At 63.7% G+C, this 57424-nt stretch carries 53 protein-coding genes and 2 tRNA genes (2 of these 55 only partly in view); 33 read left to right on the plus strand and 22 right to left on the minus strand.

The window, feature by feature from the left end:
* The 3 genes from radC to rpmG form a co-directional block, all read left to right on the plus strand.
* Nucleotides 1-287: the end of a RadC family protein gene (radC, locus tag EJB06_RS18240; protein ID WP_126075443.1), read on the plus strand. 388 nt of this gene lie to the left of the window's left edge; 287 of the gene's 675 nt are visible here — the last part of the coding sequence; the start codon falls outside the window, past its left edge; its stop codon occupies nt 285-287.
* Between the two features lie 136 nt (nt 288-423).
* Complete coding sequence (gene rpmB / locus EJB06_RS18245) at nt 424-660, plus strand: 50S ribosomal protein L28 (protein ID WP_054264245.1); 237 nt, start codon at nt 424-426, stop codon at nt 658-660.
* A 10-nt stretch (nt 661-670) separates the two neighbouring features.
* Entirely contained in the window at nt 671-841 is a 171-nt protein-coding gene (rpmG, locus tag EJB06_RS18250; protein ID WP_197422130.1) for a 50S ribosomal protein L33, read from the plus strand.
* Nucleotides 842-900: 59 nt separating this feature from the next.
* Here the strand turns inward: rpmG and EJB06_RS18255 are convergent, their stop codons facing one another.
* The 6 genes from EJB06_RS18255 to EJB06_RS18280 all read right to left on the minus strand — a co-directional run bounded on the left by EJB06_RS18255 (nt 901) and on the right by EJB06_RS18280 (nt 6636).
* Nucleotides 901-1401 (minus strand): low molecular weight protein-tyrosine-phosphatase, encoded by a 501-nt coding sequence (locus tag EJB06_RS18255; protein WP_126075444.1) that lies wholly within the window; start codon nt 1399-1401, stop codon nt 901-903.
* Nucleotides 1402-1518: 117 nt separating this feature from the next.
* Nucleotides 1519-2730, minus strand: a complete 1212-nt coding sequence (locus EJB06_RS18260) for a DesA family fatty acid desaturase (RefSeq protein ID WP_126075445.1) — start codon at nt 2728-2730, stop codon at nt 1519-1521.
* Nucleotides 2731-2841: 111 nt separating this feature from the next.
* Entirely contained in the window at nt 2842-4158 is a 1317-nt protein-coding gene (locus EJB06_RS18265; RefSeq protein WP_126075446.1) for a mechanosensitive ion channel family protein, read from the minus strand.
* Between the two features lie 13 nt (nt 4159-4171).
* A complete protein-coding gene (locus EJB06_RS18270; protein ID WP_126075447.1) occupies nt 4172-5494 on the minus strand; it encodes an RsmB/NOP family class I SAM-dependent RNA methyltransferase in 1323 nt (440 codons plus the stop codon).
* 12 nt (nt 5495-5506) lie between these two features.
* Entirely contained in the window at nt 5507-6124 is a 618-nt protein-coding gene (purN, locus tag EJB06_RS18275) for a phosphoribosylglycinamide formyltransferase (RefSeq protein ID WP_126075448.1), read from the minus strand.
* Nucleotides 6125-6237: 113 nt separating this feature from the next.
* Nucleotides 6238-6636 carry a barstar family protein gene (locus tag EJB06_RS18280; protein ID WP_126075449.1) on the minus strand — a complete coding sequence of 133 codons (399 nt, stop codon included), beginning with the start codon at nt 6634-6636 and terminating at the stop codon, nt 6238-6240.
* Nucleotides 6637-7059: 423 nt separating this feature from the next.
* Here EJB06_RS18280 and EJB06_RS18285 point away from each other — a divergent pair, with 423 nt between their 5' ends.
* The 10 genes from EJB06_RS18285 to EJB06_RS18325 all read left to right on the plus strand — a co-directional run bounded on the left by EJB06_RS18285 (nt 7060) and on the right by EJB06_RS18325 (nt 15494).
* Nucleotides 7060-7593, plus strand: a complete 534-nt coding sequence (locus EJB06_RS18285) for a glycine zipper 2TM domain-containing protein (RefSeq protein ID WP_126075450.1) — start codon at nt 7060-7062, stop codon at nt 7591-7593.
* A gap of 153 nt (nt 7594-7746) precedes the next feature.
* On the plus strand, nt 7747-8529 hold the full coding sequence (locus EJB06_RS18290) for a spermine/spermidine synthase domain-containing protein (protein ID WP_126075451.1): 783 nt from the start codon (nt 7747-7749) through the stop codon (nt 8527-8529).
* Between the two features lie 59 nt (nt 8530-8588).
* Nucleotides 8589-10427, plus strand: coding sequence for a type IV pilus assembly ATPase TfpB (tfpB, locus tag EJB06_RS18295; protein ID WP_126075584.1), 1839 nt, complete (start codon nt 8589-8591; stop codon nt 10425-10427).
* 76 nt (nt 10428-10503) lie between these two features.
* Nucleotides 10504-10579, plus strand: a tRNA-Lys gene (locus EJB06_RS18300).
* A 74-nt stretch (nt 10580-10653) separates the two neighbouring features.
* Nucleotides 10654-10729: transfer RNA gene (locus tag EJB06_RS18305), tRNA-Lys, on the plus strand.
* 69 nt (nt 10730-10798) lie between these two features.
* On the plus strand, nt 10799-11008 hold the full coding sequence (locus EJB06_RS18310) for a hypothetical protein (protein ID WP_126075452.1): 210 nt from the start codon (nt 10799-10801) through the stop codon (nt 11006-11008).
* 101 nt (nt 11009-11109) lie between these two features.
* On the plus strand, nt 11110-13944 hold the full coding sequence (locus EJB06_RS18315; RefSeq protein WP_307720457.1) for a T6SS effector BTH_I2691 family protein: 2835 nt from the start codon (nt 11110-11112) through the stop codon (nt 13942-13944).
* On the plus strand, nt 13945-14742 hold the full coding sequence (locus EJB06_RS18320) for a hypothetical protein (RefSeq protein ID WP_126075454.1): 798 nt from the start codon (nt 13945-13947) through the stop codon (nt 14740-14742).
* 114 nt (nt 14743-14856) lie between these two features.
* Nucleotides 14857-14982 (plus strand): hypothetical protein, encoded by a 126-nt coding sequence (locus tag EJB06_RS32905; protein WP_267876907.1) that lies wholly within the window; start codon nt 14857-14859, stop codon nt 14980-14982.
* A gap of 290 nt (nt 14983-15272) precedes the next feature.
* The gene (locus EJB06_RS18325) at nt 15273-15494 is read left to right on the plus strand and encodes a hypothetical protein (protein ID WP_126075455.1); all 222 of its coding nucleotides are present in this window, start codon (nt 15273-15275) and stop codon (nt 15492-15494) included.
* 173 nt (nt 15495-15667) lie between these two features.
* Here the strand turns inward: EJB06_RS18325 and EJB06_RS18330 are convergent, their stop codons facing one another.
* Both EJB06_RS18330 and EJB06_RS18335 read right to left on the minus strand, forming a co-directional pair.
* Nucleotides 15668-17362 carry an alanine/glycine:cation symporter family protein gene (locus tag EJB06_RS18330; RefSeq protein WP_229427156.1) on the minus strand — a complete coding sequence of 565 codons (1695 nt, stop codon included), beginning with the start codon at nt 17360-17362 and terminating at the stop codon, nt 15668-15670.
* Nucleotides 17363-17400: 38 nt separating this feature from the next.
* On the minus strand, nt 17401-18264 hold the full coding sequence (locus EJB06_RS18335) for an MBL fold metallo-hydrolase (RefSeq protein WP_126075456.1): 864 nt from the start codon (nt 18262-18264) through the stop codon (nt 17401-17403).
* A 103-nt stretch (nt 18265-18367) separates the two neighbouring features.
* Here EJB06_RS18335 and EJB06_RS18340 point away from each other — a divergent pair, with 103 nt between their 5' ends.
* Nucleotides 18368-19255, plus strand: a complete 888-nt coding sequence (locus EJB06_RS18340; protein ID WP_126075457.1) for a LysR family transcriptional regulator — start codon at nt 18368-18370, stop codon at nt 19253-19255.
* A gap of 127 nt (nt 19256-19382) precedes the next feature.
* On the opposite strand, the gene EJB06_RS18345 is transcribed toward EJB06_RS18340, so the two are convergent.
* Nucleotides 19383-19697 (minus strand): hypothetical protein, encoded by a 315-nt coding sequence (locus tag EJB06_RS18345; protein ID WP_126075458.1) that lies wholly within the window; start codon nt 19695-19697, stop codon nt 19383-19385.
* Nucleotides 19698-19900: 203 nt separating this feature from the next.
* Here EJB06_RS18345 and EJB06_RS18350 point away from each other — a divergent pair, with 203 nt between their 5' ends.
* The gene (locus tag EJB06_RS18350; RefSeq protein WP_126075459.1) at nt 19901-22207 is read left to right on the plus strand and encodes a DUF1631 family protein; all 2307 of its coding nucleotides are present in this window, start codon (nt 19901-19903) and stop codon (nt 22205-22207) included.
* A gap of 6 nt (nt 22208-22213) precedes the next feature.
* On the opposite strand, the gene ypfJ is transcribed toward EJB06_RS18350, so the two are convergent.
* Nucleotides 22214-23086, minus strand: coding sequence for a KPN_02809 family neutral zinc metallopeptidase (gene ypfJ / locus EJB06_RS18355; protein ID WP_126075460.1), 873 nt, complete (start codon nt 23084-23086; stop codon nt 22214-22216).
* A gap of 119 nt (nt 23087-23205) precedes the next feature.
* Here ypfJ and EJB06_RS18360 point away from each other — a divergent pair, with 119 nt between their 5' ends.
* On the plus strand, nt 23206-23637 hold the full coding sequence (locus tag EJB06_RS18360; RefSeq protein WP_126075461.1) for a hypothetical protein: 432 nt from the start codon (nt 23206-23208) through the stop codon (nt 23635-23637).
* Nucleotides 23638-23679: 42 nt separating this feature from the next.
* Nucleotides 23680-24438, plus strand: a complete 759-nt coding sequence (locus tag EJB06_RS18365) for a YdcF family protein (protein WP_126075462.1) — start codon at nt 23680-23682, stop codon at nt 24436-24438.
* 60 nt (nt 24439-24498) lie between these two features.
* Here EJB06_RS18365 and EJB06_RS18370 read toward each other — a convergent pair whose 3' ends face one another.
* The 8 genes from EJB06_RS18370 to EJB06_RS18405 all read right to left on the minus strand — a co-directional run bounded on the left by EJB06_RS18370 (nt 24499) and on the right by EJB06_RS18405 (nt 32807).
* The gene (locus tag EJB06_RS18370; protein WP_126075463.1) at nt 24499-25278 is read right to left on the minus strand and encodes a slipin family protein; all 780 of its coding nucleotides are present in this window, start codon (nt 25276-25278) and stop codon (nt 24499-24501) included.
* A gap of 2 nt (nt 25279-25280) precedes the next feature.
* Nucleotides 25281-26756 (minus strand): NfeD family protein, encoded by a 1476-nt coding sequence (locus EJB06_RS18375; RefSeq protein WP_126075464.1) that lies wholly within the window; start codon nt 26754-26756, stop codon nt 25281-25283.
* A gap of 88 nt (nt 26757-26844) precedes the next feature.
* Nucleotides 26845-27684, minus strand: coding sequence for an HDOD domain-containing protein (locus EJB06_RS18380; RefSeq protein ID WP_229427146.1), 840 nt, complete (start codon nt 27682-27684; stop codon nt 26845-26847).
* Nucleotides 27685-27860: 176 nt separating this feature from the next.
* The gene (locus tag EJB06_RS32575; protein WP_229427147.1) at nt 27861-28865 is read right to left on the minus strand and encodes a BON domain-containing protein; all 1005 of its coding nucleotides are present in this window, start codon (nt 28863-28865) and stop codon (nt 27861-27863) included.
* 98 nt (nt 28866-28963) lie between these two features.
* Nucleotides 28964-29641 (minus strand): hypothetical protein, encoded by a 678-nt coding sequence (locus tag EJB06_RS31935; RefSeq protein WP_164557960.1) that lies wholly within the window; start codon nt 29639-29641, stop codon nt 28964-28966.
* Nucleotides 29634-30335 carry a hypothetical protein gene (locus EJB06_RS18395; RefSeq protein ID WP_126075466.1) on the minus strand — a complete coding sequence of 234 codons (702 nt, stop codon included), beginning with the start codon at nt 30333-30335 and terminating at the stop codon, nt 29634-29636. The genes EJB06_RS31935 and EJB06_RS18395 overlap by 8 nt, the downstream gene beginning before the upstream one ends.
* 132 nt (nt 30336-30467) lie before the next feature.
* Nucleotides 30468-32192 (minus strand): methyl-accepting chemotaxis protein, encoded by a 1725-nt coding sequence (locus EJB06_RS18400; RefSeq protein ID WP_126075467.1) that lies wholly within the window; start codon nt 32190-32192, stop codon nt 30468-30470.
* Nucleotides 32193-32300: 108 nt separating this feature from the next.
* Nucleotides 32301-32807 carry a hypothetical protein gene (locus EJB06_RS18405; protein ID WP_229427148.1) on the minus strand — a complete coding sequence of 169 codons (507 nt, stop codon included), beginning with the start codon at nt 32805-32807 and terminating at the stop codon, nt 32301-32303.
* 160 nt (nt 32808-32967) lie between these two features.
* On the opposite strand from EJB06_RS18405, the gene EJB06_RS18410 reads away from it, so the two are divergent.
* The 10 genes from EJB06_RS18410 to proA all read left to right on the plus strand — a co-directional run bounded on the left by EJB06_RS18410 (nt 32968) and on the right by proA (nt 49193).
* Nucleotides 32968-33210, plus strand: coding sequence for a DUF1427 family protein (locus EJB06_RS18410; RefSeq protein WP_126075468.1), 243 nt, complete (start codon nt 32968-32970; stop codon nt 33208-33210).
* Nucleotides 33207-35051 (plus strand): amidohydrolase, encoded by a 1845-nt coding sequence (locus EJB06_RS18415; RefSeq protein ID WP_126075469.1) that lies wholly within the window; start codon nt 33207-33209, stop codon nt 35049-35051. The genes EJB06_RS18410 and EJB06_RS18415 overlap by 4 nt, the downstream gene beginning before the upstream one ends.
* Nucleotides 35052-35085: 34 nt before the next feature.
* Entirely contained in the window at nt 35086-35769 is a 684-nt protein-coding gene (locus EJB06_RS18420; protein ID WP_126075470.1) for a hydrolase, read from the plus strand.
* Nucleotides 35770-35834: 65 nt separating this feature from the next.
* Nucleotides 35835-36797 (plus strand): alpha/beta fold hydrolase, encoded by a 963-nt coding sequence (locus tag EJB06_RS18425; RefSeq protein ID WP_126075471.1) that lies wholly within the window; start codon nt 35835-35837, stop codon nt 36795-36797.
* Nucleotides 36794-37480, plus strand: a complete 687-nt coding sequence (locus tag EJB06_RS18430) for a YoaK family protein (protein WP_126075472.1) — start codon at nt 36794-36796, stop codon at nt 37478-37480. Before EJB06_RS18425 ends, EJB06_RS18430 begins: the two co-directional genes overlap by 4 nt.
* Nucleotides 37477-38034: a TMEM175 family protein gene (locus EJB06_RS18435; protein ID WP_126075473.1), complete on the plus strand. Its 558-nt coding sequence runs from the start codon at nt 37477-37479 to the stop codon at nt 38032-38034. The genes EJB06_RS18430 and EJB06_RS18435 overlap by 4 nt, the downstream gene beginning before the upstream one ends.
* 51 nt (nt 38035-38085) lie before the next feature.
* Nucleotides 38086-41154 carry a sensor histidine kinase gene (locus EJB06_RS18440; RefSeq protein WP_126075474.1) on the plus strand — a complete coding sequence of 1023 codons (3069 nt, stop codon included), beginning with the start codon at nt 38086-38088 and terminating at the stop codon, nt 41152-41154.
* Nucleotides 41144-41776: a response regulator gene (locus tag EJB06_RS18445; protein WP_126075475.1), complete on the plus strand. Its 633-nt coding sequence runs from the start codon at nt 41144-41146 to the stop codon at nt 41774-41776. Before EJB06_RS18440 ends, EJB06_RS18445 begins: the two co-directional genes overlap by 11 nt.
* A 144-nt stretch (nt 41777-41920) precedes the next feature.
* On the plus strand, nt 41921-42349 hold the full coding sequence (locus EJB06_RS18450) for a helix-turn-helix domain-containing protein (protein ID WP_164557961.1): 429 nt from the start codon (nt 41921-41923) through the stop codon (nt 42347-42349).
* 220 nt (nt 42350-42569) lie between these two features.
* Complete coding sequence (gene proA, locus EJB06_RS18455) at nt 42570-49193, plus strand: anti-phage protein ProA (RefSeq protein WP_307720458.1); 6624 nt, start codon at nt 42570-42572, stop codon at nt 49191-49193.
* Between the two features lie 33 nt (nt 49194-49226).
* Here the strand turns inward: proA and EJB06_RS18460 are convergent, their stop codons facing one another.
* The gene (locus EJB06_RS18460) at nt 49227-50015 is read right to left on the minus strand and encodes an AraC family transcriptional regulator (protein WP_126075477.1); all 789 of its coding nucleotides are present in this window, start codon (nt 50013-50015) and stop codon (nt 49227-49229) included.
* A gap of 314 nt (nt 50016-50329) precedes the next feature.
* Here EJB06_RS18460 and EJB06_RS18465 point away from each other — a divergent pair, with 314 nt between their 5' ends.
* Nucleotides 50330-50962 (plus strand): MSMEG_1061 family FMN-dependent PPOX-type flavoprotein, encoded by a 633-nt coding sequence (locus EJB06_RS18465; protein WP_229427157.1) that lies wholly within the window; start codon nt 50330-50332, stop codon nt 50960-50962.
* A gap of 101 nt (nt 50963-51063) precedes the next feature.
* A complete protein-coding gene (locus EJB06_RS18470) occupies nt 51064-51846 on the plus strand; it encodes a CPBP family intramembrane glutamic endopeptidase (RefSeq protein WP_164557962.1) in 783 nt (260 codons plus the stop codon).
* 342 nt (nt 51847-52188) lie between these two features.
* On the opposite strand, the gene EJB06_RS18475 is transcribed toward EJB06_RS18470, so the two are convergent.
* The gene (locus EJB06_RS18475) at nt 52189-52386 is read right to left on the minus strand and encodes a hypothetical protein (RefSeq protein ID WP_126075480.1); all 198 of its coding nucleotides are present in this window, start codon (nt 52384-52386) and stop codon (nt 52189-52191) included.
* On the opposite strand from EJB06_RS18475, the gene EJB06_RS18480 reads away from it, so the two are divergent.
* The 3 genes from EJB06_RS18480 to EJB06_RS18490 all read left to right on the plus strand — a co-directional run bounded on the left by EJB06_RS18480 (nt 52373) and on the right by EJB06_RS18490 (nt 55181).
* On the plus strand, nt 52373-53548 hold the full coding sequence (locus EJB06_RS18480) for a carbohydrate-binding protein (protein WP_198420859.1): 1176 nt from the start codon (nt 52373-52375) through the stop codon (nt 53546-53548). The genes EJB06_RS18475 and EJB06_RS18480 overlap by 14 nt on opposite strands.
* Nucleotides 53549-53739: 191 nt before the next feature.
* A complete protein-coding gene (locus EJB06_RS18485; RefSeq protein ID WP_126075481.1) occupies nt 53740-54573 on the plus strand; it encodes a hypothetical protein in 834 nt (277 codons plus the stop codon).
* Nucleotides 54573-55181 carry an RES family NAD+ phosphorylase gene (locus EJB06_RS18490; protein ID WP_126075482.1) on the plus strand — a complete coding sequence of 203 codons (609 nt, stop codon included), beginning with the start codon at nt 54573-54575 and terminating at the stop codon, nt 55179-55181. The genes EJB06_RS18485 and EJB06_RS18490 overlap by 1 nt, the downstream gene beginning before the upstream one ends.
* 21 nt (nt 55182-55202) lie before the next feature.
* Here EJB06_RS18490 and EJB06_RS18495 read toward each other — a convergent pair whose 3' ends face one another.
* Nucleotides 55203-55802, minus strand: coding sequence for a short chain dehydrogenase (locus tag EJB06_RS18495; RefSeq protein ID WP_126075483.1), 600 nt, complete (start codon nt 55800-55802; stop codon nt 55203-55205).
* A 105-nt stretch (nt 55803-55907) separates the two neighbouring features.
* Here EJB06_RS18495 and EJB06_RS18500 point away from each other — a divergent pair, with 105 nt between their 5' ends.
* Complete coding sequence (locus EJB06_RS18500; protein WP_126075484.1) at nt 55908-56792, plus strand: LysR family transcriptional regulator; 885 nt, start codon at nt 55908-55910, stop codon at nt 56790-56792.
* 29 nt (nt 56793-56821) lie between these two features.
* On the opposite strand, the gene EJB06_RS18505 is transcribed toward EJB06_RS18500, so the two are convergent.
* On the minus strand, nt 56822-57424 hold the 3' portion of the coding sequence (locus tag EJB06_RS18505) for an efflux transporter outer membrane subunit (protein WP_229427149.1). 837 nt of this gene lie beyond the right edge of the window; only the last 603 of its 1440 coding nucleotides appear in the window; its start codon lies off the right edge, out of view; the stop codon is at nt 56822-56824.

Below are 57424 nucleotides of genomic sequence, written 5' to 3' on the forward strand. Positions count from 1 at the left end.
TGGACGTCAAGCATCGCCTGATCGCCTGTGAAGAAATGTTTCGCGGCACCCTGACCCACACCAGCGTGCATCCGCGCGAGGTGGTGAAAGCGGCGCTGGCGCGCAACGCGGCCAGCATTTTATTGGCGCACAACCACCCGTCGGGCTCGCCCCACCCCAGCGAAGCGGACCTGCTGCTGACCCGCGCGCTGGTGCAGGCGCTGGCGCTGATCGATGTGCGCGTGCTCGACCATTTCGTGGTCGCGGGCCCCCATGTCCATTCCTTCGCCGAGCACGGCCAGATGTAAGCTTGTCGGACCCCGCCAAATTGTTAAATTTTTTCGATCATAAGACACAATTGTTTTTCACAAGTCGTTGATTTAGCTTCGCTTTTCACGCTATACTCTTGTTTTTCCAATTTTGGATATATTCAAGGAGTGCGCTATGGCACGTGTTTGCCAAGTAACTGGCAAGGGCCCGATGGTTGGTAACAACGTCTCCCACGCTAACAACAAAACGAAGCGTCGTTTTTTGCCTAACCTGCAAAACCGTCGTATTTTTGTGGAATCGGAAAACCGCTGGGTCTCCCTGCGCCTGTCCAACGCCGGTCTGCGCGTAATCGACAAAGTCGGCATCGATGCCGTGCTGGTCGACATGCGTGCCCGTGGCGAAAAAGTTTAATTAGGGAGCTATCATGGCAAAAACTGGCCGCGACAAAATCAAGCTGGAATCGACCGCAGGTACGGGTCACTTCTACACCACCGATAAAAACAAACGCACGATGCCTGCAAAAATGGAGATCATGAAGTTCGATCCTAAAGCACGCAAGCACGTGATGTACAAAGAAACCAAGATCAAGTAATCCGCGATCCCGATTTCAGTACCAGAAGAGCCGCCACGCAAGTGCGCGGCTCTTTTGCTTTATGCGCCCTTGGCGCGCGCGGCGAGGCGCTCGCGCAGGCTGGCCACCAGGCCGTCGGCGGCGTCTTCGATATAGTCGAGCACCAGTTCGAAACCATCGACGTCGCCCCCGTACGGGTCCGGCACCACGTCCGAGTCCGAGCGGCTCGCGAACTGCATCAGCAGGCCGATCTTGTGGCGGTATTGCGGCGGACAGGCCGCCGTGAGCATGGCGATATTCTGGTGGTCCATGCCCAGGATATGGTCGAACCGTTCGAAGTCTTCCAAGGTGATCCGGCGCGCGCGCTGCGCCCTCAGGTCGATGCCCCTGCGCGCCGCGTGCTCGCTCGAACGCGGATCGGGCGCGTGGCCGATGCGGTAATTCGAGGTGGCGGCCGAAGCGATCAGCAGGAACGGGTCCAGGCCCGCCGCAATGGCGCGGCTGCGGAACACGCCTTCGGCGGTCGGGGAACGGCAGTAGTTGGCCATGCAGACGAACAGGATGGCGATTTTCTTGGTCATGGGATTCGCTGTTGACGATCGGAGGCCCGCATTGCGCGCTCGGGCGTCAACTGAAAAACCGCCATTCCCAGGCGGGAATGACGGTCTTCGGGTCGGTGGCAGAGGAAAACGCCGGCGTTACGCGTAGCTGCGCAGGCGCAGCGAGAATTCCTGCAGCGATTTGATGCCCGATGCTTCGGCGCGCGTGCACCAGTCCTGCAACTGCTGCAGCAGCTGGTCGCGGGTAAAGTGCGAACGCTCCCAGATCGCGCCCAGTTCCACGCGCATCTGGTGCATGGTTTCCAGCGCCTTGCTGTGCTGGAACAGCTCGATCAATTGCTGCTTCTGCGGATCTTCCAGCTTGCCCGGCTCGCGCTGCAAGAGCTTGCGCGAGGATTTCAGGAAGCGCGATTCCAGCTCGGCCTTGTGCTTCAGGTGCTCGAATTCCTCGCGCCAGGCCTGCTTCACCGATTTGGCGTATTTCGCCATCACGTCGTAGCGGTTGGCGATCACCGATTGCAGGGTGTCCAGGTCGGCCACGGTCTTGCCATGCTCGAAAGCCGGCTTGGGCGCCACTTTCTTCACCTTGGCCAGGCCCAGCGTTTCCAGCACGCGGATATAGAACCAGCCAATATCGAATTCGTACCATTTCGACGACAGCTTGGCCGAAGTGGCAAAGGTGTGGTGATTGTTATGCAGTTCTTCGCCGCCGATCAGGATGCCGAACGGGATGATATTGGTGGCCGCGTCGGAGCAATCGTAATTGCGATAACCCCAATAGTGGCCGATGCCGTTGATGATGCCGGCGGCGGTAATCGGAATCCATGCCATCTGGATCGCCCAGATGGTCACGCCGATCACGCCGAACAGGGCGAAGTTAATCACCAGCAGCGCGGCGACGCCCTGCCAGCTGTAACGGGTGTACAGATTGCGCTCGATCCAGTCGGTCGGCGTGCCGTGGCCGTACTTTTCCATCGTTTCCATGTTCTTCGACTCGGCGCGATACAGCTCGGCGCCTTCGAACAGGACCTTGCGGATGCCGCGCGTGACCGGGCTGTGCGGATCTTCGGCCGTATCGCATTTGGCGTGGTGCTTGCGGTGGATCGCGGCCCACTCCTTGGTGACCTGGCCGGTGGTCAGCCACAGCCAGAAACGGAAAAAGTGGCTTGGAATCGCATGCAGGTCCAGCGCGCGGTGGGCCTGGTGACGGTGTAAATAGATGGTGACGCTGGCAATCGTAATATGCGTGACGATCAGCGTGTAAATCACGACTTCCCAGCCGGACAGGCCAATCAGGCCAGTCGCCGCAAAATCGAGCACAGCATTCAAGGTGGTGCTTAACAAATTCATTCCCGCTCCAGATTGGTGGTCGTTGCTATCTCGACCATGCCACATGGAAACGATCGAGTGAGCCATTTTACGACGATACCGTACCGCATGGTACGATTCCCACCAATCATTTCAACTTGGGCGAGAAATTCCTGCCAGCACGGCCACCATCTGGGCGTCGAGCAGGCGAGTGTCGCGCGAAGGATACGCCAGCTTGATCTGGCCCGCCTGGACCAGCGCGTAAATCTTTCTGTTTACCTCAGAGATCACGCCGCCGCGGCCGTTTTCGGGATCGCGGATCCAGAAGCCCACTTCCAGGTCGTAGCCGTCGAGGCCGAACTTATTGAGCGACACGCCCGGCGCCGGATCTTCCAGCACCCGCTCGACCCCGTGCGGTTGCTGTTCCAGCAAGGGCATGATGACGTTGAGGTCGCTGTCGTAGGCGACGCTGATGGTGGTCGAGACCCGGATCGAGCGGTTCGACAGCGACTGGTTCTGCACCGGCCCGGAAATCAGCATTTCATTCGGCAATACCGTCTCCACCCCATCGAGTCCTTGCAGGATGGTGTAGCGGGTATTGATATGGGTGACCTTGCCGGTGAATTTATCGACCGAGATCATGTCGCCGATGGCCAGGCTGCGTTCGAGCAGGATCACGAAGCCGGACACATAGTTGCTGGCGATCTTCTGCATGCCGAGGCCGAGGCCGACGCCGAGCGCGCCGCCGAACACCGACAGCACGGTCAGGTCGATCCCCACCAGGGTCAGGCTGCCCAGCACCGCAATGATGATCAGCACCGCGCGGCTCATGCGGCCGATCACGGCGCGCGAGGAGGTGTGGATGCCCTGCACGCCCATCAGGCGTTCTTCCAGGGAAGCGCCGGCCCACAGCGCCAGCATCAGCAGGATCACGACCGACACGATGGCTTGCAGGATGGCCGCCAGCGACACCCTGTTTTTGCCGAGCGGCAGCTTGGTGGTCTCGAGGAAATCGAACACATCCGGCCAGAGCCCGGCGATATACATTGCCACGGCCAGCCAGACCAGCATGGCGAAGATTTTTTCGAAGGTAAGAATGGCGGCGCCGACCGGACCGTGGCGCGCGAACACGCGCCGCATCAGGTAGAACGCCAGGCGGATCACCGCCAGCGAGGCGAACAGCGGCAGCGCCAGGCGCAGCAGATGAATATTGTAGCGTTCCGCCGTGAACAACACTTTGGCGATGGCAAGGAATCCCACCACCGCCAGCGGACTGAGCACATAGGAGAAACTTTCCACCCCCATTTGCACCATGCCGCTTCCGGTGCGCCCGCGCAGCCAGGCACGCCGGATGGCGTAACCGAGCCCCCAGCCCAGCACGATACAGACAGCGATGGCCCCGGCCTGGTACAGGAAGCTGGGTTGATCGAAATCATCGATCAGGTCGGACAGCACGTTCGATAAAGGCATGGGCTAGCGGGTATTATTCGTCGGTCTCGGCGCCGGCGTCGCTGTCGTCGGCCGGCTTGTCTTTCGGTGGCTTGGGCGCCATCGGCTTGCGTTCCAGCACGGCGGCGAAAAAGCCGTCGGTCTGGTGCTTGTGCGGCAACAGCTTGAGATAGTCGCCCATCTCCAGCTCGATCTTTTGCTCAGCCAGCACTTTGCTCATCGGCACCAGGTCGAATTCCGGATGGGCGGCCAGGAATTGCTCGACGATGAAGTCGTTCTCTTCGTCCAGCAGACTGCAGGTGGCATACACCAGGCGGCCGCCGCCCTTGAGCAGGCGCGCCGCGCCGTCCAGGATCGAGGCTTGCTTTTCCTGCATTTCGGCGACGGCCTCGACCTTCTGGCGCCATTTCACGTCCGGATTGCGGCGCAGGGTACCCAGGCCCGAGCACGGGGCGTCGACCAGCACGCGGTCGATCTTGCCGGCCAGGCGCTTGATCTTGGCATCGCGCTCGTGCGCGATCTGCACCGGATGCACGTTCGACAAGCCGCTGCGCGCCAGGCGCGGCTTGAGCTTGGCGAGGCGCTTTTCGGAAATGTCGAAGGCATACAAGCGGCCGGTGTTGCGCATCAGCGCGCCCAGCGCCAGGGTCTTGCCGCCGGCGCCGGCGCAGAAGTCGACTACCATGTCGCCGCGCTTGGCGCCGACGATCTGGCTCAGCACCTGGCTGCCCTCGTCCTGCACCTCGATCGCACCGCTCTTGAACAGCGGCAGGTTTTGCAGCGATGGCTTTTTCAGCACGCGCAGGCCGAGCGGGGCGTACGGCATCGGCAGCGCCTCGATCGGCGCTTCGGCCAGGCCGGCGACAACCTCGTCGCGCGTGGCCTTGATCGAATTGACGCGCAGGTCGAGCGGGGCCGGCTGGTTCAGGGCATTGGCCAGGGCCAGGGTCTCGGCTTCGCCGTACTGGGCCACGAATTTGTCGAACAGCCACTTCGGCAGGTTCGACCGCATTTGCGGCGGCATCAGGTTGCGGTCGATTTCCTTGATGCGGTTCAGGAATTCGGTTTCTTCTTCGGTCAGGCCGCCCAGCGAATCGACGCCCACCGCTTCGGCCAGGCCGAGGATGGTCAGGCGGCGCATGGTCGGGCTGGCGCCCGCTTCGGCGAAGTCGGTGAAAAAGGTTTTATTGCGCAGGATGGCGTAAATGCCTTCCGCCACGGCGCCGCGCTCGCGCGCGCCCAGGCGGGGGTGGTCTTTGAAGTAGCGCGACAGGGTGGTGTCGGCGGGCGCCGAAAAACGCAAGATCTCGCGCAATACTTCTTCGGTATTGGCGAGAATCGCTGGTGGCAATCTCATGGTATTCCTTGGTTAATTATTGGTTTTATCGGCGATGCGGACGGCGCCGTGATCGATGCTGAGCCGGTCCTCGACGAACAGGCGGATCGCGCGCGGGTACAGCGTGTGTTCCTGCACCAGCACGCGCGCGGCCAGTGTGTCCTCGGTATCGCCCGGCAGCACGTCGACTTCCGCCTTGAGCACGGCCGGGCCGTGATCGAGTTCGGCGGTGACGAAGTGCACCGTGGCGCCGTGCCTGGCCACGCCGGCGTCGAGCGCCTGCTGGTGGGTGTGCAGGCCGGGAAACAGCGGCAGCAGCGAGGGATGAATATTGAGCATGCGCGCCTCGTAATGGGCGACGAAGCCTGGCGTGAGAATGCGCATGAAGCCGGCCAGCACCACCAGGTCGGGTGCAAAGCGGTCGATGGTTTCCTGCAAGGCAGCATCGAAAGCCTCGCGCGTGGCGAATTCCTTGTTGGCGACCACGGCGGTCGGAATGCCGTGTTTCTGGGCAAATTCAAGGCCCTTGGCATCGGCCTTGTTGCTGATGACGGCCGCGATACGCGCCGGCCACTGCTCTTCCCGAGCAGCATGGACGACGGCTTCCATGTTGCTGCCGCGCCCGGAAATGAGGATCACAATGTTTTTCATAGCGCGCATTGTACCCTGAGCGGCTGGCCGGACCAATAAACCGGGATGCAATTGTTGCAGCGCAGCACGGATGCGCCGTGCCAGGGCCGGCGGCGGCGCGCGCCGCCGGCGCCTTATTCGAAGGAGTAGAACACGCGGAACGGCACTTTTTTCTCGGCCCAGTAGTCGGCGCCGTCGCGGAACACGTCGAGCAGGGTTTCGCGCGCTTCCTTGTCGAATTTCTGCGTGTTGGGCAATTGTTCGAGAACCACGATGAAGCCCGGCTGGGCGCCGGCCTTGCTGATGGTGTCGGTCAGGCATTCGCGCAGGGCGTCGAAATTCTTGCCGCAAGGCTTGGGAAAGTAAAAATTCTCGGCGATGCGTCCGCACACCTGCTGTTTGGTCAGCGTATCGGCGCAATGCGCGTACAGGAAATGCTGCCCGAGCCGGACTGCTTCTTCTTGCAGTTCCACTACACGGAAGGCTCGGATGGACTGCACAAGATTGGGCGGCACTGTAATCAACAAACTCATTTTTCCCTCAAGTCGTCCTGGTGTGGTCGGGTGCGTTTCAGTACTATTGTTGCCGATGCGTGGCGTTTACCGGGAAAAACGCCGATCTCCTGCTACCGTTGCCACCCGCCAATATACCCCCTAATCGTATAAGGGTAACGTTTTGTGGTTACTGAATCAACCCGAATGTGATTTGAACCACAATATTTGTAATAAATGAGGGCGAATTCTGTATAAAGCCTCTAATTTGGCAGGCCCGGGCAGTCCGCCTGAGGAATCGCCGGGCCCATTCTGCAAGCGGATACCATGACTCTTCTCCGCTGTTACAAATTGTTGCCATGCGGACTCCAAAACCGGCGCGGAGAGGATTACCATGGTTTCGTGGTTCTCAGGCCTGGAACTCAGAACCCTCTTGCTTGTCTTACCCTACAAATGAGGTATCCCATGAAAATGCACACCAAACTGATCGTGACGGCGCTGGGCTTGTGCTCGCTGCCCTTCGCCCAGGCGAGCGAGTTCGCCGACTATGGTCGCGTGATCCGTGTCCAGCCACGGGTCGAGCAGATCCGCCAGCCGCGCGAGGAATGCAAGACCGAGTACGTGCAGGTGCCGGTGCAGCAGGCGCCGCAGCAGCGCAGCGCGGGCGGCGCCATCATCGGCGGCATCGCCGGCGCCTTGCTGGGCAACCAGGTCGGCGGCGGCAGCGGCCGCGCGGCGGCCACGGCGGCCGGCGCGATCGCCGGCGCGGTGGTGGGCGACCGGGTCGACAATAACGGCCGCGCGGTGCAGGACCAGCCGCAGTACATGCAGGAACAGGCTGTGCGCCAGTGCCGCATGGTCGATGCCTACGAGTCGCGCACCACCGGCTACGACGTCACCTACGACTACCGCGGCCAGACCTACACCAGCCTGATGGACCGCGACCCCGGCCAGCGCATCCGCCTGCGCGTGTCGGTCGAGCCGGAACGGGGCCAGTAAGCGCCCGCGCAGCCGCGCATTGCCGCCCCCCGGTCCTGCCCGCCCTTGGCGCACAGGACCGGGGTGCACGGAACGCCTTTCCCGCCTCCCCCGCATTTAGCTTGCACTCCAGTAAGCCATCCACCGATAATGGGCGATCGAATCAGGCGTCCTATGCTCATCAAACGAAAATCCATCGAACAGGCCGAATCTTCGCGCCGTCCAGCCCGTAAGCCCAAATTTGCGCCGGTCACCCTCTCCGAACAGGATGGCGTGCGCTACCTGCATTTCGGCACCGAATGGGTGCAGGGCGCCATGCGCATCCGCAAGCCCGACTGGCCCGAACTCGAATATGCCCAGCAAATGATGGCCTGGATGCTGTTCATCGAGGCGCCGCGCGCCATCGCCCAGCTCGGCCTGGGCACGGCCACCCTGACCAAATACTGCTACCGCAACTTTCCCGAAGCGTCGGTCACGGCGGTCGAACTCAATCCCTCGGTGATCGCCATCTGCGCCTCGATGTTCAAGATGCCGCCCGAGGACGCGCGCCTGCGCGTGCTGGAAATGGATGCGCTCGACTTCGTCAACGATGCCGCCAACGCCGAGGCCTTCGACGTGCTGCAATGCGACCTGTACGACGCCACCGCGCGCGGCCCGGTGCTCGACACGCCCGAGTTCTACCAGGCCTGCAACGCCTGCCTGCGCGATGGCGGCATGATGACGGTCAACCTGTTCGGCGACCATCCCAGCTTCGCGCGCAATATCAAGGCCATGAAATTTGCCTTCGACCAGGTGATCTGCCTGCCGGAAGTCCATGACGGCAATGTCGTCGCGCTGTGCTTCAGGCAGCGCCCCGCGATCGACCCGGAGGCCCTCGCCGCGCGCGCCGCACAGATCGTGGCGGCGACCAAGCTGCCGGCCAAATCCTGGGTCAAGGGTTTATTGTCGGCCAAGTAAACGACGTGCAGCGCCAAGACAACATGCAGCGCCAAGACAACATGCAGCGCCAAGACAACATGCAGCGCCAAGAGGGAGACACCGGATTGAACGCAGAACATCAAGAAGCCAGCGCCGCGCCCAAGCGCAGCACCCCCAAGTCGCTCGACCTGCAAGCGATTTTTTCGTGGCTGCTGGCCGACGGCATCGTGGAAAAGGCCAACGTCAAGGCCAATTTCGCCCAGGCCCAGGGCATCCTCAAGACGGCGGTCGGGTCCATGCACCCGCTTTCGGCCGTGGCCCAGTGCAAGCTGGTCTCGGCCCTGCCCCCGCAGCGCCTGCTCACGCTCGACGTGCTGACGGAATGGGCTGCAGGCAAGGTCAAGCTGCCCTTCATCCGCATCGACCCGCTCAAGATCGACTTTACCAAGGTGGCCGATGTGATGACCGCGAGCTATGCCGCGCGCTTCAACATCCTGCCGGTCGAACTGAGCGCCACGACCCTGGTGGTGGCCACCACCGATCCGTTCGCGGTCGAATGGCAAGCCGAAATCACCAAGGTGTCGCGGCGCAAGATCGAGCTGGTGATTGCCAACCCGCTGGAGATTTCGCAATATATTTCCCAGTTCTTCAGCCTGGCCAAGTCGATCAAGGACGCCAACAAGTCCAAGGGCCAGGACCTGGCGCTGCGCAATAACTTCGAACAACTGGTCGAACTCGGCAAGTCCAACAAGCTCGACGCCAACGACCAGCACGTGGTCAATATCGTCGACTGGCTGTGGCAGTACGCGTTCGAACAGCGCGCCTCGGACATCCACCTGGAACCGAAGCGCGAGATCGCCTCCGTGCGTTTCCGCATCGATGGCATGCTGCACCAGGTCTACCAGGTGCCGGCGGTGGTGATGATCGCCATGACGGCGCGCATCAAGCTGCTCGGGCGCATGGATGTGATCGAAAAACGCCGCCCGCAGGACGGCCGCATCAAGACCCGCACCACGGGCGGCCAGGAAGTCGAGCTGCGCCTGTCGACCATGCCGACCGCTTTCGGCGAAAAGCTGGTGATGCGGATTTTCGATCCGGAAGTGGTGGTCAAGACCTTGCCCGAACTCGGTTTCCCGCCGGACGACGCGGCGCGCTGGGACGGGCTGACCGCGCGCCCGCACGGCATCATCCTGGTCACCGGCCCGACCGGGTCGGGCAAGACCACCACCCTGTACACGACCCTCAAGGCGCTCGCCACCAGCGAGGTGAATGTGTGCACGGTGGAAGACCCGATCGAGATGGTCGAACCCTCGTTCAACCAGATGCAGGTACAGTCCGGCCTCGACCTCGGCTTTTCCGAGGGCGTGCGGGCGCTGATGCGGCAAGATCCCGACATCATCATGGTCGGCGAGATCCGCGACCTGGCCACCGCCGAAATGGCGATCCAGGCGGCCCTGACCGGCCACCTGGTGCTGTCGACCCTGCACACCAACGATGCGCCCTCGGCCGTGATGCGCCTGCTCGAACTGGGCGTGCCGCATTACCTGCTGGAAGCGACCCTGATCGGCATCATGGCGCAGCGCCTGGTGCGTACCCTGTGCCCGCTGTGCAAGGCGCCCGGGGGCGAGCTCAACGACGATGTGTGGGACAGCATCGGCGGCTCCTGGAACATTCCCAAGCCGGCGGTGGTGTACCGGCCGATCGGCTGTCCGGAATGCCGCCAGACGGGTTTCCGCGGCCGTACCGGGCTGTACGAGTTGCTGACGGTGACGGAAAGCTTCACCAATATGATCGGCAAGCAGACCGACCTGGCGGCGCTGCGCAAGCAGAGCGTGGGCGACGGCATGAAGCCGCTGCGCATCGCGGGCGCCTACAAGATCATCGAGGGCACGACCACGGCCGAGGAAGTGCTGAAAGTGACGGCCAAGCTGACCTGACGCGCGGCCGCGCAACACCGCTTGCAAAACTTCCTAGCGGAAATCGAAATCGCCAGCTATAATATTGCCTCTTTCGGGGTCGTTAGCTCAGCTGGTAGAGCAGCGGACTTTTAATCCGTTGGTCGCAGGTTCGAATCCCGCACGGCCTACCACGAATTCGCAGTAAGCACATCAAGCAGTTGCGAGCGATCGCGCTGCTTTTTTTGACCGTTGTACGTTTTACCTTGGGTCGTTAGCTCAGCTGGTAGAGCAGCGGACTTTTAATCCGTTGGTCGCAGGTTCGAATCCTGCACGGCCTACCAAGATACATCGAGAAAGCCCACGAATTTACGTTCGTGGGCTTTTTTGTTATTGGCGCAAGGTTCGCGGACATGACGATCGCCGGGAACGGCCTGCGCGAGCGGGGAGCGGACAAGCCCGTTTCCATCGCGTACCGAAACGCGGGCGACCCGGCCACGCCCGGGATCATCGCCGACTGCGCAAAACGCGGCCCGGACGCCCTTGTGCCGGGTCAGGCGACGGGCTGCCCAGGCCATGTCAATTTTCCGGCGTCGTTAATACCGTCCTGTTTTGTGTTCTAATGCAACCTCAGAAATCTTGTCTGTAAGCCATTGCTATCGACCGCCTCGATTCGCTTCCCGAGGCCGACTTGCGGCGATGCGAACACTTAAATGGAATCGTGATGAAAGACTGTAAGTTCTGCGACAAACAGGGATTAATGATCTTGCCGTTGCGCTATGCCGCCGTGCCGGGCGATGCCGCGAAGTCCATGCCGGCCCTGCCGGCCACCTTGGGCGACAAGGTGAGCGACCTGGTCCTCGATCATGCCAGATACGCGCCGCGGGTCCTGCGCCATGGCTACCTGTATGTACTGATCAAGCGCGCCGGCGTCCTGTACTGGGAAGCGTACAGCGTCATCGACGATGCCTTTCTGTACAAATTCCCCGCCGACACGCCACCGGCGAACATTCCCGAGTTCAGTTGCGACCGCAGCGTCTGCGGCGTCAACGCCAGCATGATCTCCATCGATAAGGTCGAGTCGGTCGAGAAGGTCTATCTGCTGTTCACGCCAAGCCCGATGACCGTGGCCAAGCTCAAGGAATACAAGAGCAAGGCCGACGACAAGGTGGCGAAGGGCCAGATGCAAGTGTTCGACCCCAAGGCCTGGGTCGGCGGCAGCACCGCACAGAAACACAGCATGAAAGCGGAGCAGCTGGAACAGCATGTGCCGGAGTTCATGCTCTACTCGCTGTACGAAAAAGCGGCCGACAGCTTTCTCGGCAAGAGCATCGCCACCCACCTGTTCAAACCGCTCAGTGCGGCGTTCGCCGGCTTGCCAGCGCCGGCGCCCGACCAGCCCGCTCCGGGCCGCCTGGGCGCGCTCAAGCACAAGATGAAACAGACCAAGGCGGCCGCCTTCGTGCTGCACGACCACATCGGCGTGACCCAGGAGTTGAACGACTTCCGCAACGCGCCGCTGGAAGGATTGCAATCCTACCTGGCCGCCACCGACGACTACGGCGCCAGCAACGAGCACCGCATGCAACTGTATGAAGCGATCGAAGAAGTCCGGGTCGGCTTCGAACAAGGCATCGTCAACGACATGCAAGAAGCGCTCGACCGGCACCGCGAAAGCAGCGCCTACCTGACCAACAACCGGGCCAGCACCGCCAGGACCTTGCGCCAGATGGGCCGGATCGCCGAGGCCGAGTCGCTGGAAAAAGACATCGAACGCTCGAACAAGGCGCGTGAAGCGAATTACAAACGCATGATCGAGGAGAGCAAGCAGCGTGGCGCCCGGCAATGGGCCGACAAGTACGCCAGCCGCCTCGATACCGCCGAAATGGCCTTGTTCAAGAAAACGCTCGATCAGCGCTCGAACGCCGCCTTCGATACGGCCGAGAAGCGCGCTGCGGATCACCTGAAATGGTTCGAGGCCGACCGCCTGGTCGGCGCCTTCGACACCTTCGATCCCGAGTCGCAAGTGATGGGTTACGAATTTGCGATCGAAGCGGCCATCTGCAGCTTCGGCCTGTCGGGCTGCAAGGCCGGCGAAGAGAAAATCGATGGCTGGGTGCAGGCGACCAGCATCGAGCGCAAAAATCTTTACATGCGCGGCTATTATCACAACCAGGAAGCGCTGTACGCCGCCGCGAAAGAAGCCGCCGACGCGATCCGCAAGGAAGCCGGCGCGGTGACGTCTGCGTCCGAAGTTCCGGCTGCAACTTACATCAAGGCGCTCAAGGGCTTGGTGGATGGATTCAAAAAAACCGACTCGGCATTCGACGAGTGGGCGCGCAACCAGAGCAAACCGTTCTCCCAGAAATGGGTGCAACCGTCCATGTTGAGCAAACTCGGCGGCAAGTCCCATGGCCTGGAACTGATCGTATTCCATAAGATATCGGAAATCACGCGTACGGTATTCCGCGCAGGTCTGGGTGGAAAAGGCGATGCCATCCTGGTTGCCCGTCTAAGCGGGCTGCTGTTTGCGCGCATGGGCTCTGTATGCGAAAAACTGCGCATGGAGGAGCTGCTCCTCAAGATCGACAAAAGCAAACTGGCCGATGGCTATAAGGGACGCGACGCGGACCGCAACCGCGAGCTGGCCGAGCGCAAGGCCGGGGGCAAGGCCTCCGCGCAAATCAAGAAAGAGCTCGCTCCTTCCCTGACCGACCTGGTGGCCGACGCTCAGGAGAAAAGCAAACTGTCGATCACCCGGGCCGATATTGTCGGGAAGGAGCAGATCACCAACAACTATCACCAAACCCGGATTGGAGTCGTGCTCGGCTGCATCGAATTGATCGGCCTGGGCGAAAAAATGACGCATGCCAAGTGGGATATGAAAACTGCGCTCGAACTCAGCGGCTCGATCATGGCCGTCGGCAGCATCGTGCTCGATACCTACTACTCGGCCGCCAAATCGATTCGCGAAATCACGCCCTACAAGAACATCAATGCGATTGCCAAGGGTGGCGACATCGTTCGTGGAGGATTCAAGCTCGGTGCCGGCGTTCTGGGCGCTGGAGCCGGTTTTTGCGGAGCGCTGCTCGACTTGGGCAAATTCAGGAAAGAAGAAGATACGATTCTCAGACGGCTCTACGGTATCCGCGCCGCGACCGGCTTTGTGAGCGCCGGATTGACGCTCGTTGCAGCTTTTTCGTACTCGGAAAACCTGATGAAACATATGGCACGCGGCTACGCCGAGCATCAGTTGCGTTACCGGCTGTATTTTAAAGCAGGGGAATACGCCCTGAAACTTGCGGTACGAGTGCGATTACTGATCTGGGTGGCGCGCCTGAACTGGATCGGGCTCGGTCTCACCGCGATTGAAATCGGATATATCCTGCTAAAGGACGACGACCTGCAAAACTGGTGCGAAAAATCCGTCTTCCGCAAGGAAAAGAAATACACAAACTGGCTCGGAAGAAGCGTCGTCAACGTCAATTTCGTCAATAGTAAATCCGAGATCGAAGAATTGGAAAAAGGTGCGCAAAGTATCGGTGTTGGAGGAAACTAGATGAGTGAGCCAATGCCGATCAAGGACAATACATCGGATATTTTCCTGGTTGAAGGAATTCTCACCGAACTCCACGTTGCGTCAGGCAAAGAGAACCTATTGGCCCAAGTCGATCGGCACTACCGGGCGAATAGCGTTATCACAGGCATGGGCGCGGTGGTCGGCGATATGTTCGGACAGGCCTCGGCGGCCGCCAGCGTCGCCCTGTATGACGGAGAGGAAACCGAACACTTCCTCTGCCTGATCGGCGACACCGTCGTCGGGGGGACCTTTGCGGGCGCAAGCAAACTTCCGGTTGGCAAACATGTTAAAGCTGCCGTCCGGCAAAAGGAGACGCTTGCCAGCGCGGAGGGGATCTTGAGCGAGAGCGACGGTTTGGTATGGCTGCGCCATGCTTGGGGAGCGGCCGCGGAATCGATAGCGAATTTCAAGATTGCCGCCTGGTGTTTTGGTTTCAGTATGGTATGCGTGAGCGCCTATATACTATTTATTGGAGGAAATCCGCAAGAAAGTAAGCTGGAGAGCATTCTGTGGATCGCCTTGCCGACTGCGGCGATTTGCTTTGGCATCGCATTCTGGAATAGCGTCACCATGAATGTCCTGGCCGACCCGGCCACTGGAGCCTTTCGCGTACTCGGATTTGCCGATCCGGAAAAGGTGAATTTGAATAGCTATCAGTACGGCATAGTACACGGGCGCGCACTGCTTCATAGCGATGAAACCCGTGCAAACCATGGCAATATTCATTGCTATAAAAAAGCGCTCGAAGATGGAAAAGTACGAATGGCGTCGACATAAGCGCGCACTTCAACAACCATCAGCAGGGACCTCGAAAGCCGATAGCACGCGGTGCACGCGCCCTCCAAGGCAAGCCATCCTGATCACCGGTAGCCCTATGCAGAAGAAAACAGCATGAGTTTCATGCCGGCCGCAGCGAAGGACGCACGATCTCCCGCCTTCGCCATCAGCGGGGTTCTGACGGAACTCCACGTCGCTTCCGGCAAGGAAAACCTGCTGGCGCAGATCGACAGCCACTAACGCGCGAAAAGCGTCGGCACCGGCCTGGGCGCGGCGGTGGGCGAGCTGTAAGGACAGGCTGCGGGCGCGGCCGACGTGGCCATGTACGACGGCGAAGACACCGAGAACGTCGTGTGCCTGATCGGCGACCAGGTCGTGTGCGGCACCTTTGGCGGCGCCAGGGCAATGTGCTGGTGGCCGACGGCATCCTCAGCGACAGCGAAGGCCTGGTCTGGGTCCGGCACGCCTGAGGCGCGACGGCCGAAATGTGGGCCAATTACAAGATCGCCGCATACTGCTTCTGTTTCAGCATGTTTTGCATCAGCCTCTGCATCGTTTTCCTCGGCGTCAACCAGGCTGACAGCAAGCTCGCCAGCCTCGGCTGGGGCGCGCTCGCGAGCGGCCTGCTCTGTTTCGGCATGGCCTGGTGGAACAGCGCGACGATGAATGCGCTGGCCTACCCCGCCACGGAAGTGTTTCGCCTGCTGGGATTTGCCGAGCCGGACAAGGTCAACCTGAACCGCTACCAGTAGGGCATCGTCCACATTCACGAACTCATCCATACTCCCGATACGCGCGCCAACGACGCCAATATGCACTGCTACACTGCTACACTGCTACAAACAGGCGCTGGAAGAAGGCAAACTCGCCATGGCGCAGGCATAGCGGGCCAGCCCCGATCGCCCGGGGCTGGCCGTGCGCATGTCTATTTCTTCGCCGCCGCCCGCTTCTCCCAGAAACTGGCATTCTTGATGCCAAGCTTGATGGGATCGAAGGTGATCGGGCCGCCCGCCTTTAACTGGGCTTCGTAATCGCGCAGGCACAGCATGGTCGGTTTGGCCATGAAGAAGATAATCAGGATGCCGATGATGTTAATCCACGCCATGATGCCGACCCCAATGTCGCCCAGATTCCAGATATAGCCGGCGCTGTTGATGGTGCCGTAAGCGACCATCGCCATGATCACCAGCTTGACGACGACCAATGGCAGGCCGCGCTTGAAGAAGCGGTTGAGGTAGGCGATATTGGTTTCCGCAATATAGTAGTAAGCAATAATGGTCGTGAAGGCGAAGAAGAACAGGGCCACGCCGACGAAGACCGGACCGAAGCCGCCGAAGGTACTCTGCAAGGCCATCTGGGTGAATGCCGCGGAGCCGATTTCGGTGGCGGCCGGCAGGTTTTGCACGATGAACTGGCCGGCGGGCAGGGTGCCTTGCACATTGTACTGGTTGGTAATGAGGATCATCAGCGCGGTCGCGGTGCACACCAGCAAGGTATCGACGTAAATCGAAAACGCCTGTACCAGTCCCTGCTGGGCCGGATGTTCGGTTTCCGCCGCCGCAGCCGCATGGGTTCCCGTGCCCTGCCCCGCTTCGTTGGAGTACACACCGCGCTTGACGCCCCAGCCGATGGCAGCGCCAAAACCGGCCTGGGCGTTGAAGGCATCGGAAAAAATCAGGCTGAAGACGCCAGGCAGTTTGTCGATATTGATCACGACAACGATCAGGGCCAGGATGATGTAGCCCAGCGCCATGAACGGGACGACGAATTCGGCAAATTGCGCAATCCGCTTGATGCCGCCAAAAATAATTACGCCCAGCAAGGCCAGAATGGCGCCCAAGCCGAGCAGCTTGTGGGTGCCCACCCGGCCCAGCACCGTATCGACCATGGTGCCATCGCCGAAAATCTGCGTGACCGCATTGCCCACGGCATTGGCTTGCACACCGGGCAGGAAGATGCCGCAGGCGACCACGGCGGAAATGGCAAAGGCGATGCCCAGCCAGCGCCAGCCCAGGCAACGCTCGAAGAAATAAGCCGACCCGCCGCGATACTGCCCGTCCTCCTCCACTTTATACAGCTGGCCCAGGGTCGACTCGGCATAGGCCGTGCTCGCGCCCAGGAAAGCGACGACCCACATCCAGAACACCGCACCGGGGCCGCCGAAACCGATGGCGGCGGCGACGCCGGCAATGTTGCCCACGCCGACCCGGCCGGACAGCGACACCGCCAGCGCCTGGAAGGAAGAGATGCCGGCATCGGCGTTCTTGCGTTTGAACAGCAGGCGCAACATCTCCCTGACATGCCTGACCTGGGCAAAGCGGGTCTGGATCGAGTAAAACAAGCCGGCGCCGAGGCACAGATAAATCAGGCCCTTGCTCCAGATGATGCCATTGAGTCCGTCAATAAAACCTTCCACTTGAACCTCTTCTCGTATGTGTGAATCTGGACTCCCACGCCGCGAGCGCGGGAGCATCAATGACAACCGGGAGGACAGCAGTGCCGGTACCGGCCTGCGCCATCGTGGGCAGGCGGCATCGAAGCATGCGGAATCGCATTCTAAGTGATTAATTCCATTAATGACATCATTCTGACGATGTGCCGATCCATCATGGACCGGCATCGCCGGCAAGCGTCACGATACGCGACGCGACGACCGGCTTACCACGTCATCTCGCCCTTGCTGACCTTGGCGCCGATATCGAGCGCCATGTCCAGCTGGGCGTCGGGATAGGCGCGCTTCATGCGCGCGATCAGCTCGGCGCTGTTGGCCGTGGCGGCCAGCGTTGTCTCGTAGCGCTGGAGGTAAGCCTGGGTGTAGGCGATGCTGCTCGCGTCGAGTGGCGTGCCCGCTTTCATATGCCCGGGAATCACCACGGCCGGTTTCAGTGCGGCCATCTCGGCGAGCTGGGCGCTCCACGCACTGCGCTGGGCCGCCGTCGGCGCATCCGCCATCCACAGGTGCAAGTTGCCGAACACGCCGATGGTGCCGGTCACGGTCCTGATCGATGGAATCCACACGTAGGGACGATGGGCCAGCACGCCTTGGGTAGCGCGCACTTCGACCGCCTGGCCGTCCACCGTGAGGGTCATATTGCTCAGCGCGGCCGGCAGGCTGGGCGCGCTCGGGGCGTTCGCGCCCATCCTGGGGGTCCAGAACGCCACCTTGGCAGCCATTTTTTCCTTGATTTTTTCGACCACTTGCGGCGTGGCGACCACCTGCGCCTTGGGAAAGATCTGCTTGAGCGTTTCCACGCCGAAGTAGTAATCCGGATCGGCCTGGCTGACCAGGATGGTCTTGAGCTGCTTGCCGCTGTCGAGCACGTTGGCGGCGATACGCAGCGCATCGGCGCGGGTAAAGCCGGCGTCGATCACCAGCGCTTCGGTCGCGCCGTAGATGAGTGTCGAATTGACGTGAAAACTGTTGCTGTCGGCGTTGTAGACCTTCGTTTGCAGGGCGGGCGCGGCCAGCGCGTTGGTGAAGACCAGGGTCAGGGCGGCGGCGATGGCGGTGGTGCGGAACATGGTGACTCCAATAAAGATGTTGTAAGGAAGCGGCCAGTGTAGTGACATCGTTCGCACCAATAAACGGGTTAAACTGCACATCACTGTTTCATGGATCGGACAAATGGATCGAATCACGGCAATGCGCGTCTTCGTCGAGGTCGCCACCAGCGGCAGCTTCAGCGCCAGCGCGAACAAGCTCGACATGTCGCGGGCGATGGTCACGCGCTACGTCGCGGAAATGGAAACCTGGCTGGGCACGCGCTTGCTGCAGCGCACGACGCGCCGCGTGACCCTCACCGACGCGGGAGAAAATTGCCTGCGGCGCAGCCAGCAGATGCTGTCGCTGAGCGAGCATATGGAAGAAGAAACGGCCAGCGGCGGCGAATTGCGCGGACAGTTGCGCATCACCTGCAGCATGTCGTTCGGACACGCGCAGCTGGCGCAGGCGCTCACGGTGTTTCTTGCGCGCCATCCGCGCCTGCATATCGACCTGAACTTGAACGAAGGCGCGCTCAACCTGGTCGACGCGCGCATCGACCTGGCGATCCGCATCAGCAGCGCGCCCTCGCCCCTGCTCATCGCGCGCCCGCTGGCGCAGTGCGACTCCGCGCTGGTAGCCGCGCCGGCCTACCTGGCCGCGCATGGCGCGCCGGCCGCGCCGCCCGCGCTGGCAAGCCATCGCTGCCTCAGCCATGCCAACGTGGGGCGCAGCCTCTGGTCCTTCGCGCGCGACGGCGTCACGACGCAGGTGGGCGTGCTCAGCTATTTCAGCGCGAACGACGCCACCGCGCTGCTGGCGTCGACGCTGGCCGGCGGCGGCATCGCCATGCTGCCGACCTACCTGGTCAATCCGATGCTCGCCAGCGGCGCCTTGCAGCAGGTCTTGCCCGAATGGACCATGCCGGCGCTGACGATTTACGCCATCTACCCATCGCGCCGGCAATTGTCGCCGTCGGTGCGCGCCCTGCTGGATTTTTTGGTGGACTACTTCGCCGTCCTGCCCTGGTGAAGCGGGAGTAACAGGAAGTTATTTGTACGCCGGCACCGGCGCGGCGCGCGACCGGCCGGCAAGCGGGCCGTGAACGGGGACAGGGCGATCGCGCAGCGCGCGCAGATCACCGGAAAACAACGCTTTCTTAGCCGTCGAGATCGGTAGGAATGCCGAACTCGTCGTGATTGCTGCGCCGCAAGTTTGGCTTGGTCAGCACCCGCAAGGACACGCTGATGTGGACCGCATTGTCCGCCAGATATTCGGCCGCCCCCACCGTCCCCAGCATCGATTGCAGAATAATCCCGACTTCCACCTTTTGCGCGGTGAGCGTATCGCCGCGCCCGATCACGCGCAAGGGGCGCACCGGGGCCGCCAGGGCCGTGGCGACGGCAATCGGATCGTTACTGGCCGGAACAGTTCTGTTCAGGACCGCATCATCGAGTTCAGCGAAAATTTTCATTCTGGGGAGACGGAAGTTGATCTTACATGTGGTCGGTTCGCCAACACGCACTGCAAGAGGTCGCGAACAAATATTGTATTTTATACATCTCAATTAAATAAATGCAACTGAACAGTGCATTCAAGCCAACAATGTTGCTTTAATGCGCTATCATTGCTTTCAGCCTTCAACATGCGCTCATCCATTTGAGCACAAAAACCGCCATGCAAATACCAAAAAGAGTGTTCCAGCTTGCGAAACAACCTGCACTGTCGGGTTTTCGCGTCCTCGCCGGCAAAACCATTGCCGAGGCCGGCGCCGCCCTGGACAAGGCCCTGCAAGGCAAGGGCGGGCCCGACGAGCGCCTGTTGACGAATGCCCGCTACAACCTGCGCCAGCACGCGAGTTTATTGCAGGAACGCATGGAACATCATTTTGCCGGCTACCTCGAACGCGCCATGGACACCATGTACATGGACACCCGCGCCAGCATCGACGAGATCAGCGCCGACAACCTGACCCTGATCGAAGACGATGTTGTAACGCGGCAAATCGAAATCGACCGCCTGGTCATGCGCCTGCGCGATGCCGACCAGCCGAGCCTGGGGCGCCTGAACCTGATGATTGCGCAGTTGCATGGCGACGGCGACGTGCGCGAGCGCGAAAACCCCTTCCGTCCGTATCTGCTGGCGCGTTCGCTGCACGAAGCCCTTCGCCAGTGCGTCATGGACGAGGCGCAGTCGAAAGTCTTGTTCGACACCCTCTCGGCAGCCATGGTGCGTTGCCTGCAAGGATACTACGTTGCAATAGAAGAAGTGTTCGAATCGCGCGGCATTTCCACCAAGCTCAGCGCGCGCCCGACCGCGCTCACCCGGGCCCAGCGCGACCGGCTGGCCTGGCAAAAAGCGGCGGAACAGCTCATTTCCAAGGGCCCCGGCCGCGGGCGCGCTGTTGCGCAGGCGGCACAATCGGCCACGCTGCCGCCCCAGCCCAAGCAAGCCCGCATGATCCCGGAATTACAACGCCTGATGCAACAGCAGCGCCAGGCGCCGCTGGCCCACGGCAGCGCGCTGGTCCAGCACGGCAAGCCGGATTTGCAGGACATGGTCTGGAATGTCTTCAACCAGCCGAAAGTGCCGCGCCCGCCCCGCCATGAGCACGCCCCGGCCATGGCAGGCGAGGCGAGGCCCAGGTGCGGCACCCTGGAAGCGCAATTAAAACAATTGCAGCAGGCCCATACGGCCCAGCCAGGCGGCGCAAGCCGCGCGGCGACCGCCCCGCTCGATCTGCGCGCCCAGCTGGCCGATGCCGCCAGCAGCGAGCCGGAGCGGGTCACCATCGACCTGGTCAGCCTGCTGTTCGAGTCCATCGTGCACGACGAGCAATTGCCGGAAAGCGTGCGCGGCCAGCTCGGCCGCCTGCACGTGCCCTTCCTGCGCGCCGCCATGCAGGAGCCGTCGATGCTGCACGACGCCCAGCATCCGGCGCGCCGCCTGCTCGACCGGATCGGCACGGTAGCCACCGGCATCACGCCGGAAATGGCTTGCTATCCCGCACTGGAACAGCAAATCGCCTCGGTCCTGGACCAGGTGCTGCAGGGTTTTGACACGGACATGAGCGCCTTTGCCGAGGGCCAGCGCCAGCTCGACCAGTTCGTGTCGGCACTGTTGCCGCGCAGCGACCTGGGCCTGGCGCGCTGCATCGATACCCTCGGCACGGTCGAAGCGGCCAGTGCGCGCCACCGCGATACCGCGGCCGCCCTGGTGTCCTTGCTCGACGCACTCGATTGCGATCCGCGCATCGGCAATTTTCTTACCGATATCTGGAGCCGGGTACTGGCGCATCCGGCCAGCGAGGGCGCCGCCGGCCTGCCGATGCTGGCCGAGCTGGTCTGGACCTCGCAGGAAAAAACCACGCTGGAAGACCGCGCTGTCATGGTCAGCATGCTGCCCGGCATGGTCAAACGGGTGCGCGAAGGCCTGGCCGCGGCCGGCATGGGCGACGAGGCGGCCAAGGCTGCGCTCGACCGGCTGGTGATCGTGCATATGGATGTGCTGGGCCAGCGCCAGCCGCCCTCGCGCCGGCCGCTCACGCTGGCGCAGTTACGCGCGCACTTCGCCGCCTTCGACGGCGGCGGCGCTGCGGGGAGCGACGCGGTCAGCATCGGCCACGAGCAGCTGGAAGCGGCACTGGCCCAGCGCGGCATCCGTGCCGACCTGTACACCGATCCGGGCAAGGGCGCGGCGCGCGCCGACGACGAACAGGAATGGCTGGGCATGGCGCTGCCGGGGGCCGGTTTCGAAATCGCCCTCGACGGCCGCTACGTGCCGGCACGCCTGAGCGGGGTGAGCCCGCGCGGCAGCCTGTACCTGTTCTCGGTCAAGGGCCAGGCCGCGCCCGCCACCTTCACGCGCGACGCCCTGCTGGCGGCGATGCAGGATGAAACCCTGCGCACGGTGGAACACGCGCCCGTGTTCGAGCGCGCGGTCGAGTCGCTGATGGCGGGTGCCGAAGCCCTCAGCAACGCCTGAACCCGCTTACAGCTGGCGCGCGGCGAAGGTATCGCAGGTGTCGACCTTGCCGGTCTCGAGGCCGCGCTTGAACCAGCGCGCACGCTGTTCCGAAGTGCCGTGGGTAAACGAATCCGGCACCACATGGCCTTGCGACTGGCGCTGCAAGGCGTCGTCGCCGATGGCGCTCGCCGCTTTCAGCGCAGCATCGACGTCGCCCTGTTCCAGGATGGCGCGCGACTGGTTGGCGTGGAAGGCCCAGACCCCGGCGAAACAGTCGGCCTGCAATTCCAGCCGCACCGACATCGCGTTCGCCTGTTTTTCGGTGCCGCGCTGGCGCACCTGGTCGACCTTGTCGGTCAGGCCCATCGCGTGCTGCACGTGGTGGCCGATTTCGTGGGCAATCACGTATGCCTGGGCAAACTCGCCCTCGACCTTGAAGCGCTCTTCCATCAGCTGGAAAAAACTCATGTCCAGGTATACCTTGCTATCGGCCGGGCAATAGAAAGGCCCGGTCGCGCTGCTGCCGGCGCCGCAGGCGGTCTGGGTCCGGCCGGTATATAAACGGAGCGCCGGTTTCTGGTAGGTGCCGCCCTGCTCGCGGAACAGCTTGGTCCAGACATCTTCGGTATCGGCCAGCACCACGCGCACGAACTTCGAGTCGCGGTCGTTTGCCGGCGCCTGGGTTTGTTGCTGCTGCACCGGCGCCGGCCCGCCGCCGCCGCTCATGATGCTCAGGATGGTCATCGGGTTGACCCCGAAAATCCAGCCGCCGACCAGCGCAATGACGATCGAACCGATCCCGATCGAGCGTCCGCCGAAGCCGAAACCGCCGCCGCCGCCGCCGGAACCGCGCACATCTTCCACGTTGTCGCTTTCGCGATTACCTTCCCATTTCATGTTCTGCTCCACAATGCATTTTGTTAATCTTATAATGACTTTACGCTGAAAGCCAATTTCCTGGCGCACACAGCGATCATTGCGTTCGCGCTTCGCGACAACCTGCACGCTTGCCATCCATGACCCAGCCTTCCTTCCACTTCCTCCTGATCGCCGCCGCTCTCAGCGCCACGGCGGCCGCCGTCCATGTCGCCTGCATTATCGGCGGACCCAACTGGTACCGCGCCCTCGGCGCTGGCGAGCCGATGGCGCAAATGGCCGCCTCCGGTTCCTCGTATCCGGCCATGGTCACCGCCGCCATCAGCGCCGTGCTGCTGGTCTGGGCCGCGTACGCGCTGGCGGGCGCCGGCGTGCTGCCGCGCCTGCCGTGGATGCGCGCCATCCTGTGCGCCATCACCGCCGTGTATGTATTGCGCGGGCTGGCCCTGGTGCCGATGATGATCATGATGCCGGGCCGCAGCACCGCCTTCTGGTACTGGAGCTCGGCCATCTGCCTGGGCGTCGGCATCGTGCATGGGCTCGGCCTGCGCCAGGCCTGGACATCGCTGTGACGCAGCGGCGGCCGTGACACACCTTCCGATGCGCAGGCGGCCATGATCGACATCCTGGTGCGCGTGCTGCTCATGCCACCGATGAGCCTGATCGTGCTGATCGTGGCCGGCACCGCGCTGCGGCGGCGCTGGCCGCGTTGCGGGCGCGCCCTCGGCCGGCTGGGACTGGCCGCCCTGCTGGTGCTGTCGACCAACGCCGGCTCGCTGCTGCTGGTGCGCCCGCTCGAACGCCTTACCGCCCCGCTGGCCGAGGCCCGCGCCAGCGGCGCGCAAGCCATCGTGGTGCTGGCGGCCGGCAACGTGCACGCGGCGCCCGAATATGGCGGCGCCGACGTGCCCGACGACGTCGCCCTGTTGCGCCTGCGCTACGCCGCACATCTGCAGCACGCCACCAATCTGCCGCTGCTGGTCAGCGGCGGCAATGCCGAGCCGGACAAGGGCATTGCGTCCAAGGCCAGCACCATGGCGCGCGCCCTGCGCGAGGATTTCCGCACCCCGGTCGCCTGGACCGAAGAGCGCTCGGCCGACACCGCCCAGAACGCCACCTGCAGCGCCGCCATCCTCAAGGCCGCCGGGGTGCGCCGCGTGCTGCTGGTCACGCACGCCATGCACATGCCGCGCGCCGTGCGCGCCTTTGCCGACGCCGGACTGGAGGTGGTGCCGGCGCCGACCATGTTCTATTCGCGCAGCACGCTCTCGCCGCTGATGTTCGTGCCGAGCTGGAGCGGCATGTTCCGCTCCCACTACGCCACCCACGAATGGATCGGCCTGGCCTGGCAATGGCTTCGCCGCCCTGGCTGAGCGGCTGGCGCTGCACACGCGGCAGCAACGGCGGCGCGGGCGGCGGCGCGCGCGAACGCCTCAGGCCGGTTTGTCGCGCGCGCGCTCGATCATGCCGCCCAGCATGTCGAGCGGCAGCGGGAACACGATCGTCGTGCTCTTGTCGCTGGCCAGGGTACCCAGGGTTTGCAGGTAGCGCAGCTGCATCGCGCCCTGCTGTTGCGCCAGCACATTGGCCGCCTGCATCAGCTTTTCCGAGGCCTGCAATTCGCCTTCGGCATGGATGACCTTGGCGCGCCGCTCGCGTTCCGCCTCCGCCTGGCGCGCGATCGCGCGCACCATCGATTCGTCCAGGTCGACGTGCTTGATTTCGACGTTGGCCACCTTGATGCCCCAGGCGTCGGTCTGGGCGTCGAGCACTTGCTGGATATCGATATTGAGCCGTTCGCGCTCGGCCAGCATGTCGTCGAGCTCATGCTTGCCCAGCACCGAGCGCAGCGTGGTCTGCGCCAGCTGGCTGGTCGCTTCCATGAAATTGGCGACCTGGATGATGGCGCGCTCGGGATCGATCACGCGGAAGTACAGCACGGCATTGACCTTGACCGAGACATTGTCGCGCGAAATGACATCCTGCTTGGGCACGTCGAGCACGATGGTGCGCAGGTCGACCCGCACCATTTGCTGCAGCACGGGAATGAGCAGGATCAGTCCCGGCCCCTTGACCGCCCAGAAGCGCCCCAGCTGGAACACCACGCCGCGCTCGTACTCGCGCAAGATGCGCACGGACATCGCCAGCAGCACCAGCGCCAGCAATATCAACAACACCAGCGTCGCAAAACCGAACCCGACTTCATCGTCCATGCTTATTCTCCTTGCCTGTTCCGATCGCGCGGCGCGGGGCCGCCTCCGGGCTCGGCGGGAAGCACATCGAGCCGCGCCCCCTCGCGTGCCAGCACCCGCACAGCCTGTCCGGGCAGCAGCGCGACAGGGCTTCGCACGCGCCAGGTTTCGCCATTGACGTTGGCCCAGGCCTCGCGCCCCTCGCTGCGGATAATCTCGGCCGGGCTGCCGACCAGCGCGTTCGGCCCGCCCGCCGGCGCGCGCCGGCGCGTCCTGAGCGCCACCGCGCCCATGCCCGCGACCAGCAGCGCGCTCGCCACGGCCAGCGGCACCACCACGCCGGCCGGCACGCCGTAGCCGGGCACATCGGTGTCGACCAGGATCAGCGCGCCCGCCACGAAGGCGGCAATGCCGCCCAGCCCCAGCACGCCGAAACTGGGCAAGAATGCCTCCCCCACCATGAACGCCAGGCCCAGCAGGATCAGGCCGAGTCCCGCATAGTTCAGGGGCAGCATGTGCAGGCCGTACAGGCCCAGCAGCAGGCACAGGGCGCCCACCACGCCGGGCGCGACCGCACCGGGGCTCATGAATTCGAACAGCAGGCCGTAGATGCCGATACTCATCAGTATCAGGGCGACCGACGGTTCGGAGAGCACCGCCAGCAGCCGGGTGCGCCAATCCGGCGCGGCGGCGTGCAGCGGCGCCCCGCGCGTGCGCAAGGCCGGCGTCCCCTCGCGCAAGGCGATCCGCCTGCCGTCGACCTGCGCCAGCAAGGCCGCCACGTCGCCCGCCACGTGCTCGATCACGCGCGCGTTCAGCGCCTCGGCGGCGGGCAGGCTGAGGCCGTCGCGCACCGAGCGCTCGGCCCAGTCCGGATTACGCCCGCGCAGGTCGGCCAGCGAGCGGATGTAGGCGGCGGCATCGTTGACCTGCTTGCGCGCCAACGGCGAGCCGGACCGTGCGGCCGGCGGATCCCTGCCCGGCCCGCCGCGCCGCGCTTCACCCCATTCAGGCGCCGCGCCGGGCAAGGCGTCATCGCCGCCCCCGGGCCCGCCCAGCTGCACCGGCGTGGCCGCGCCCAGGTTGGTGCCGGGCGCCATGGCGGCGATGTGGCTGGCCATCAGGAGGAAGGTGCCGGCGCTGGCCGCGCGCGCGCCCGAGGGCGCCACGTAGACCGCCACCGGCACCGGCGCTCCCAGGATGGCCTTGACCGCCGTGCGCATCGACGTGTCGAGTCCGCCCGGGGTATCGAGTTGGACGATCACCAGCTGGTGGCCGGCGCGCGCCGCGCGCGCGATGCCGCGTGCCAGGTAGTCGGCGCTGGCCGGGCCGATGGCGCCGTCGACCGTCAGCAAGGTCACCGGCGCCAGCGCGGCGGCGGACGGCGTCCACAGCAGGAGAAAGAGGAAGGCGGCGCACGCGGCGAGCCGGCGCAGCGCGGCCAGCGGGCCGCCACTGCGACCGCCGACAGCAAACCATGCATGCTCGATGCGTTTCATGTTCCCCCCCGGCATGGGACGGATGTCCCGCCTTGCCAGGGGTTAGAAGCGCGGTACGCGCTTTAGTTCCGACGATGTCATCGGGACCTTAGACCAGCAGCGCGGCGCTCATCGATTTGACTTCGTCGGCCGACTCGTCGAGGATGGCTTGCAGGGTATCGTTGTCGATGACGAAGTCGAGCACCGAATCGGCGTGATCGGGCAGCGGCGCCTCCGCCACGCCGAGCGGCGATGCGACCGGCGCGAACTGGTTCGCCAGCAGCAGGGTATCGAGCAAGGTGCTTGGCGGCATGGTGAGCCAGCCGTCGCGCAGGGCCAGGATGGCCTGGGTGACGGTGTCGGGAATGGCGAGCTTTTTCAGCACTTCGCGGCTGACCACTTCCTCGCACAACTCCGCCCATTTTTCGGGATCGTCGTCGAGCAAACCCGGAAATTCATCGGCGCGCGAGAGCAGGTAAAACCCGCCCACTTCGTGCACGATGGCGGCGAACATGGCGGTGTCGGGATTGACGAAGGTCACCCGCCGCGCCAGCACCTGGGCCAGCGCCGCCACGTGGGCCGTGTGTTCCCACAGCTGCTCGGCCTTGGCGCGCAGCACCGGGTCGACGATGCGGCTGCCGAACTGGCGCACCACGAGGCTGGCGACCAGGGTCTGCAGGCTGCGGTAGCCCACCCGCATGACGGCCGCGCGCACATTCGTGATCGGGGTATCGCCATTCCGGTTGAAAGCGGCCGAGTTGGCCAGCGCGACGGTGCGCGCGGCCAGTTGCGGCTCGCCCAGCACCAGCTTGATGGCGTCTTCAATATGACAATCGGGATCGTCGAGTGCAAGTTGCAGGCGCAAGGCGGCGTTCACGCTGGTGGGGAGGGTGATTTCCCCGCGTGCGGCCTGCGCGGCAATATATCCAAAGGCTTCTAGTCTGTTCACAGGAAAATTATACAGTGGGGAAGGGCCGACGCCATGGATTGCAGCGACAAAGCCCCACACGGTGCAGCAATGCAACACAATCGCATCCTCGCACCGCATGGGGCCGCTGTTTTCCTCAGGCCGGTCCGCTGCGCGCGGCCCGGCCGGGTATCGCAGGACTGACTTCAGAGGCCGGCTTATTTCACCTTGATGGCGCTCTTGACCGAGGTGACGCCGTCGACGCTCTTGGCCAGGCGCACGGCTTTCTCGGCATCGGCCTTGGAATCGACGAAGCCGCTCAGCATGACCACGCCTTTTTCGGTTTCGACGTGGATCGCCATCGATTTCAGTTCCGGCTCCTTGAAGATGTCGGCTTTGACCTTGGTGGTGATCACGGAGTCGGCCACGACGGCGCCGGTCTTTTCGGCGGCACGGTCCATTTTAGGCGCCATGGTGTCGGCGGCGCGCTCGGTCTTGTCGGCCAGGGTATCGATCACGCGTTCGGTCTTGGCAGCGACGGCGCCGGCGGCGGCGCGGGTCTTATCGGCGGCGGTGTCGACCGCGTTGGCGGTGCGCTGGCCGGCGCTGTCGACTGCCATCTCGGTGCGGTTGGCAACGGCGCCGGCGGTGGTGGCGGCGGTGCGGTTGTTGTTATCGACCAGGCAGCCGGTGTTCGGGCTGCCCGCTACCTGGGCGCATTTGTCCACGGCGGCCGATTTGGTGGCATCGCTCGTGGTGGTGCGGGTGACCGGGCTCATGGTATCGGTAGTGCCGGTGCTGGCGACCTGCATGTTGCGGTCGGCCTTGACGTCGGCCAGTGCCGCGGTGTGGACCGCGCGCGCATTGCTCATGCAGCTGTCTTTTTCGGCGCCGCTGGTGTCGGCGCATTTCACTTTGGCCAGCGCGTAATCGGCATTGGCCAGCTCGGTGCGGGCCTTGGTGCGGCCTTTGGGTGTGTTGTTGTATTCGGTCAGGGCGGCCAGTTCGGCGCGCGCGTGCACCACCTTGGCTTCTTCCATGCACAGGTTGCGCGCATTCCCGCTCATGTCCTTGCACTGCGCCTTGGCCACCTTGTAGTCGGCGTCGGCTTGTTGGGTCATCGTGCGGTAGGTCGCGGTATCGGTCTTGGTGTCGGCGGCATAGGCGCTGGCGAAAGCGGCGCTGAGGGCGGTGGCAAGCAAGGTGGCGACGATAGGTTTCATGATGAGGTCCCTTTGAATGTATGGTTGTTGGTAGACGGATTTAACATCCTAAGCACACGCAACATCTGTGCGACAACGTACATACGGACACAAAAGGACTATCGAACTCGGTTTAATCGCGCATCGGCCTGGGCAAAAAGATTCTCGTCTGCATGATGCGGACCATCCGCCAGGGCTTGCTCCAGCAAGGCGACGGTGTCGTGCTTGGGTTCGCGGAAACGTGTGCGCACCCGCAACATTTCATTGACCAGGGCAGTGTAGCGCTCGGGATGGAAGCGCGCCACCCAGGCCACGGCGGTCATGTCGGCGTAGGCTTCCTCGGTGCGCACGCGGCGCGCGAACCAGTCGCGCACGGGGCCGATCCAGGACACCACCGGCAACAGTTTTTCGTTGTGCGGATAACCGTTCAGGCGGCGGTGGCAATGGCCCACTTCATGCATGGCCGCGCCGGCCAGAAAGGTGTCGAGCAGCTCGGGAACGATCATCGCGCTGAGCTTGTCGGCGGTCGGGTTATTGCTGGCCGACACGATGAGGGTGCAGCGCCCGTTCTCGCTGGCCAGCCCGATCGGGGTATGGCCCGGCAAACCGTTGCCGTCGACGATCTCGAGTGCGATCGGCATGCCTTGCGCGCGGCCCCAGGCCACCGCTTCGGTGGCGGCGGCGATCCACTGCGCTTCGCTGGCCGGAGTGGCGGCGGAGGCGGCGGAGGCGGCGGAGGCGGCCGAGGCGGCCGAGGCGGCCAGCGCCAGCAGGACGGCTGCGCAGCCCTTATTCATCGTTCAGCAAGCCGGTTTGCCACAGCGTCACGGCATCGTCGAACGGGGAGGCGCCACGGCCGAAGCCGTCGGCGTTTTTCGCCAGGCGCACCCAAGTGCGGGTATCGTGGCCGCTGCGCTCGGCCGGCACGGCGTCGCGCAGGGACGACAGCCAGGCGTACACGCGGCCATATTCGGCCGGATGCTGGCGCTGCACCCAGGACAGCGCCACCAGGTCGGCAAAGCCTTCTTCGCGGCGCATCTCGCGCATGGCTTTCGATGCGGCCAGCATGCCCGTGTCCTGCGCCTGTTCCTCGCCGGTTTCGACGAAGCCGGCCGGCAAGGCGTGCCACACGCCCTGCACATAACGCCAGCAATGGCCGATTTCGTGGGCCGCCATGGTTTCGATCAGCAGCGCGCGCTCGGCTTGCGGCACGGTCTGGAGAATGGTTTCGGCATCGGGATTGCCGCGCATCGACAGCACCAGCTTGCAGCGGCCGTCGACAAAGCCCATCGCCAGCGGCACATCGCCGGGACGGGCTTTCGGTTGCACGATGATATCAATTGGCAAGTTGATACGTTGTGAATACGCCAACACGGGCGCGGCGGCGTTCAGCCAGCGCGTTTCCAGCTCGGTCAGGGCTGCGCCAGCGGTGGCAGCAGCGGGAATCAGGGCGATACCGGCGAGCAGTGCGGTCAAAAAGGACTTGAACATGGCGTTTCCTCAAGAGGTCTATAAGTGCCTAAGAGCAATAATATAGACCTCTGGAACGCTTGGGGAGAAATATCTTTCCTTGTGGAAAATCCTCAACATAGCGCCCTGTCAAGTTAGCGCTGGCGCAAACAATCAGAACGTTTCCCACTCGTCGGCAACCGTGTTTTCACTGGCAACCTTGCCTTTCGGCCTGGCCGGAACGCGCGCGACCGCCCTGCCCTTCGGCGCCGCCGCCGCACGCGCCGGCGCACGCGCTACCGGACGCGCCGGCGCTGCAAGGCGCAGCGCCCCCTCGGCCAGCACGAATACCCCCACCACGGCGGTCAGCGAGGCCGCCTCCTCATTGAGCGACGAGGCCGCCGCCGCAGCCTGCTCGACCAGCGCGGCGTTCTGCTGGGTCGCCTGGTCCATCTGTCCGATCGCCTGGTTGACCTGCTCGATGCCGGCCGTCTGTTCCTGGCTGGCCAGGCTGATTTCGGCCATGATGTCGGTCACCCGTTTCACGCTGGACACGATTTCCTGCATCGTGCTGCCGGCCTGGTCCACCAGGCGCGCACCGGCGTCGACCCGCTCGACCGAATTGCCGATCAGGGACTTGATCTCTTGCGCCGCCGCCGCCGAGCGCTGCGCCAGGTTGCGCACTTCCGAGGCCACCACCGCGAAGCCACGGCCCTGCTCGCCGGCACGGGCCGCTTCCACCGCCGCGTTCAGCGCCAGGATATTGGTCTGGAAGGCAATGCTGTCGATCACGCCGATGATATCGACGATCTTCTTCGACGATTCGTTGATCGACGCCATCGTATCGACCACCTGCGCCACCACCGCGCCGCCCTTGACCGCCACTTCCGACGCCGACAGCGCCAGCGCATTCGCCTGGCGCGCGTTATCGGCATTCTGGCGCACGGTGCCGGTCAGCTCTTCCATGGACGAGGCGGTTTCTTCCAGCGTGCCGGCCTGGCTTTCGGTCCGCGCCGACAGGTCCTGGTTGCCGGCCGCGATTTCCGACGAGGCGGTGGTGATGGTGGCCGTGCCGGCGCGCACCTGGGCCACGATTCCGACCAGGCTGTCGCGCATGCCTTTCATGGCGAACAGCAGGCTGCTGCGGTCGCCATCGACGGTCTCGATCTCGACCGCCAGGTTGCCGGCCGCAATGCTCGACACCACATGCGCCGCGTAATCGGGCTGGCCGCCGAGCTGGCGCAGCAGGCCGCGGCTGATGTACCAGGCCGCCACCGAACCGACCGCGACGGCAATCGCGCACAGCACCGTCATCCACAGCAGGAAGGAACTGGCCAGGTGGGTGGCATTGTCGGCCTGCACGCCGGTCATTTTTTCTTCCAGGTCGATCAGGCGGTTGATGCTGGCCAGCCAGCCCACGAAAGCCGGAGCCGCCTGCTGCGCCAGCAGGGCGTTGGCTTCGGGCAGCTTGTCTTCCAGGCGCAGCGCGATCACCGTGGCGATCAGCGGCATGGTCTTGCTTTCGCTATCCTTGATGCCGGCCAGCGCGGCTTTTTCCTCGCTCGTCGCGTTGGGATTGTCGACCAGCGCATCGAGCGGCGCGGCCGAGCGCGCGTAATTGTCGGCCAGCTGCTTGATCAGGTCCAGGTGCGGCCGGGCGGCGGCGGCATCGGCCGCCAGCACCACGTCGCGTAGGGCGATGGCGCGGTCGTGCACGCTGCCACGGAAATTGATCGCGTAGCGCTGCTTGACGTTATTGACCTTGTTAATCTGATTCAGGCTCGCTTCGATGCCGCCCACGCGCGAAATCGCCATCGCCGACAACAGCACGATCAGCAAAAACACGCCGCCAAAACCGGCTGCCAGGCGCCGTCCGATGCTCATTCCAGAAGTATTCATGTTCGCTCGCGAAAGTTATAAAAGTGCCATGTGGCAACATTTATTTACTCTAGCATGCGCCCACCGCCGCACGAGCGCCGCCGGCCGAAAGCGAGCGGATGTTCGGATTTATTGGTGGAAAACCGCGCGAAGCGTGGTTTTCCTGTCTGTACACAAGGGCATGATTGGCGTTTGCGCCATGCGCCCAAGCCTTACCTGGCGCGGCTCAGGCTGGCCGCCGTGCCGAACGCGGGACGGATATCGTTCGGCACCGCGCGTGCTGAAGAAATCGAGCTTGCGGGTTTGCTTCTCGTCGCCGATATTGACATATGCTCCGAACGCCGCCTTGTAGCCGAACAGTTCATCGTGCTCCTCGGCGCAGGCGAGCGTCCTGAATGTGCCCTGCGCGCCATTCCTGATGGTGGTGAAGAACCACTGCGCCTGCTCCTTGTCCTTCGGGGCGAGCGCGTTGATCCACGCTTCCAGCGATTCCTTGCCCGCGCCTTCGGGATAGAAATTGGCGCCTTCCGGCTTCCTGGCAGGGATGGTGATGCCGGCGCAGGTGGCGGGCAGGAAGGACTGGTTAGCGTCGAGGATGGACCAGGGCCCCTTGTTCAGCCAAAAATAGTGGCGCAATCTCCCACCGTCGTTCCCGCCTGCGCTGGAACGACGGTGGGGTGGCGGTGCGCACGACATGGCAAAAACAGCATCCTGATTCTATCCCTCCCGCGCCCCGCCTTCCATACTCAATGCGACAGGACCGCTATCCGGCCCTGCGACACTTGAGGAGTGAGCAATGTATCTGATGTCGATCGGAGCCGGCGTGCTGGTAGGGATCATCTACGCGCTGATCAATGTGCGTTCGCCCGCGCCGCCCGCCGTCGCGCTGCTGGGCCTGCTGGGAATGCTGATCGGCGAACAGATGGTCCCCATCGCCAAGCGCGTCATCGCCGGCGAGCCCTTGAGCATCGCCTGGTTCAGCGCCGAATGCGCTCCCAGAATCACCGGCCTGCATGCCAAGGACAAGGACGCCGCATGAGCGCCTCCCTGATCCTCATCAACGGCCGTTTCCATACCACCGACCGTGCCAATCCGGTCGCCAGCGCGGTCGCCATCGATGGCGAGCGCTTCCTGGAAGTGGGCGGCCTTGAGGCCGTGATGCGCCATCGCGGCCCCGCCACCGAGGTCGTCGACCTGGCCGGACGCACCGTCATCCCGGGCCTGAACGACTCGCACATGCACCTCATTCGCGGCGGCCTGAACTACAACCTGGAGTTGCGCTGGGAAGGCGTGCCCTCGCTGGCCGACGCCATGCGCATGCTGCGCGAACAGGCGATGCGCACGCCGTCGCCGCAGTGGGTACGCGTGGTGGGCGGCTGGACCGAATTCCAGTTCGCCGAAAAGCGCATGCCGACCATCGAGGAACTCAACGCCGCCGCGCCCGACACCCCGGTCTTCGTGCTGCACCTGTACGACCGCGCCCTGCTCAACGGCGCCGCGCTGCGGGCGGTCGGCTACACGCGCGACACCCCCAACCCGCCCGGCGGCGAGATCGTGCGCGACGCCGCCGGCAACCCGACCGGCATGCTGATCGCCCGTCCCAACGCGATGATCCTGTACGCCACCCTGGCCAAAGGCCCGGCGCTGCCGCTCGAGCACCAGGTCAACTCGACGCGCCAGTTCATGCGCGAACTCAATCGGCTGGGCGTGACCAGCGTGATCGACGCCGGCGGCGGCTTCCAGAACTTCCCCGACGATTACGCCATCGTCGACCGGCTCGCGCGCGACGGCCAGCTCAGCGTGCGCATCGCCTACAACCTGTTCACCCAGAACAAGGGCGCCGAACTGCAGGACTTCCAGGCCTGGAGCAAGATGATCAAGCCGGGCGAGGGCAGCGACTACTACCGCCACAACGGCGCCGGCGAGATGCTGGTGTTCTCGGCGGCCGACTTCGAAGACTTCCTCGAACCGCGTCCCGAACTGGCCGCCGGCATGGAAGACGAACTCGAAAAAGTCGTGCGCCACCTGGTCGAACAGCGCTGGCCGTTCCGCCTGCACGCCACCTACGACGAATCGATTTCGCGCATGCTCGACGTGTTCGAAAAGGTCAACCGCGAGATTGCCTTCGACGGCCTGCGCTGGATGTTCGACCACGCCGAAACCATCACCCCGCGCAATATCGACCGCGTGCGCGCGCTCGGCGGCGGCATCGCCATCCAGCACCGCATGGCCTTCCAGGGCGAATACTTCGTCGAGCGCTACGGCGCCGAAGCGGCCCGCCACACGCCGCCGATCGCGCGCATGCTGGAAGCGGGCGTGCCGGTCGGCGCCGGCACCGACGCCACCCGCGTGGCCAGCTACAACCCGTGGACCGCGCTGTACTGGCTGGTGTCCGGCCGCACCGTCGGCGGCCTGCGCCTGTACGGCGCCGACCAGCAGATGCCGCGCGCCACCGCGCTCGAACTGTGGACCTCGGGCAGCGCCTGGTTCTCCAGCGAACAGCACCAGAAGGGCCGCATCAAGGCCGGCCAGCTGGCCGACCTCGCGGTGCTGTCGGGCGACTTTTTCAGCGTGGCGGAAGACGACATCAAGGCGCTCGAATCGGTGCTCACCGTGGTCGGCGGCAAAGTGGTGTACGGCGCGGGCGACTTTGCGCCGCTGGCCCCGGCCCCGATTCCGGCCCTGCCCGACTGGTCGCCCGTGAACGCCTACGGCGGCCATTACCGGCCGGCGGCACAGCGCAGCGCCCTGCCGCACCTGTGCGCCGGCTCGTGCGGCGTGCATGGCCACGCGCACGGCATCGCGCGCAAGTCGACCATCCCGGTCACCAGCCACACCGGCTTCTGGGGCGCGCTCGGCTGCAGCTGCTTCGCGTTCTGACCGGCCCCATTTTTCAACCCAAGGAGTGCATTACATGAATCCGAAACTCGACGTCCTGACCCCGCAAAACTCGCAACTGATTTTCATCGACCACCAGCCGCAGATGGCCTTCGGCGTGCAGTCGATCGACCGCCAGGTCCTCAAGAACAACACGGTGGCGCTGGCCAAGGCCGCCAAGGCCTTCGACATCCCGACCGTGATCACCACCGTCGAAACGCAGGCGTTCTCGGGCCACACCTATCCGGAACTGCTGGACGTCTTCCCTGGCCAGAAAATCCTCGAGCGCAGCTCGATGAATTCCTGGGACGACCAGAAAGTGCGCGACGCCCTGAAAGCGAACGGCCGTAAAAAAGTCGTCGTCGCCGGCCTGTGGACGGAAGTGTGCAACAACAGCTTCGCGCTGTGCGCCATGGCCGAAGGCGACTACGAAATCTACATGGTGGCCGATGCATCGGGCGGCACCTCGAAAGAAGCGCACGACTACGCCATGCAGCGCATGATCCAGGCCGGCGTGGTGCCGGTCACCTGGCAGCAGGTGATGCTGGAATGGCAGCGCGACTGGGCGCACCGCGAGACCTACGACGCCGTCATGGCGATCGTCAAAGAGCACTCGGGCGCGTACGGCATGGGCGTCGACTACGCCTACACGATGGTGCACAAGGCAGCCGAGCGCACCACCGGCGAGCACGAAGTCCTGGCGCCGGTACCGGCGAAGTAATCCATCATCGCCGCCGCTCCCGCGCAAGCGGCAGCGGCGGCGCTAACGACAACAAGAAAGCCATCATGTCCACCAACGACAACCAGAAAACCCTCTCGCGCCGCGCAGCCATTTCCGCCGGCGCTTCGCTGGCCGCCGCCATTCCGCTGGCCGCCATGAGCGCCGGCGCGCAGGCCGCACCGGGCGCCGCCGTCAAGCGCAGCGCCAGCACCATCACCACCAGGGACGGCGTCGAACTCTATTACAAGGACTGGGGCTCGGGCCAACCGGTCGTGTTCTGCCACGGCTGGCCGCTCAACAGCGACAGCTGGGAATCGCAGATGTTCCATCTTGCGAACAACGGCTTCCGCGTCATCGCCCACGACCGCCGCGGCCACGGCCGTTCCAGCCAGCCCTGGACTGGCAACGACATGGACCACTACGCCGACGACCTGGCCCAGGTCATCGAAGCGCTGGACCTGAAGAACGCCATCCTGATCGGCTTTTCGACCGGTGGCGGCGAAGTGGCCCGCTATGTCGGCCGCCACGGCACCAGACGCGTCGCCAAACTCGGCCTGATCTCGGCCGTCCCGCCGCTGATGCTCAAGACCGCCGACAACCCGGGCGGACTGCCGATCGAGGTCTTCGACGGCATCCGCGCCGCTTCCGTCAAGGACCGCTCGCAGTTCTACCTGGACCTGGCATCGGGCCCGTTCTACGGCTTCAACCGCCCTGGCGCAAAAGCCTCGCAAGGCCTGATTAACGCCTGGTGGATGCAGGGCATGATGGCCGGCCACAAGAACACCTACGACTCGATCAAGGCGTTCTCCGAAACCGACTTCCGCGCCGACCTGAAAAAATTCGACAAGCCGACCCTGATCATCCACGGCGCCGACGACCAGATCGTGCCGATCGACGCCGCCGGCAAGGCGTCGGCCGCCATCGTCAGGAACGCCAAGCTGATTGTCTATCCTGGCGCCCCGCACGGCCTGACCGACACCCACAAGGACCAGGTCAACGCCGACATTCTCGCCTTCGCCAAATCGTGACCCCCGACCAGCGCAACCGCCTGCGCAGCATCGACATGGGCTTCCTGGCCGGCTATGTGGACACCCTCGGCTTCGTCGCCCTGTTCGGATTGTTCACCGCCCATGTCACAGGTAACTTCGTGCTGATCGGGGTTGCGCTGGCCGACGCCTCCAAGGCCTCGATCCTGCTCAAGTTCCTGGCCTTCCCCGCCTTCATCGCGGGGATCGCCATGGCGCGCCTGCTGATCCTGGCCTCGGAACGGCGCCAGTGGCCGGCCCTGAAACTGGCCCTGCTGCTGCAGGTGGTGCTGCTGGCCGGCTTCATGCTGGCCGGGATCGCCGCCTCGCCCATCGGCGAGACCGCGTCCACGCTGGCGATGGCGGCCGGCCTGCTCGGCACCGCCGCCATGGGCGCGCACAGCGCCAGCAGCCGCCTGCTGCTGGCGCAACTGGCGCCCACCTCGATGATGACCGGGAACGTGACCCAGGTCGTCATCGACAGCATCGACGTGCTGCGCGGCGCCGGCGACGCCGCCACCAGCGCGCGCTGCGGCAAATTCTTCTGGCCCCTGCTGGCGTTTGCCATCGGCGCCATCGCCGCCGCCTTTGCCTTCATGGCCTTCGGCTTCATCGCCCTGATCGTCCCGATCGCGATCCTGTGCGCCGAGATGGCGCTGCCCGAACCGCCCAAGGGGGCGGCATGAACAAGGTGCGCCTGGAGGCCTTCAGCGATGGCGTCATCGCCATCATCATCACCATCATGGTGCTGGAACTGAAAACCCCGCACGGCGCGGCGCCGCACTACCTGGCGCCGGTGCTGCCGGTGCTGCTGCGCTACCTGCTCAGCTTCATCTACGTGGGCATCTACTGGATCAACCACCACTACCTGTTCGACAGGGTGCGCGAGGTCGACGGCGTGGCCATGTGGGCCAACCTGCACCTGCTGTTCTGGATTTCGCTGATCCCGTTCGTGACCGCGTGGGCCGGCGAACACCCGTTCGACTCGCTCCCGGTGGCGATGTACGGCGTGGTGCTGCTGATGTGCTCCATCGGCTTCGTGGTGCTCGACGACGTGCTGCGCCGGCGCGGCGCCATGCACGCCGGCGCGGCGCGCCCGAGCTGGATGGAGCGCAAGAACCTGGCGTCGATCCTGCTGTACGCGCTGGCGATCCCGCTGGCGCTGTGGTACGCGCCGGCAGGCTCGGTCGTGCACGTCGTCGTCGCCCTGCTCTGGCTGCGCCCGCGCGCGCACGCTTGACACGATGGCGCCGGTGGTATCATCGCGCGCCATGAACAGGACGAACGACGTATGAAACCGTACAGCATGTCCAGCACGCGCTGGTGGCGCCAGGCGGCAATGGCGCTGCTGTTCGCGTGCGCCGCCGCGCAGGCGCAAGTGCGCTCGTTCGACCGCCTGGAGCACCGGCGCTGGGTCGCGGCCGACGGCGGCCCGAGCCAGGTCGGCGCCATCGCCCAGACGCGCGACGGCTACCTGTGGCTCGGCACCAATGAATCGCTGTTCCGCTTCGACGGCTTTCGCTTCGTGCGCTACGAAGCGCCGGGGCTGAACACCCTCAATATCGTCGCCTCGCTGCTGGCGGTGGAGGACGAACTGTGGGTCGGCCTGCGCTTCGGCGGCGTGCGCACGATCGGCCCGGGCGGCATGCGCGAACACCTGCCCGGCCCCAACCTGCCCGAAGGCGCCATCTACAGCCTCGCGCGCGACCATGCCGGGGCGATCTGGGTCGCCGCCGACGATGGCCTGGCGCGCTTCGACGGCAGCCACTGGGAACGGACCGGCGCCGGCTGGGGCTTCCCCGGCAAAAAAGCGCGCGCCGTGTTCGTCGACGGCGGCGGCACGCTGTGGGCCGCCAACGAAAACCGCCTGCTGTACCTGCCCAGGGGCGCACGGCGCTTCGTCGACAGCGGCCTGGCGGTCGACTGGGTCAGCCAGATCGCCCAGGCGCAGGACGGCGCCGTCTGGCTGACGGAACGCTACAGCGGCAAGATCCACCGCGTGCTGCTGTTCGACGGCCATCTGACCAGCGGCAGCCTCGCCATCGACACGCCCGCCATCGGCCTGCTGTTCGACCGCAACGGCGGCCTGTGGATCAGCACCACCGGCAGCGGCGTACAGTACGTGCACAAGCCGACCGGCATCGGCGCCATTCGCACCCGCAGCGCATTTTCCGCGCGCGACGGCCTCAGTTCGGACTTCATCTGGAAGATGCTGGAAGACGGCGAAGGCAACCTCTGGGTCGGCAGCAACGGGGGGCTGGACCGCTTCCGCCAGCGCGCGCTGATGCCCGCCGGTTTTCCGGCCGGCTCGCTCAACTTCGCCCTCGTCGCCGGTAACGACGGCAGCCTGTGGGCCGGTCCCAGCAACCGGCCCGCCATGCGTCTGATGGATGGCGCCATGCAGACGCTGGACATGCCGGCGCCGGTATCGTGCGCCATGCGCGATGCGGACGGCACCATCTGGATGGGCGGCCCGTCCGGCATCTGGCGCTCGCGCGGGGCGCGCCTGGAAAAATTCGCCGAGCTGCCGCCGGCCGCACTGGCAGAATCGTCGGTGCGGGCGATGGCGCGCGACGCCGCCGGCGACCTGTGGGTCTCGTTCAACCGGCTCGGCCTGTTCCGCCTGCACGGCGGCGCGTGGATCGCCACGCCCTCGCCCTCGCCCTCGGCCAACCAGCGCATGCCGGTGTCCGCGTCGGCCGACGCCACAGGGCGGCTGTGGTTCGGCTACCGCGACAACCTGCTCGTGACCCGCGACGCCGGCGGCGAAGAAGCCGGCGAAAAGCGCTGGGGCGAGGCCGACGGCATGGACATCGGCCACGTCACCGCCATCACCCACCACGGCCAGCGCACCTGGGTCGGCGGCCAGCGCGGCATCGGCTACATCGACGGCCAGCGCTACCATGCGTTGCGCCTGCCCGACAACGGCCTGTTCGCCAATATCTACGCCATCATCGTGGTGCCGCTCAGGGATGGCCGTGGCGACGACCTGTGGGTGCATTCGCGCTCGGGCATCTTCCAGCTGACCGCCGCCGAACTGGCGCGCGCCTATGCCGACGCCGGCTACCGCATCCGCTACCGCTCCTACGACCTGATGGGCGGGCTGGCCAACGACCCGTACCAGGTGCTGCCGCTGCCGACGGCGGTGCGCAGCAGCGACGGGCGGCTGTGGTTCTCGACCAGTAACGGCGTGGCCTGGATCGATCCGGACCGCCCGCACCCCGAACAGGCCGGGCCGACGGTGCTGATCGAATCGGTGCACGTGGACGGCATGCGCGCCGCAACCGCCACGCCTGCCACGCTTGCCGCCGGCGCCCAGCGCATCGTGATCGACTACACCGCCCTGAGCCTGTCCGCGCCCGAGCGCCTGAACTTCCGCTACCGGCTCGATGGCTATGACATCGGCTGGCAGGATGCGGGCCGCCAGCGTCAGGCCGTCTACACCGGCCTCGGTGCGGGCCAGTACCGCTTCCGCGTGCTGGCGCACAACCAGGACGGGCTGCCCAGCACGCGCGAGGCGGTGTTCGAATTCGCGATTCCGCCGGCGCTGTACCGCCAGCCGCTGTTCCTGCTGCTGGCCGGCACCCTGGGCTTCGGCGCCTTGTGGATGCTATACCGGATCAACATGCGGCGCGCCGCCGAGCGCCTGTGCGAACGCATCGAGGAACGCCACAGCGAGCGCGAACGCATCGCGCGCGACCTGCACGACACCTTGCTGCAGGGCGTGCACGGCTTGATACTACGCTTCCAGGCGATCGTCTACACCATCCCGGCCGGCAGCCCGGCGCGCCACAGCCTGGAAGAAGCGCTCGACCGCGCCGACCAGGTGCTGATCGAAGGACGCGACCGGGTGCGCGACCTGCGCATCGGCGCGGTCGACCTGAGCGAACTGCACGAGGCGCTGGACAAACTGGGGACCGGCCTCGAACAAAGAGGCGGCCCGCGTTTTGCGCTGGCCGTGCGCGGCGCCCCGGCGCCATTGCGCCCGCTGGTGCGCGACGAGGTGTACCAGGTCGGGCACGAGGCGATCGTCAACGCCTTCCGCCATGCGCACGCGCTGCACGTGAAGGTCGACATCGAGTACGGCGCGCGCCTGTTCCGCATGACGGTGGCCGACGATGGACTGGGCATCGACGAAAACTACAGGACGCCGCTGGGGCGGCCGGACCACTGGGGCCTGCGCGGCATGCACGAGCGGGTCGCGCGCATCGGCGCGCAGCTGGCGATCGACAGCGATCCGGAGCGCGGCAGCGAGATCCGGCTCGATCTCAGGTCGCATCTGGCCTACCGGCGCCGGCCGCGCCGCCTGCTGGCATGGCTGCGCGCGACAATGAACAAAGGGGAGAACAATGAATCCTGAGACGCTACCCATCCGGGTGCTGGTGTGCGACGACCATCCGATGATGCGCGAAGGGATCGCCGCCGTCATCGCCAGCCAGCCGGACATGTGCCTGGCCGGCGAAGCGGGCGACGGGCGCGAAGCGGTGGCGCAATACCGCGCGCTGCAGCCGGACGTGGCGCTGATCGACATCCAGATGCCGGACATGAACGGCATCGAAGCGATCCAGGCGATCCGCGCCGAATTCGCCCAGGCGCGCATCGCGGTGCTCACCACCTACCGGGGCGACGCGCGCGCGCTGCAGGCGATCCGCTCGGGCGCGCAGGCCTATCTGCTCAAGAGCGCGCTGCGCAAGGAGCTGACCGAGGCGATCCGGGCGCTGGCGGCGGGCAAGCGCTATTTTCCGGCGGAGATCGCGGCCGAACTGGCCAACCACCTCGGCCAGGAACGCCTGACCCCGCGCGAAGTGCAGGTGCTGCAGCTAATCGCGCGGGGCCACAGCAACAAGCAGGTGGCGGGCGACCTGGCGCTGTCGGAAGACACCGTCAAGGGGCACCTGCGCAATATCATGGACAAGCTGGGGGCGAACAACCGCACGCACGCGGTGACGATCGCGATCGAACGGGGCTTCATCGGTTTGTGAGCGCGCTGGCGGTAACGGCGCGGCAGCAGGCCGGACCAACACTTTTGGGGGGGTAGGCAGTCACCTGAGCGGCCCTGTTCGGCCATGCCGGCTTCACGCATCATCGTCGCTGACGCAAGATCGTCGGCCACCCTGGAGCGAACCATGCAAGCGACCCTCATTTCCACCCTGTCGAAGACCCCGCCGGCGCGCCGCTGCCACAAGGCGCCGCCGCTGCCGCCAAGCGCCGCGTACGAGGCCAAGGGCGCCCTCGCCGCCTGGCAGGTGCGCGATCTGACCGCGCATATCGACGCCAACCTGTGCGCCACCCTGCGCACCACCCACCTGGCCGCCACCGTCGGCTTGAGCGTGAGCCACTTTTCGCGCGCCTTCAAGAACGCGGTCGGCGTGCCGCCGCGCGTATACGTGCTGCGCCGGCGCGTGGCGGCGGCCTGCGAGGCCATGCTGGCCGGCGACGAGCCGCTGACCGACATCGCGCACGCGCACGGCTTTTGCGACCAGTCGCATTTTTCGCGCGCGTTCCAGATGCTGGTCGGGATGGGGCCGCAGGCATGGCGGCGCAGCCAGCGCTGAAACCTGATGAAATCGATCACGCCAGAAATCTTTAATCCCATAGAACGCACATTTTCAAGCCTGGGGTAATTCGCTGAGAGCTATTCCCAACACAAGTGAGAATTTGTGAGTAATTGTCGGTACGGAATATGCTAAGGTTAGTTCACCGATGCCGCCCGCCGTATCTGACGATCTCAGCAATGCTGGGCAAGCAATGTGCGTTCGTGCCGTGGGAGGGCCTTTGGACGAGTCGATTATTGAAACCGCAGCACCCGCGGAACCGCCCGAGTATGCGCTGCGCATTTCCAATGCCGGCAAACTCAACTTGGCTGATTTTCAAAATTCCGTGCCACTCCTGCGCGAGCTGTCCATCATTAATAACAGCGAACGCGAAATCGTCCACTTGCAGCTAAGCCTGTCATCCATTCCGCCTTTTCTGAAATCGAAAACATGGACAATCGATGCCTGTGGGCCGCACTCGACGTATGCCGTCAAAGACTGCGATGTCTCGCTTGACGGTACCTTACTGAACAAGCTTACCGAGGCGGAAGCAGCGACCATTATTTTTACGCTTACGGAGAATAATGGTAACGCTGGTGATAATGTGCTTGCAGTAAGTGAGTGCAAAGTAGAGCTCCTTCCCAAGAATCAATGGAGCGGCTTGTCGCACATGCCGGATCTGATTGCCGCGTTTGTTCAGCCGAACGAATTGACTTCTGACCGCTTGCTCAAGCAGACCGCCGAAGTCTTACGCAATGCGGGCAAGAACGCTGCGATCGACGGTTATGCCGGTGGCGCAAAACGAGTGTGGGAACTTACCTCCGCGCTGTGGAGCGCAATAGGCGAGCTGGGCCTTGACTATGCCCTACCGCCAGCGAGCTTTGAGCATCGCGGACAGAAAGTGCGCAGTGCCGCACAAGTGCTCGACGCCCGCGTTGCTACTTGCCTCGACTTGACCCTGCTGTTTTGCGCAGTTTTAGAACAAGCAGGACTCAATACCATCATCGTATTTACCAAAGGGCACGCTTTTCCCGGTGTCTGGTTACGGGCAGAACAGTTTCCCACTGTAGTCACCGATGACGTCACCGCCATCCGAAAGCGACTCAGGCTCAAAGAACTCGTGGTATTCGAGTCGACGCTGATTACCCATCGTCCAACGCCAAGCTTCACATACGCTACCGAAGTCGCGGCAGCAGCCTTGTCGGTCGAAAAGGGAGACGAATTTGAGCTCATCGTGGACGTCCAACGCGCCCGGATGCTTCGCATAAAGCCTTTATCCAGCAACGACCAGCAATTGCTCGCTGGTCCCCCGATTCCGCTTGCATCAATCCAACAAACTGCCTTCGAAGCAGCTCCTGATCTTCCAGAAATGGATCTGAACGCTGCGGAGGCAGCGTCTGCAGGCCCGGTCGACCGCCTTGCACGATGGCAGCGCAGGCTGCTCGATCTTTCGCTACGCAACAATCTCCTCAATTTTAAGAACAGCCGGAAGACACTCAAGCTGGATGCCCCGGAGCCTGGCACTTTGGAAGACCTGCTGTCGGACGGCACTCCCATCCGGCTATTGCCACGACCGCAACTAATGGATGGTGCCGACCCGCGCAATCAGCTCATTCACGAACAACGCACACGCGAGGATGTACGCCGCGAACACGCGCTGGACGCGCTCAAACGTCGGGAAGTGTTCGTCGCCGTCGAACAACAGGAGTTGGAGTCAAGGCTAGTCGAGCTATATCGCTCAGCTCGCGCCACGCTGCAAGAGGGCGGCGCCAATACACTTTTCCTTGCCGTAGGTTTCTTGACCTGGACGCGGGAAGACAAGGCAGACAACCAATACAGAGCACCACTGATCCTCATTCCTGTTTCGCTTCAGCGCAAAAGCGTGCGCTCTGGCTTCACAATGTCGTTGCATGAGGACGAGCCCAGATTCAACCCAACCCTGGTTGAAATGTTACGTCAGGATTTCACGCTGAATCTGGGCGTCGTCGACGGCGATCTGCCTCGAGATGAGTCCGGATTAGACATTGGCCGTATTTGGAAAATGGTATCGCATGCAGTTCGCGATATCTCTGGCTGGGAGGTTTCCGAAGACGTCGTACTGTCAACCTTCTCATTTGCCAAATACCTGATGTGGGTCGATCTCACCCAGCGCATCGATCAACTGCGGGAAAATCCGGTGGTCAAGCATTTGATCGATTCGCCCAGGGATCCCTATCCCTCGAACCTGGATTTCCCGGATGCCCGCAAGCTGGATACGGACTTTACGCCCGATAAAACGTTCTGCCCATTGCCGGCCGATTCTTCCCAACTGACCGCCATCATGGCTGCCTTCAAAGGAAAGGATTTCGTATTAGTCGGCCCACCCGGTACCGGGAAAAGCCAGACCATCTCGAATTTGATCGCTCATTGCCTAGCCGAAGGCAAACGCATATTGTTTGTCTCAGAAAAGATTGCTGCTCTCGACGTCGTCTATCGTCGCCTGCGAGAAGTCGGGCTCGGCGCGTTTTGCCTCGAACTACATTCGAACAAGGCGCGTAAGCTCGACGTGTTGGCGCAGCTTCAGAAAGCGTGGGAATCGCAGGCTGAATTCGCCCCCGATGAATGGCAAGCCCAAGCAGATAAACTCCAACGCTATCGCAACGAACTCAATCGATACGTCGAGCGGCTTCACAACAAACATCGTAATGGATTGACGATATTCAAGGCGATTGGGGTCGTCGCCGAGGGTGGAGAGGTACCCGCGCTGAATTTGCTCTGGCATAGCCCGGAGGCGCATGACATACAAGCATTGGACTCGATTCGGGATGTGGCGGAGCGACTGGGCGTCAATGCAACGGCCGTCGGGCAGGCACAACTGCTCAGTGGACCGCTGGCCGCAATCAACCATGACGACTGGACACCGGTATGGCAGCGTGCTTTCCTAGACACGACGCGCCGCCTCATACCCGTTGCCGAAGCCGTTCTGAAAGCAAAAGGCGTCTTCGAGAAGGTTACTGCGCTACCTGATTTACCGACCACCCTTCGCGCGCGCGAAGCCCTGCTTTCGTTGACACAATGTTTACCGACAGCGGCTGGCCACGATTGGCGATTTGTTTTCAGGCCGGAAGTGCGGGAAATATTCAAGCGTCTGCACGATGGTCTCGACCTTGTCGCGCAACACCGCGCCCTCAATGATCAACTAGCGCCGCTGTGGAGCGACACCGTCCTTGTTGAATGCAAAAAAGCCTTGTCCCTGCTGGCCGATCATGCCCGTATTCGTTCCCAGCTGAGTCCGGCATGGCCGGACGATGTGACCTTAGAATTCAAGAATGGACTGCGCCTCCTTGCTGACATCGAAGAAACAGAAAAAAGTCTCTCAGCAAATTACGGCGAACTGCTTGAGCAGCTCAATGTGCATCAACTGCATCGCGGCTGGCTGGACGCCGAGCAGGGCGTCTGGCCGGTATCCTGGCTGCGAAAACGTCAAATCACCAGCACACTCGAAGCCGTTGTCGTGGGAGAAGAATCGCCACAAGCGGCTGTGGACCTTCCGGCATTGGCCCGAATCCGGGAACTGAGGAGCGCAGTCAATCGGATCAACCCTGGCCAGGCGACCGACGGTGTGTGGATGGGTTTGAAAACGCGCACCGACCTTGCCGCCACGGTGCTCCGATTCCAGGGCGCCTTGGCTTGCGCTCATCGGCGCGAGCCGTGGCTCGACCAAGGCTTCGAAGTAATTGCCGACGGCCGCTGCGGCTCGCGCCTGGCAATGGACCTGTCGAATATCAGAACGCTACACAGCCTGGAGGCCGATATCGCCGGCATGGCCGCGTTGTCGGAGGCCACGGACGGCTTATGGGCGGGACACGACACCCAAACCGGTCAGCTCTCGGCCGCGATGCGTTTCATAGTCTCTCGTAAATTCGTCACCGCATCTGGTACGCTTCCAGGTCACCACCAGGAGGTCGCGGCATCCGAGTGCGGTGCGAAGCTGATGGCGGACTATCAACTGCTGCTGCAACGCACGGCAATTGAGCAACGCTTGAACGCATTCGACGGTCTAGCCGAACTTGCAGGAACCCCTTGGGCTGGTCTACACACAAAACAGGATGAGATAACCGATGCCGCTGTATTTTCGACGGCTATCGCGAGCGCCATCGGCAACCTGGCAGACACGCCTGAATCGGTGGGTATTTTACGGAGTGCGCTCGAACGACAGCTTGCAGAAGGCAATGCGATGCTCGATCATGACGGCCCTGTCGCAGACGCAGGAAGACAATATCGGCAGGTATATGCGGGCCTGCCACCGGCACTTGCCGAAATGAGAGCAGCAGGTTCGTTCAGCGACGCCAATTCTTCACAACTGCAAGACCTGCCGCTACCAAACCTGATAAAGCACTGTCACGATATTGGCAACGCTGAGAATCGCTTGCACGCCTGGTGTGCGTGGCGAAAAGTCCGCTCGGAAGCACTAATGCTCGGATTGGCGAACCTGGTAACAGCGATGGAGAACGGCGCCGTCAAGTCGTACGAGGTACGCCGGGCATTCGACACAAACTACAGTCGCTGGTGGCTTAATGCGGTGATTGACAACGAGCCTGTAATCCGCACCTTCGTGTCGGCCGAACACGAAAAGCGCATAGGCGACTTTCGGGCGCTCGACAAGCGCTTTACCGACCTCACGCGTTCGTGGATTCGCGCATCGCTATCTGCCGGCCTGCCCAAAGCGGAGACGGTAACACGCAACTCCGAATGGGGCATTCTGCGCCATGAAATGAGCAAGAAGAAACAGCACTTGCCGCTGCGGACACTCATGGAGAGTATCCCGACCGCCTTGGTGAAGCTGACACCCTGCCTTCTCATGAGCCCTTTGTCGATTGCTCAATACCTGCCTGCCCAAGCGAACGCATTCGACCTGGTGATCTTCGATGAAGCCTCGCAGATTCCGGTATGGGATGCGATCGGGGCGATCGCACGAGGTAAGCAGGTCGTCATGGTGGGTGACCCAAAACAGCTTCCGCCGACTGGTTTCTTCGATAGAGGCGACTCTACACAGGACGACGACGAGGCGGAGACTGATCTGGAGAGCATTCTGGATGAGTGCATGGGCGCGAATCTTCCGACGATGAACCTGGCGTGGCACTACCGGAGCCGGAGCGAGTCGCTCATTGCCTTCTCAAATCACCACTACTATGGTGGCGCACTGGTGACATTTCCGTCCCCATCGACGGACGATGCGGCGGTCAGCTTTCATTATGTCGAAGGCGTCTACGAGAAAGGCGGCGCACGCACCAACAAGCGGGAGGCCAAGGCACTCGTCGCGGATATTGTCGCGCGCCTCAAGTCGCCAACATTTCGTGAATCAAATTTTACACTCGGCGTCGTGACGTTTAACACCGAACAAATGACGCTGATTGAGGACTTGCTGGATGAGGAGCGGCGCAAGGACCCGTCCATCGAGTCGTATTTTTCCGAGTCAGCACTTGAACCCTTGTTCGTCAAAAACCTCGAATCTGTTCAAGGCGACGAGCGCGATATCATGTATTTTTCCATCACCTACGGTCCCGATCATAGTGGCGCTATTTCCATGAATTTTGGCCCCATGAACCGGACTGGCGGCGAGCGTCGATTGAATGTGGCCATCACGCGGGCTCGTGTTGCCCTTCGCGTTTTTTCTAGTCTGAAGGGCGATCAACTCGACCTGTCCCGAACGCAGGCCGCGGGCGTGCGGGACATGAAACACTTTCTGGAATTTGCAGAACGCGGTCCCCGCGCTCTGGCCGAGGCGACGAAAGGGAGCATGGGTGGATTCGACAGTCCCTTTGAAGAAGCGGTTGCAGCTGCACTGGCATCGAAGGGCTGGCAAATTCACACGCAAGTCGGCGCCTCGGCCTTCCGCGTGGACCTTGGCATCGTGCATCCCGATGCGCCCGGTTCTTATCTGTGCGGGATTGAATGCGATGGTGCGACCTATCATCGTTCTGCCACGGCACGCGACCGCGACATGCTGCGTGAGCAAGTACTGCGTGGACTGGGCTGGGAAATTTTGCGCATCTGGTCCACGGACTGGTGGATTGACCGTGCAGGAACACTCGACAAGGTTGACCGGAACCTGCAAGGACTTCTAGAAATTTCCCGCGTTACGCGTGCCGAACAACATGAAAGGGAAGCCACAGAACGCGCTATTCTGGAGACGATGAAGTGGGCCCGTGCCTATGAATCACGAACTGAGGCGTTGAACGCTGAACAACCCACACAGGCAACACCCCTTTCCCCCGCTCACGACCAAGTCGACACGCTATTTGACGATAAGGAAACCGCTCGCACCACAACCGCTTACGCCGGCAATGTTCCGCCAGCAAACGCCAAAGGACCATTGCTTTTTGTTGAGGCCGATCCACGGGCAGCCGTCGAGTTGATTGATGCAGAGGCGTTCTTTGAACCCAGTTATGACGACCGGCTTCGTCAGATGATCGAATACGTAACAGACATTGAGGGTCCTATTCTCGATACCGTGCTCGCGCGTAGGATTGCACGCGCACACGGATGGCAACGTACCGGCGCGCGTATTCAGGAACGCGTCTCGACCTTGGCGCTATCATGTTTGACAGCGAGCGACGAAGACGTCGGCGTCTTCTTTTGGGCCAACACGAGAGGACCAGATGTACCGCTGGTATTCCGCAGCAGCGAGGAAGAAAGTAGAAAGGTAGATGAAATCTGCATGGCGGAGCTTGTATCGCTTGCGAGGCAGGTCGAACAAAAGGGAAGTTCCGTCGATGCTGCCATCGCAACGATCGCGCGTGCGCTGGGGCTACAGAGGGTTAAAGCCATGAGTCGGGCACGCCTAGAGAAAGCACTAGATCTGGCACGTCAGACGCACGATTAACCGAGTCAGGCGACAAATTGCAATGCTGGAGGTTCAGAATTGTCCTGGCAGCGCACGCCGGTAGGCCGCCGGCGTGGCGCCGAATTCGCGCGTGAACAGCTTGATGAAGGCGCTCGCGCTGGCATAGCCCAGGTCCATGGCGACCGTGGTCACGGGGCGCCCGGCGGCGAGCATTTCGAGCGCCCGCATCAGGCGCGCACGCTGGCGCCAGGCCACGAAGCCGAACCCGGTGTCGGCGGCGAAGCGGCGCGTCAGCGTGCGCCCGCTCATGGCGGCCGCCCGGGCCCAGCTTTCCAGGTCGCGCTCGTCGCCCGGATCGTCGATCAGCGCGCGCGCCACGCGCTGCAGGCGCGGATCGCGCGGCAGCGGCAGTCCGAAGGGCGCCGGCGGCGCGTGCCGGATCTCGTCGAGGATCACCTGCGCTATGCGCTCGCGCTGCGCATCGAGCGCATCGAGCGGCCAGGTCGCGGCGCGCAGAACAGCTTCGCGCAGCAGGCCGGAGGTGCGCAGCGTGCAGGGACGCTGCGGCAGGTCCGCGCATGCCGTCTCCGCCACATACACGCTCCAGCCGGAAAACGGTCCGTGCGAACGCACCGAATGAAAGTGCTGCGGCGGCAGCCACACCGCGTGAATCGCGGGCACGATCCACTGCCCGTCTTCCACGCCCGCCGACAGCAATCCGCGCATGGATCCCATCAGCTGGCCGCGCGCATGCCGGTGGCCGGCAGTCGTGCGTTCGCGCTCCTCGCTGCCGGCGGCGACGATCACCACCGGTCCTTCCGAGGTATTCAGGTGGGCGGGATCGAGGGTCAGGTCGGACATGGCGGATTCGAGCAATAGCTTGGCCGGTATAGTGTACAGCGGACAGGCAGGTTTGCTTATCCTGCGGTTTTACCCCTCCGGAGACCAGCATGCGTGCACAAGATATCCTTCCAGACGAGTCCAACGAAGCCAGTTTTGCGGGCCTGACGGTGCGCAAGGGCACGGTGGCGGCCTTTCTCGCCAATGCGCGCGCCTTTGCCGATCCCGCGCTCGCCAGCGATGCCCGCGCCGCCGCGCAGGCCGAGATCGAGGATGCCCTGCCGGCGCTGCGCGCGCTCGGCCTGTTCGATGTGCTCGAGGTCAGGCACGGCCCCCTGCGCGCGCTGGTCCATGGCCGGGCGCCGGCCGCGCAGCCCGACCTCGACGCGCTGTATGCGGCGCCCGCGCAGCGCATCGAGCAAGCGGTGCTCGGACACCTGGTGCCGGTCCACGAAGCGTACCTGAAAGCGGCGACCTTTTTCTCGTTCGCCAGCGGGCGCGCGCAGGGACTCGACGTGTCGCCGCGCGGCGGGCCGCCGGGCTTCGTGCAGGTGCTCGACGCGCATACCGTGGCCTTTGCCGACTGGCCGGGCAACAACCGCATCGAATCGATGCGCAACCTGGCCGACGACGAGCGCGCCGCCATGCTGTTCCTGTTCCCCGGCCTGGAACTGTTCATGCGCATTAACGGGCGCGCCCGCGTGACCACCGACGCCGCGCTGCTGGCGCGGCTGGCCGAGGGCGGCAAGGCGCCGAAAGCGGCCATCGTGGTGGCGATCGACGAGGTGCTGATACACTGCGGTAAAGCGATCAACCGCGCGCGCCTGTGGCGCGAGGACGCGCGCCTGGCGCGCGACGCCCTGCCCTCGGTCGGCCAGATGCTGGCGTCGATGGCGATGATCGGCCAGGCCGATATCGCGCAGGCCGATGCGCATTACGAGCAGGCGGTGCGCAACGACCTGTATTAAGGAAGGCAGCCGTTTTCGGCAAGCCGGCAAGGCCATCTGGGATAATGCAGGCCAGCGTCACATCGCAACCTTATTCGATCTCACTGGCAGGCAGAAAACGTATGAAACGATTGCAACGATTGCACCTGACCGCGCCGCTGGCGTTGGCTGCGCTGGCCGTGTGGCTGGTACTGACCTTGGGCGGCCAGTGGCTCCAGTCAGGCGTTCGCCAGCACTCGCTGGCCGATGCGGCTGGCGGCGGCATCGGCGTCGGATGGCTGCTGGCCGCGTGCTTTGCCGCCGTGGTCGCAATGACCTCGCGCGACCGCCGCGCGGCCGGCCTGTTTGCGCCTGCGCCAATGAGATCGGCACGCCTGGTCTGGTTGCCTTTGCTGTACGCGCTACTGATGCTGCTGGTGGCCTGGGCCGACGGCTGGCCGCCGCGCGCGGTGCTGCTGGTGGTCGCCTGCAACACGGCGCTGGTGGCGCTGTCGGAGGAACTGATGTTCCGCGCCGTCCTGCTGCAGGGCTTCCTGGACCGCTTCGCCATCTGGCCGGCCGTGTTCCTCTCGTCCGCCGTGTTCGGGGCGGTGCATGCGGCCAACGGCTTTGCCAGCGGCGACGCCGGCGCCGCGCTGCTGCAGTCGGTGTCGGCTTTTTTGCAGGGCCTGGCCTACGCCGCCATCCGCCTGCGCACGCGCTCGATCTGGCCGATGGTGCTGGTGCACGGGCTCTGGGACTTTTCGCTGATGTCGTCGATGCTGTCGGCCACGTCGGGCGGCGAGAATTCGGTGCTCCCCTACGCCGCCCTGTTCGCCGTGCTGCCCATGTGCGTGTACGGCCTGTATCTGATGCGCGCCGTGCGCGGGCATGAGATGCCGGTCGTTTCTCCCCAGCCGACCTGACGGCATCGGCGGCGGCAAGCTTGCCGCCGCCCGGATCGGGCACGCTGCGCAGATGCAGGTCGATCTGGCGGCAAGGAATGTCGACGCCGGCAGCGCGCAAGGCTGCCAGCGATGCGCTCGACGATATCGCATCCGCCCTGACTGGCGGGCACGCTCACGGGTTGACAATTTGCCTGCGGCCGCCTCAAGGCGCAGGCAACTTTGGCGTAAACCCGACAGATCGGGCCGTTCCCTTGATGCAGGTTTTGACAAAATGCAAAATGTACAAGATACTCAAGGTCGGTGGAAGCGTTTCCATTGATCGTTTTCGCCGATAACATCGTCTTGACGTGGTTCTTGCACTTACGCAACCCCTCGACTATAAAATTCGGAGACTTTCAACATGAAGATAAAAACGATTAACGTCTTGCTGGCATCGGCATTGAGCGCCGGCATGGTTGCCGGTTGCGGCGGCAGCTCCTCAGGCGACAGCGGAAAAACCCCGGTCATGCCGGAGCAGACCGCCACTGCCGCAGGTTCCAGCGCCATGATGGCGTCCATCTGCACGCTCCAGGCGGAAGACTATGCCAACGCCTTCGACACCACGGCCGGCAATACGGGGAACCAGCACCGCACCGACAGCGTCGATATCGAAGCGACGAGCGATGCCGGCGGCGGTTTTAACGTCGGCTGGATTGCCAACGGCGAATGGCTGGCGCACAACAACGTCACCTTCCCCACCAGCGGCGCCTACACCATCGCCTACCGTGTCGCAGCCCCGTCCGCCGGCGGCGTGATTTCGGCCGACCTGAATGGCGGCACGATTCCGCTGGGCACCACCGCGGTTCCCGCAACGGGCGGCTGGCAGAACTGGACCACCGTGCAGCGCACGGTGAACGTCAATGCCGGCACCTACAACCTCGGCACCTTCATCAGCAACGGCGGCTTCAACCTCAACTGGATCAGTATCGCCGGCGCGAGCTGCGGCAATACGCCGCCACCGCCGCCGCCGCCGCCGCCGGGCTGGACCCTGGCCTGGGCGGACGAGTTCAACGGCAGCTCGCTGGACGGCTCGAAGTGGAACATCGAGGTCAACGGCAATGGCGGCGGCAACAACGAGTTGCAGTATTACACCGCGCGTCCGGAAAACATCCGTGTCACAGGCGGCGAACTGGTGATCGAAGCGCGCCGGGAAGCCTATATGGGCAAGCAGTACACCTCGGGCCGCATTACCACGCAGAACAAGGCCAGCTGGCAGTACGGCCGCATGGAAGCGCGCATGAAAATCCCGACCGGCAAGGGTACCTGGCCGGCCTTCTGGATGCTGGGTAATTCCATCAGCAGCGTGGGCTGGCCGGCAAGCGGCGAAATCGACATCATGGAACACGTCAATTCCGAAGCGGTCACCCATGGGACCATCCACTGGCAGGATCACAACAACGCGTATGCCAATTACGGCGGCCCGTCGGGCAACCTGGACTTCTCGCAGTACCACGTGTATGCGGTGGAATGGGATGCCTCGGTGATCCGCTGGTATGTGGACGGTAACAAGTTCCACGAGGTCAATATCGCCGGCGGGATCAACGGCACCTCGGAATTCCACGCGCCGTACTTCCTGCTGTTTAACCTGGCCGTCGGCGGCAACTGGCCTGGCAGTCCGGATGGCGCGACCGTGTTCCCGAACCGGATGCAGGTCGACTACGTGCGCGTCTATCGCAGGTAAGCTGGAGCGGGAGGGGACGCATGTTCTCTCCCGCTGTCCGCGCTTCGGGGCGCCCGGCACGGGCGTCCCGCGCGCGGGACGCAACGCTCCCGACAGCTAAACCGCTTGACCCGGCTCAATCAACGGGCTGTCTTGGTTGACTTGCCTGACATCCTTGCCTACACTGAAACGTACCATCCGTGGAGGTGTGCATGACTCATATCCCCAAGAACAAACCGGTTGATACCGGACACAGTGCTGCTGTTCAGCTATTCGACGAACTGGGAGACGTTTTCACCAAGCCCGCGTCGTTCAGCTCACCCGCGAGGTTGGCAAAGGAACTGGAAAAGCCGCTCAGCGTCTTGCAGGGTATTTCGCAGCAGGAGCGCGAAGCGCTGCAGGCGACCTTGGGCGCACTATGGGCCGAACTCGATAAACTGTCTGCCCTGACGGCCCCGCACGATCCTCAGAAAGCAGCTGTGCTTACCCGGCCTGGTACGCCGCACCTGCCAGCTTGCGCCGGCCAGCCCGGCAATCCCCTCGGTAGCGACGATGCCGTTGCGGCCAGCGAGGAGGATGCCCAAGTACGCGCCGTTCTGACCCGCGCGCGTCAGCGCGAAGCGCTGCCAATGTCCACCGATGCATCGGTGCGCGACGGGACCGCAGCGCTGGCCGCCATGCGGCGGGTATCGGGCGCAGCCTTGCTCGACCGCATCCATAACAAGGAACTGATCACGTCCGCGGAACTCCAGGAGCGCTTGGGCGTACGGCGCCAGTCCGTAAGCGACGCGGTGAAATCGGGCCGCCTGTTTGCCATGCTGGGGCCATCGGGAGAAAACTACTACCCGGCGTTTTACGCCGACCCGGCGCTCGACCGGCGCGCGGTGGAAAAAGTGGCGAAAGCGCTGGGCTCATTGCCTGCGGCGTCGAAGTACTTTTTCTTCACGACGGTCATCTCGACGCTGCAAGCAACTCCCTTGCAAGCCTTGGCAAAAGGACGGCTGAACGAGGTTCTCGTTGCAGCTTCAACATTTGCGGTGTGCTGATGACGGGGACATTCCCACTCCAGCGCCCCCCTGCAAACTTCCACGCCATCCACCTCGATATCGAGTCGGTTCCGCCGTCATCGCTATGCCGCATTTCGGGCCACAGTACAGGCGAGCCTTATTTTGGACGGAGCGCAGGCTGCCGCTTCGACGATGCATCGAAACAGTTCGGCACCTGCTACCTTGGCACCGACCTTCAAGTCGCTTTCGCCGAATCGGTCCTGCATAATCTCGAACCGAAGGACGGATGTTTCTGTGTTCCGGCGTCCGAAATTTCCCGGCGATTCGCCCTGCATTTCGACGGCCCCGATTTACGCCTGGCGAATCTGACAGGATCGTCACTGCTCGTCTTGGGCGGCAACGGAGAACTCACCGGGACTGCCGACTACAGCCTTTCGCAGCAGTGGGCGGAAGCGGTGGTTTTCCATCCGGAGCAAGTGGACGGCTTGATTTACATATCGCGCCGCGTCAGCGGCTCACTCGCCGTGGTGCTTTTCGAGCGGGACCGGGCAAGGCCGATCGACATGCGCATGACAGCGGCCGTGCCATTGCATGAGCATGTGGATTTTGTAAAAACAATGCGAACATTCAAGGTGCGCATTGTATGATGGCGCGCCTTCGGACACGATCTACCACACCCGGTACACCTGCCCCGTCTGCGCCCCTTCCACGCTGCGGCTGTACGCCAGCGCCACGCGGTCGGCCGAGGTTGGCTCGAATCCATAGAAATACGGCCCGTAGGCGTCGAGCGATTCTTCCAGCAGCGTCGGGCTGACGGCATTGATGCGCAAGCCACGCGGCAGCTCGATGGCGGCCCCGCGCACGAAGCCTTCCACCGCGCTGTTGACCATGCTGGCCGAGGCGCCGAAGCGGATCGGCTGCTCCGCCACGATGCCGCTGATCAGGGTAATCGATCCGCCGTCGCTCAGCCACTCCGCCGCCGCCTGCGCCACGTTCACCTGCCCCATCAATTTGCTGGCGATGCCGACCTGGAACTGCTCCGGCCCCAGTTCCGCCAGCGGCCCGAAATGCACGGCGCCGGCGGCCACCACCACCGCGTCGACCTTGCCGGCCTGCTCGAACAGGCGGCGCACCTGCGCGCTATCGCGGATATCGGCGCGCACGTCGCCGCTGTTGGCGCCCACGCTCACGATCTCGTGGCGCGCCGCCAGATGGGAAGAAACCGCCTTGCCGATGGTGCCGCTGGCGCCGATAACGATGATTTTCATGCTGACTCCCGATCAAGAAAAAGGTGAGCAGACAGTATCGCCCCGTTAGCAATGAAGATAAATGGACTAAGATGACGGATATTGCTCACTCATGATTCGGAATCGATGGACAAATTGCGCAGCATGGAGATTTTTACGGCGGTAGTGGACGACGGCAGCTTCACGGCGGCGGCCGCGCGTTTCGACATGTCGGCGGTCATGGTCGGCAAGCACATCCGCTACCTGGAAGAACTCCTCGGCGCGCGCCTGCTGGCGCGCACCACGCGGCGCCAGAGCCTGACCGAAATCGGCGAGCAGTATGCGGAGCAGTGCCGCAGCATCCTGGAACAGGTGCGCGCCGCCGAATCGGGCGCGGAAGCGATGCGCGCGGCGCCGCGCGGGCGCCTGCGCATCAGCGCCCCGGTCACCTTCGGCAGCGAATCGCTCTCGCCGCTGCTGCCCGCCTATCTCTCGCGCCATCCCGAAGTCGGTCTCGACCTGGAACTGAACGACCGCCTGGTCGACGTCGTCGACGACGGCTACGACGCCGCGATCCGCATCGGCGAACTCGATGACTCGGGCATGATCGCGCGCCGCCTGCGTCCCTACCGCATGCTGATCTGCGCCTCGCCCGATTACCTTGCGCGCCACGGCACACCGCGCGTGCCGGCCGACCTGGCGCAGCACGAATGCCTGGACTTCATGCACTGGAAAAAACTGGTGCGCTGGCGCCTGGACGACAACGACGGCGGCGCACCGGCGCGGGCCAGCCGCTTCCGCTCGAACAACGGCCAGGCGCTGAAACAGGCGGCGCTGGCGGGCTTCGGGATCGTGATGCAGGCGCAGGTGATGCTGGCGCAGGAGGTGGCCGCCGGACGCCTGGTGTCGCTGCTGGAAGCGCATATTCCCCAGGCGCGCACGATGCACATCCTGTATCCGCGCGACCGCCAGGCCACGCCGAAGCTGACCACCTTCGTCGACTTCGTGCTGGAGCACTTCGGCCCGCAGTAGTGCGCCATCGGCACCACTGCGGGCAAGTCTTAACGCGACGCCTGGGCGACGGTCGCCTCGGCCGCCGGCTGGGTCCAGCCGCCGCCGAGCGAACGCGCCACGGCCACGCTGGCCAGAAGACGCTGGGTGCGGATCTGGGCGGCAGCGCGGTCGGCGTTGAGCGAGCTGCGCTGGGCGTCGGTCACGTCCAGGTAGGTCGACACGCCACGCTCGTAGCGCGCCAGCGCCACCTGGTAGGCGCGCGCGGCGGCCTGCTGCGACTGGGCCTGCACTTCACCCTGGCGCTGGCGCTGCTGCACGTCCGACAGCGCGTCTTCCACTTCGCGCAAGGCGGTCAGCAACTTCGTTTCGTGGTTGGCGCGCGCCTCGGCGTAGCGCGCCTGCGACAGGGCCAGGTTGGCCTTGTTGCGGCCACCGTCGAACAGCGGCAGCGACAGCGCCAGCGGACCGATGGAAAACTGGCGCGCACCGCTCTCGCCCAGGTTGCGCAGGCTTTCGGAGGCATAGCCGAAGTTGCCGGTCAGGGTCAGCGAGGGATAGAACGCGCCTTCCGATACCGCCACCTGCGCATTCGCAGCGCGCAGGCCCGCCACGCTCGACGCCAGGTCCGGCCGCTGTGACAGCAGGCTGGC

Origin of the sequence: Massilia atriviolacea (assembly GCF_003953935.1) — a bacterium.
Taxonomy (GTDB): domain Bacteria; phylum Pseudomonadota; class Gammaproteobacteria; order Burkholderiales; family Burkholderiaceae_D; genus Telluria_A; species Telluria_A atriviolacea.

Bases quoted from the DNA above. Each gene is read 5' to 3' on its own strand.
- rpmB (WP_054264245.1), top strand. From the start codon at position 424: ATGGCACGTGTTTGCCAAGTAACTGGCAAGGGCCCGATGGTTGGTAAC.
- EJB06_RS18255 (WP_126075444.1), bottom strand. From the start codon at position 1,401: ATGACCAAGAAAATCGCCATCCTGTTCGTCTGCATGGCCAACTACTGC.
- EJB06_RS18260 (WP_126075445.1), bottom strand. From the start codon at position 2,730: ATGAATTTGTTAAGCACCACCTTGAATGCTGTGCTCGATTTTGCGGCG.
- EJB06_RS18265 (WP_126075446.1), bottom strand. From the start codon at position 4,158: ATGCCTTTATCGAACGTGCTGTCCGACCTGATCGATGATTTCGATCAA.
- EJB06_RS18270 (WP_126075447.1), bottom strand. From the start codon at position 5,494: ATGAGATTGCCACCAGCGATTCTCGCCAATACCGAAGAAGTATTGCGC.
- purN (WP_126075448.1), bottom strand. From the start codon at position 6,124: ATGAAAAACATTGTGATCCTCATTTCCGGGCGCGGCAGCAACATGGAA.
- EJB06_RS18280 (WP_126075449.1), bottom strand. From the start codon at position 6,636: ATGAGTTTGTTGATTACAGTGCCGCCCAATCTTGTGCAGTCCATCCGA.
- EJB06_RS18285 (WP_126075450.1), top strand. From the start codon at position 7,060: ATGAAAATGCACACCAAACTGATCGTGACGGCGCTGGGCTTGTGCTCG.
- EJB06_RS18290 (WP_126075451.1), top strand. From the start codon at position 7,747: ATGCTCATCAAACGAAAATCCATCGAACAGGCCGAATCTTCGCGCCGT.
- tfpB (WP_126075584.1), top strand. From the start codon at position 8,589: ATGCAGCGCCAAGAGGGAGACACCGGATTGAACGCAGAACATCAAGAA.
- EJB06_RS18310 (WP_126075452.1), top strand. From the start codon at position 10,799: ATGACGATCGCCGGGAACGGCCTGCGCGAGCGGGGAGCGGACAAGCCC.
- EJB06_RS18315 (WP_307720457.1), top strand. From the start codon at position 11,110: ATGAAAGACTGTAAGTTCTGCGACAAACAGGGATTAATGATCTTGCCG.
- EJB06_RS18320 (WP_126075454.1), top strand. From the start codon at position 13,945: ATGAGTGAGCCAATGCCGATCAAGGACAATACATCGGATATTTTCCTG.
- EJB06_RS32905 (WP_267876907.1), top strand. From the start codon at position 14,857: ATGAGTTTCATGCCGGCCGCAGCGAAGGACGCACGATCTCCCGCCTTC.
- EJB06_RS18325 (WP_126075455.1), top strand. From the start codon at position 15,273: ATGTTTTGCATCAGCCTCTGCATCGTTTTCCTCGGCGTCAACCAGGCT.
- EJB06_RS18330 (WP_229427156.1), bottom strand. From the start codon at position 17,362: ATGCCGGTCCATGATGGATCGGCACATCGTCAGAATGATGTCATTAAT.
- EJB06_RS18335 (WP_126075456.1), bottom strand. From the start codon at position 18,264: ATGTTCCGCACCACCGCCATCGCCGCCGCCCTGACCCTGGTCTTCACC.
- EJB06_RS18340 (WP_126075457.1), top strand. From the start codon at position 18,368: ATGGATCGAATCACGGCAATGCGCGTCTTCGTCGAGGTCGCCACCAGC.
- EJB06_RS18345 (WP_126075458.1), bottom strand. From the start codon at position 19,697: ATGAAAATTTTCGCTGAACTCGATGATGCGGTCCTGAACAGAACTGTT.
- EJB06_RS18350 (WP_126075459.1), top strand. From the start codon at position 19,901: ATGCAAATACCAAAAAGAGTGTTCCAGCTTGCGAAACAACCTGCACTG.
- ypfJ (WP_126075460.1), bottom strand. From the start codon at position 23,086: ATGAAATGGGAAGGTAATCGCGAAAGCGACAACGTGGAAGATGTGCGC.
- EJB06_RS18360 (WP_126075461.1), top strand. From the start codon at position 23,206: ATGACCCAGCCTTCCTTCCACTTCCTCCTGATCGCCGCCGCTCTCAGC.
- EJB06_RS18365 (WP_126075462.1), top strand. From the start codon at position 23,680: ATGATCGACATCCTGGTGCGCGTGCTGCTCATGCCACCGATGAGCCTG.
- EJB06_RS18370 (WP_126075463.1), bottom strand. From the start codon at position 25,278: ATGGACGATGAAGTCGGGTTCGGTTTTGCGACGCTGGTGTTGTTGATA.
- EJB06_RS18375 (WP_126075464.1), bottom strand. From the start codon at position 26,756: ATGAAACGCATCGAGCATGCATGGTTTGCTGTCGGCGGTCGCAGTGGC.
- EJB06_RS32575 (WP_229427147.1), bottom strand. From the start codon at position 28,865: ATGAAACCTATCGTCGCCACCTTGCTTGCCACCGCCCTCAGCGCCGCT.
- EJB06_RS31935 (WP_164557960.1), bottom strand. From the start codon at position 29,641: ATGAATAAGGGCTGCGCAGCCGTCCTGCTGGCGCTGGCCGCCTCGGCC.
- EJB06_RS18395 (WP_126075466.1), bottom strand. From the start codon at position 30,335: ATGTTCAAGTCCTTTTTGACCGCACTGCTCGCCGGTATCGCCCTGATT.
- EJB06_RS18400 (WP_126075467.1), bottom strand. From the start codon at position 32,192: ATGAATACTTCTGGAATGAGCATCGGACGGCGCCTGGCAGCCGGTTTT.
- EJB06_RS18410 (WP_126075468.1), top strand. From the start codon at position 32,968: ATGTATCTGATGTCGATCGGAGCCGGCGTGCTGGTAGGGATCATCTAC.
- EJB06_RS18415 (WP_126075469.1), top strand. From the start codon at position 33,207: ATGAGCGCCTCCCTGATCCTCATCAACGGCCGTTTCCATACCACCGAC.
- EJB06_RS18420 (WP_126075470.1), top strand. From the start codon at position 35,086: ATGAATCCGAAACTCGACGTCCTGACCCCGCAAAACTCGCAACTGATT.
- EJB06_RS18425 (WP_126075471.1), top strand. From the start codon at position 35,835: ATGTCCACCAACGACAACCAGAAAACCCTCTCGCGCCGCGCAGCCATT.
- EJB06_RS18435 (WP_126075473.1), top strand. From the start codon at position 37,477: ATGAACAAGGTGCGCCTGGAGGCCTTCAGCGATGGCGTCATCGCCATC.
- EJB06_RS18440 (WP_126075474.1), top strand. From the start codon at position 38,086: ATGAAACCGTACAGCATGTCCAGCACGCGCTGGTGGCGCCAGGCGGCA.
- EJB06_RS18445 (WP_126075475.1), top strand. From the start codon at position 41,144: ATGAATCCTGAGACGCTACCCATCCGGGTGCTGGTGTGCGACGACCAT.
- EJB06_RS18450 (WP_164557961.1), top strand. From the start codon at position 41,921: ATGCAAGCGACCCTCATTTCCACCCTGTCGAAGACCCCGCCGGCGCGC.
- EJB06_RS18460 (WP_126075477.1), bottom strand. From the start codon at position 50,015: ATGTCCGACCTGACCCTCGATCCCGCCCACCTGAATACCTCGGAAGGA.
- EJB06_RS18470 (WP_164557962.1), top strand. From the start codon at position 51,064: ATGAAACGATTGCAACGATTGCACCTGACCGCGCCGCTGGCGTTGGCT.
- EJB06_RS18480 (WP_198420859.1), top strand. From the start codon at position 52,373: ATGATGGCGTCCATCTGCACGCTCCAGGCGGAAGACTATGCCAACGCC.
- EJB06_RS18475 (WP_126075480.1), bottom strand. From the start codon at position 52,386: ATGGACGCCATCATGGCGCTGGAACCTGCGGCAGTGGCGGTCTGCTCC.
- EJB06_RS18485 (WP_126075481.1), top strand. From the start codon at position 53,740: ATGACTCATATCCCCAAGAACAAACCGGTTGATACCGGACACAGTGCT.
- EJB06_RS18490 (WP_126075482.1), top strand. From the start codon at position 54,573: ATGACGGGGACATTCCCACTCCAGCGCCCCCCTGCAAACTTCCACGCC.
- EJB06_RS18495 (WP_126075483.1), bottom strand. From the start codon at position 55,802: ATGAAAATCATCGTTATCGGCGCCAGCGGCACCATCGGCAAGGCGGTT.
- EJB06_RS18500 (WP_126075484.1), top strand. From the start codon at position 55,908: ATGGACAAATTGCGCAGCATGGAGATTTTTACGGCGGTAGTGGACGAC.